Genomic DNA, 57671 nt, shown 5'->3' on the forward strand with positions numbered 1-57671 from the left:
TGGAACGCGGCGACCACCAGGCGGGCGCCTTCCCGACCCCGGGGGGGGGGAAGGGGGGGGGGGGGGGGGGGGGCGGCCCCCCCCCCCCCCCCCCCGCCTCGACCGTCCGGCTGCCGGGAGGGCTGTCTCGTCGCACGTGGAACTGAAGCGTGTTCGAAAGTGGGCCTGTCGTCGCGTCAGCGCGGGTTGCGTCCGGTATCGGTGCCAACAGAGGGACCCGACCAGAGGCCGGTGCTCGACCAACCTCCGAGGCTTCGCAAACGCCCCTAGTGGTGGAAGGCGGTGCCGCGTACCGCGTCGACGAAGGTTGTCCAGTTATCGGGGGTGAACACCAGCACCGGGCCGGCGGGGTCCTTGGAGTCCCGCAGGCCGACGGCGCCGGACCGGACCGCCACCTCGACGCACTGGCCCCCGTTCGAGTCGCTGCGGCGGCTCTTGCGCCAGGTCGCGCCGGAGAAGTCCGGGGTGTTCATGACTCTGCTCTCCCTCTAGCCCTGCCGGTCCGGATCCTCGCCACCGTGATGCTCGGCCAGGCGCAGGATCAGTTGCCGTGATTCGACCGGTCCCAGCGCGGCGGCGGACAGCCGGTCCCACAGCGTCGAGTATGACCGCACCGCGTCGAGCCGGTCCAGGTAGCTCGCGTCGGTGTAGTCCTCCAGATAGACCACATCGGACGCGGCGTCGTGGTCGAACCGCAGGAGGGTGAAGCCGAACGAGGTGGTTGCGTAGGTTGGCGCGTCCAGCGGGAGCACCTGTAGCTCGATGTTCCGTCGCTCGGCGACCTCGGCGAGGTAACGGAGCTGTGCTCGCATCACCTCCGGGCCGCCGACGTTGCGGCGCAGGGCCGACTCGCTCAGGATGACGTTGAGCTGCGCGGGTCCGGTTGGTCGAGGATGTTCGCCCGAGCCTTCCGCAGGGCGATCTGCTGGTTCAGCTCGTCCTCGTCGATCTTCGTCTGCCCGGCGGTGAGCACCGTACGGATGTAGCCGCCGGTCTGGAACAGGCCGGGCACGATCTCCGCCTGGTACCAACGGATCTGGGACGCACCCGCCTCCAGGTCGACGTACTGGCGGAACCAGTCGGGGATGGCGTTGAGGTAGGCGCCCCAGCGACCGCGTTGCCGGCCGGCGCGGGCCAGCTCACGCAAGGACTCGAATTGCTCGCGGTCGACGCCGTAGAAGTCGAGCAGGATCGACAGGTCGGTGAGTTTGATGCCGCTCTGACCCAGCTCCAGTCGACTGATCTTGCTGGAGGCGGCGTCGATCTGTTCGGCCGCCTCGTCCTGGGTCTTGCCGGCCTGTTCTCGGGCGATCTTCAGTGCGTTGCCGAGTCGTCGTCGCTGAATGGTCGGGGTGGTCATGTGAGGTCCTTCCCGTGTGAGCAGGTCCGGGCAACAATGGGTTCCTATTTCGATAGTCCAGTGCAGTCTGAAGCTCATCGAAAGTGGGAGCCTACTTGACCGGCCCGCCTCGGAAGTGCCTGTTGGGCGGGTGTCGTCACACGACCGAGCAGGGGATGTCGATGATCAAGCCATTGTCCGATGCCGATGCAGTTGACCGTCGGACGTACTACCGCGACCGCGTCCGTGACCTCAGGCGGGTGCTCGAAGAGGTCGAGGCCGAGCGAAGCCTCGCGATCTTCCGTGCACACCAGCACGGCTCGACCCCGGAGGAGATCGCGGGAGTCGCACTTCTCGATCCGATCGAGGTCAAGAAGACCATCGAGGCTCTCGGCAACGAACCCGACATCGACAACTGGCGCGACGGACCCGACTGGCTCCGTGTCTACCGCTGACCTGGCCGGTGTGGGCCAGTCCGCCGAGGATCGGGGCGTTGATCATGAAGTTAGCGCGGAATTCGGGCCGGAAACGTGCGCCAACTTCATGGTCAACGCGCTGGGTACGCGCTGGATCAGCGCGGTGGGAACGCGGTGGGTCAGCGCGCTGGGGTGCCGAGGATGGCTATGAGGGATTTGGGGAGGGTGGCCAGGCGTTCTACCCGGATGTGGGACTGGGGGAAGTAGTGGCGCATCTGGGAGCGGTCGACCAGTTCGGTCCAGAGGACCTGGCGGATGGCGGCGTCGTGGGTCTTGGCCGGGGAGTGCGCGAGGGGCCACCTGCGGGCCATCAGGGTACGGAGGCGAACCGGCAGGAACTGCATGCCCGGGGCGATCCAGTGTGGCTCGATCGGGAAGTACCGGTACGGGGTCTGCACCCAGTGTGCGTGGCTGAGCAGGTGCACCGACTCGGCGAACCGTACCCGGCGTTCGTGGCCGCCGACGTGTTCCAGCACCGAGTTGGAGAAGACGAGGTCGTACCGGCGGTTCAGGATGCGGGGCGGCAGCGCGCAGGCGTCGCCGTGGTCGACCTCGGCCCAGGACGGGATGTCGGGCGGAGGCGACTCCAGGTTGACCACGTGTACGTGCTTGGGTCGCACCGACGCGCGAGCCCACGTCTCCACCCGGCCGCCGAGGTCGATGACGGACATCTGGGCGAGATCAGGAAACGTCTCGACCAGCCAGTCCGCTCGCCGGCTACGGCGCCGGGCAGCGAACGAGTCTTCGTTCTCGACCAGGCGAGATCGCAATCCGTGTATCCCCACGTGACGGAATGTAGGGGTACGTCGGCTTGGGTCGGTATATCCAAAACGCCTATTCCTAACGCATGATCGGTTAGGTAAGGGTCACCGACCGTACATTAGTTTTACGGCTTTTGCGATTTTCGCTACTTGTGCCGGGGTGCGTTCGAAGGTTGTCGAGGGCAGCAGCGACGGTCCACGTCGTACGGTCATCGCCTTCGCCCGGCCGAACTCGCGCAACCCGTCGTCACCGTGGATCCGACCGAAGCCGGACTCGCCCACGCCGCCGAACGGCAGGGTGGACATGCCGACGAAGGTCAACGCCGAGTTCACCGCGACCATCCCGGAGCGCAGCCGACCGGCGATCTCGACCGCCCGGCGTTTGCCGAACACCGACCCGCCGAGCCCGTACGGAACCGCGTTTGCCCTGGTCACAGCGGCATCGGCGTCCTGCACCCGGCTGATGGTGAGGGTCGGTCCGAAGGTCTCCTCGCGGACCGCCAACGCATCCTCGGGCACGTCCACCAGGATGGTCGGCCGGACGTACGGCGGCTGCACCGCGTCCGCCCCGCCGAGCACCGCGCGACCGCCCCGGGCCAGGGCGTCGTCGATGTGGCGACGGATCACGTCGAGCTGTCCGGGCATGGTGATGGGGCCCAGATGGGCCTCCGGTTCGGACCCCACGGTGAGCTTCTGCGCCTTCGTCACCACCCTGGCCACGAAGTCGTTGTAGATGGCTTCCACCGCATAGACCCGTTCGATCCCGATACAGGTCTGCCCGGCGTTGGTCAGCGCACCCCAGACCGCGGCGTCGGCGGCGGCGTCCAGGTCGGCGTCCGCGTCCACGATCATCGCGTCCTTGCCGCCCGCCTCCAGCAGGACCGGCGTCAACGACTCGGCGCACGCGGCCATCACCTTGCGCGCGGTCGCGGAGGATCCGGTGAACGCCACCTTGTCCACCCCGGCCCGGCAGAGCGCGGCACCGACGTCGCCGAGCCCGTGCACCGCCTGGAGCACCGGCTGCTCCGGCACCACCTCGGCGAAGCTGTCGACCAGCCACTGCCCGACCGCCGGGGTGTACTCGCTCGGCTTGAGTAGCACGGCGTTTCCGGCCGCGAGGGCGTACGCCGTCGAGCCGACCGGGGTCAGCACCGGGTAGTTCCACGGGCCGATCACGCCGATCACCCCGTACGGCTGGTATTCGAGCCTGCCGGCGAACTCGGCGACGATCAGACGTGAGCGCACCCGGCGGCGGCCGAGCACCCGCTTGGCGTTGCGGGCCGCCCAGTCGATGTGCTCGATGGCCGAGGCGATCTCGACGATCGCGTCCGCGACCGGTTTGCCGCCCTCGGCGTGCATCAGACCGGCGAGTTCGTCGATCCGGTTGGCGAGCAGCGACCGCCAGCGCAGCAGTCGGACCCGGCGTCCGGCGAAGTCCAGCCCGGCCCACCAGGCGGCGGCCGCCCGTGCCCGCGACATGCGCTGGATCAGGTCGTCCGCGCTGGCCACCGGGAAGCGGCCGACCTCCGCGCCGCTGGCCGGGTGGGTGGAAACCAACTCGCCCTGGTCGATCGCCGGTACGCCGGGAGCCAACGGAGCCGTCATGTCCGAAGTCTAAACCTGAAAATTACTCATGGGTAAGTCCGTGTGCCCACCGAACCGGTGAGCCGAATTAACCCACCGGACGAGCAACTCCATCCTGCGGTTAATGGAGATGGGAGCCGCTCGATGTCAGGCTGATTCCGTGCGCCAAGGGGGGCGCGGTGGCCGGCGTCGTGGGGGCGACGCGGGGCCGCAGACGGACGGGTGCGGAGAGAGTCGATGTCGGACGATTTGAATCTGCTGCCACTGCTGACGGTGGTCAACGGCCCGCTGCGGGGGGCGAGCTTCAGGTTGCGGCCGGGTACCCGCCGGATCGGCCGCGACGAGGGCGTCGACATCGTGATCGACGACCGGAAGGTGAGCCGGCGGCACGCCACGGTGGAACTGTCCGACGGCCGGGCCGTGCTGACCGACTGCGGGTCGACCAACGGCACCTGGCTCAACGAGCAGCGGCTTTCCCAGGCGCGCGAGCTGCGCGACGGCGACCGGATCCGGATCGGCCACGTCGAGCTGCGGTTCTTCGACCCGTCGGCGGCGCTCACCGACCCGGTCGGCGCGATCCGGTACACGCCGATCCACCCGCCGCCCGCGCTGCGGGCCGTCGACCAGCCGGCCGCCGCCGCGCTCGGTGCTCCGACCCAGATGATGTCCACCGGTCGCCGTACCGGCCCGCTGCTCTGGATCTTCGGCGGGGGTGCGGTGCTGGCCGGGTGGGTGGCCTGGGCCTTCCTTGTCATGAACTGACGGAAATGCCCGGTTCGGCCGGATGTGGCATGGCGGGTGGGGCCGCCATGCCGCTCCGGTCGGCTTATGTGGGAACGCCACACTGCAGGGTTGCGCGAGCAGTGGCACCATCGCGGGGATGGAAACCGAACAGGTGAACATCACCGCCCGGGGCATCACCCAGAACGTGCTCGTCGCCGGGCCGGCGGACGGCAGCCCGGTGCTGCTGATCCACGGCAACTGCTCGTCCGCCGACTTCTGGCTACCGCTGCTGCGTCACCTGCCGCCCACCCTCCGGGTGGTCGCACCCGACCTGCGCGGCTACGGCGCGACCGAGGCCGCACCGCTGGACGCCACCCGCGGCCTGCGCGACTTCTCCGACGACGTGGCCGCCCTGCTCGACGCCCCCGGCCTGTTCGGCGCCCCCGGCGCCCGGCCGGTGGTGGCCGCCCACTCGATGGGCGGCGGCGTCGCCATGCAGCTCCTGGTCGACCACCCGGACCGGATCCGCGCGCTGCTGCTGGAGTCGCCGCTGTCGCCGTACGGGTTCGGCGGGACCAGGGACCTGGACGGGACCCCGACCAGCGAGGACTTCGCCGGCACCGGGGCCGGCACGGCCAACCCCGACTTCGTCGCGCGGATCGCCGCCAAGGACCGGGGCGAGGACGCGCCGACCAGTCCGCGCAACGTCATGCGGACCGCGTACGTGGCGGATCCCTCGGCGTTCGGCGACGACGAGGACCTGCTGCTGGACAGCATGCTCAGCACCGCCACCGGCGAGGCGAACTACCCCGGCGACTCGACCACCACCAGCACCTGGCCCGGCGTCGGTCCCGGCCGCCGGGGCGTGCTCAACACCATGGCGCCGAACCACTTCCGGGTCGCCGACGAGCTGGTCGCCGTGCGCGTCAAGCCGCCGATCACCTGGGTACGCGGAGACTCTGACGCCATCGTCTCCGACACCTCGCTGTTCGACCTGGCGTACCTCGGCTCGCTCGGCCTGGTCCCCGGCTGGCCCGGCGCCGACGCCTGCCCGCCCCAGCCGATGGTCGGCCAGACCCGGGCCGTGCTGGACCGCTACGCGGCGGCCGGCGGCAGTTACCGCGAGATCGTCTACGCCGAGTGCGGCCACTCGCCGCACGTCGAGCGCCCGGCCGAGTTCGCCGCCGCACTGCTGGACCTGATCGTATGAGCGGATCGGCTGCTGGGCCCGATCGGATGAGCGGATCGGCTGCTGGGCCCGATCGTGGACCGGACGAGCCGGGCCCGGTTCCCTACGTGCGGCGGAGCGTGCCGGTCGACGGCGGGGAGCTGATCGTCGGCGAGTGGGGGACCGGCGGTGACGGGCCGCTGGTGCTCGCCGTACACGGGGTCACCTCGTCCCACCTGGCCTGGTCGGTGGTGGGTGAGCGGCTCGGCGTCGACCACCGGTTGGTCGCCGTCGACCTGCGCGGACGCGGCGGCAGCCGGGACCTGCCCGGCCCGTACGGCATGGCCCGGCACGCGGCCGACCTGGTCCGGGTGATCGAGGCGTACGGCGGCGGCCCGGTCGTGCTGCTCGGCCACTCGATGGGCGGCTTCGTCGCGGTCGAACTGGCCCGGACCCGTCCGGAACTCCTCCGGCGGCTGGTGCTGGTCGACGGTGGCGCCCTGCTGCCCGCCCCGCCCGGAGTCGACGCGGGCGCCGACGAGCAGACCATCTCGGCGCTGATCTCGAACACCGTCGGACCCGCGTTCGACCGGCTGACGATGACGTTCCCCGACCGGGAGTCGTACCGGGCGATGTGGCGGCAGCACCCGTCCTTCGCCGACTGGACCCCGGCGGTCGACCGGTACGTCGACTACGACCTGGTCGGCACCGCCCCCCGGCTGCACCCGGCCTGCCGGTTGGAGGCGGCCCTGCGCGACGCCCGCGACCAGTACGCGTACCCCGGCATCGAACCCGCGCCGCTGCCGGTGCCGGCGGTCTTCCTGCGTGCCCCCCGGGGCATGCTCGACGAGCCGGACCGGCCGCTCTACCCGGCCGGGTACGCCGCGCACTGGCTGCCCGGAGTGGTCGAGGAGACGGTGCCGGGGGTGAACCACTACACCATCGCCCTCGGTGCCGGTGGCGCCGCCGCGATCGACGCGGCGGTCCGCACCGGCGGCTGACCCGCCGTTGTCTCCGGCGGTCCCGGTCGGGACCCGGAGCGGCCGGCCGTGGCAGACTCGCGCGCAGACCTTAGCGGCCGTTCACCCGACGGGCGGCCCGGAAGCGGTGGAGGCGGCTGTGGCACGCGAGATCACCAGCGTCGGCGTCATCGGACTGGGCACCATGGGTGCCGGGATCGTCGAGGTGTTCGCCCGCAACGGCGTCGACGTACTCGCGGTCGAGATCTCCGAGGAGGCGCTGGAGCGCGGCCGGCTCACCCTGACCGGCTCCACCGACCGCGCGGTCGCCCGGGGCAAGCTCGCCGCCGAGCAACGCGACGAGCTGCTGCGCCGGGTCACCTTCGCCGTCGGACTGGCCGCGCTGGACGACGTCGACCTGGTCATCGAGGCGGTGCCCGAGCGGCTCGACCTCAAACGACGGCTCTTCGCCGACCTCGACCGGATCTGCCGGCCGGACACCATCCTCGCCACCAACACCTCCTCGCTGAGCGTCACCGAGATCGCGGTCGCCACCGGCCGGCCGGAGCAGGTCGTCGGGATGCACTTCTTCAACCCGGCACCGGTGATGAAACTGGTCGAGGTGATCCGGACCGTGGTCACCGCCGAAGAGGTGGTGACCGACGTCGAGTCGCTCTGCGTCCGGCTGGGCAAGGTCGACGTGACCATCGACGACCGGGCCGGCTTCATCGCCAACTCACTGCTCTTCGGCTACCTCAACCAGGCCGTGTCCATGTTCGAGGCCCGGTACGCGACCCGCGAGGACCTCGACGCGGCGATGCGGTTCGGTGCCGGGCTGCCGATGGGACCGCTGGCCCTGCTGGACCTGATCGGCCTCGACACCGCGTACGAGATCCTGGACACCATGTACCGGCGCGGGGGACGGGACCGGCGGCACGCCCCCGTACCGCTGATCCGGCAGATGGTCACCGCGGGGCTGCTCGGGCGCAAGTCCGGCCGGGGCTTCTACACGTACGAGCGGCCGGGCTCGGCCGTTGTCGTACCGGACGGCCTGACGCCGGTGGCGGTCGAGCCGGTCGCCGGTCAACCGGCACCCGGCACCGTCGGCCTGGTCGGCTCGGGTCCGCTCGCCACCGCCCTGGCCGGGGTCTTCGCCGCCGCCGGTCACCGCGTGGTGGCGGTGTCCGGGAACGGGAACGGGGACGGGGACGGGGACGGGGACGGGGAGACGGAGCTGGCCCGGCTGGCCGAGGTCGACCTGGTGGTCGAGGCGGTCGACGGCGACGCGGCGGAGCGGCGGGCGCTCTTCGCCCGGCTCGACGCGGTCTGCCGGCCCGCGACGGTGTTCGCCACCGCCGGCACCGGACCGGTGATCGATCTGGCGATGGCGACCGGTCGACCGGCCGACGTGATCGGGCTGCACTTCCCGTACCCGGCGGCGGAGCGGCAACTGGTGGAGATCGTGCGTACCGTCCGTACCTCGGCGCAGACCCTCGCCGTCGGCCGGGCGGTCGCCGTGGCGCTCGGCCGTACCGGTGTGGTCTGCGACGACCGGGCCGGATTCGTGGTCGACGCGCTGCTGTTCCCGTACCTGAACGACGCGGTCGCGATGCTGGAGGCGTCGTACGCGACCGCCGAGGACGTCGACCACGCCATGCGGCTCGGCTGCGCCTACCCGGTCGGCCCGTTCGAACTGCTCGACCGGATCGGGCTCGACGTGGCTCTGGACATCCAGCGGAGCGTGTACCGGGCGGCGCGGGAGCCCGGTCTGGCCCCCGCGCCGCTGCTGGAACAGATGGTCACCGCCGGTCACGTCGGCCGGGGGACCGGCCGGGGTTTCCGGGAGGGGACCGTCAGCTCTTGACCCGGATCGTCACCCCGGCGATGTCGTCCTTGCCGTCGACGGCGATCCGGTAGACGAACTTGTCGGTCTGGGTGTGCTGGCCGTTCGGGGTGTAGAGCACCGTACGACGACTGGTGATCTGGAGCTTGCCGTACTTCGGCTGGGTCACGATGGTGATCTTGGTGTTGCTGGTGGCGAGGTCGTTCGCCAGCACCGCGATGTCCACCTTCTTGCTGCCCTTGGTCGAGGCCACGTCGTCGTCGGCCAGCGGAGCCGCGCCGAAGCCGCCCCGACCGTTGCCGATGAAGTGGGTGACCTCGCCGGTGGTGGTGTTGGTGGTCTTCACGTCCGGGATGCCGTCGCCGTTGGCGTCCAGCACGGCGATCGACCAGTAGCCGTCGCCCAGGACATCCGCCTCCAGGTGGACCACCGCGCCGTTGTCGAGCACCACGACCACTCCGGTCTCGTACCCGCCGCAGTTGCCGGCGTAGCTGATCACCACGTCGGTGGCGCCGTTGCGGTTGAAGTCGGCCAGCACGTACGCGGGGTCCCAGCCGCACGGCCACCTCACCGGGCCGGGCACCAGTTGGCCGGAGGCGGTGTTCAGGTAGGTCAGGAAGCCGTCACCCTGGTCGGTCCACTCGTAGACGTCCTGGCGGCCGTCACCGTTGAAGTCGGCCAGTCCGATGTAGCTGGGCTGGTAGATCGCGTCGAAACCGGCGACCGGCTGGTAGTCGCGCAGCACGAGCAGGTCGCTGTCCACGCCCGGCGGCCGGCCGTCGAACCAGGCGAGCACCAGTTCCACCGTGCCGTCCCCGCCGAGGTCCACGACCACTCCCATGTCGGGGCAGTGGTCGTACTCGGCGGAGGGGGTGTCATACAGGTATGTGGTGGGGCTGCCGTACCCGCCCGAACCGTTGCCGAGCGCGACCTCTACGCCGCAGTCGGTGGGGCCGCCACCGGTCAGGACCGCCCGGTCGACGATGCCGTCGTCGTTCAGGTCGCCGTAGAGCGGTTCACCCTGATATCCGGCCAGGGCGGCCGGTGCCGCTCCCGTAACGGCCATCGCCACCGCGACCGCCAGTACGGTGATCCGCTTCCTCCACATGACGTTGCCTCCGCGCTTCGTGCCGGCGCCCGTGCCGGCGGGTTGCCCGACGATGCCGGTGTGTCGACCGGCTGCTCACAGACTGTGCCGGGTCGAACGCCGATCCGGAACGCGGTGACGGTGATCTGTCTTTCGACCTGACCGGCCGGTCAGTCGGGTATCAACCGGCCGGGTCGGCGAGTTGGCACGTGCGCCGCTCAGTTGGCGATCCGGACCGAGACCGCGGCGTCGGAACTGCGGCCGTGGTCGGTCAGCCGGTAGACGAACCGATCGGTTTTTCCGGCTTTGCTGCTCGGTGTGAAGACCACGGTCCGGTTGCTGGTGACCTGCACGGTGCCGTACTTCGGCGCGGTGACGATCGTGATCCTCGCCTGCCTGGTGGCGGCGTCGTTGGTGAGCACCGGAATGCTGGTCCGCTTGACCCGGCTGACGTCGGCCCTGTCCCCCACCGCCTTGGGCGTCTTGATGAAGCTGCCGTCGCCGTTGCCGATGAAGTACGTGAGCTCGCCGCTGGACGACTCCCGGGTCACCACGTCGGGAATGCGGTCGCCGTTGGTGTGCTGCACCTTGACCGTCCAGGTGCGATCGCCGTACGGGTCGCCCTGCAGATGCCAGGCCACCCCGTCGTCGCGGATCGCGACCACGCCGGAGAAGTAGTCCGCGCAGCCCTCCACGTACGCGATGACCACGTCCATCGCCGCGTTGCCGTTGAGGTCGGTCAGGGTGTAGTGCGGTCGGCCGGAGCACCAGGCGACCGGGCCGGGGGTGAGACCGCCGCCGGGGGTGTTGAGGTAGGTGGCGAATCCGCTGCCCTGGTCGGTCCACTGGTAGACGTCCTGGCGGCCGTCACCGTCGAAGTCGGCCAGCCCCATGAAGCTGGGCTGGAAGATCGCGTCGAAGCCGTTCGTGGGCTTGAAGTTCTCCAGTACCAGCAGGTCGTGCTCGACCGGGTACGGGCGCCCGGCGAACCAGGCCAGGACGAGTTCGAGGTCGTTGTCCCCGCCGAGGTCGACGGCGACCCCGAGATCGGGGCAGTTCGCCTCGGGCCCGCTCAGTTCGAGGTAGGGGTACTCCGTCGGCGCCAGGTAACCGCCGCCGGACTTACCGAGGCGTACCGAGACTGTGCAGTCGAGCAGTGGGGCGCGGTTGAGCGACGGGGCGCTGTCGAGCACGGCCAGGTCGACCAGCCCGTCGCGGTTGAGGTCGCCGAACATCGGCTCACCCGGCCCCCCGGCCCAGGCAACGGGTGCCACCGCACCCAGAGCAGCCAGGGTCGCCACCACGGCCACCACCGTCACGCGCTTTCCCCACATGAAGATCTCCTCGCCGCACGGGGTCAACCCCCGCAGAGTCGACCTCTTTTCACGGACATTAGAGCGTTTATGAGGACAACCTGAACCTACTGACCGTGATCTGACATTCGGCTTGTGTCACGGATACAGGGCGTGTCGGTACATTCTGTCAACGTCGCCGGAGCCCCCGTATTGTTGCTGAACGTGAGCCCCCGTCGTAATCGACCCCGCGCCGAGGACGTCGCCCCACTGGACGGCGACCGGGCCCGGCGTGGCGTCGAGGCAGTCCAGAGCTGGCGGGACGGCGACTGGCAGGTGCGTTCGATCACCGCCGGTGCCGCCGTCAAAACCTACCGTTGCCCCGGCTGTCAGCAGGAGATTCCGCCCGGCACGGCGCACCTGGTGGCCTGGCCGGCCGACGGTCGCGGCGACCTCGCCGACCGCCGGCACTGGCACAACGGCTGCTGGCGGGCCCGCGAACGGCGTTCCCCCACCGTCGAACGCTCCCGCAGCGCACCCCGGTACGGCTGAACCGCCCGCGATCGACGTGCAGGGCTCGGGAGCGTCCGGCTACGGCGCAACCGCGGCCCCGGCCGGATCGGGGATCTTCGTCACCCTGCCCCCGTCCCGGCTGACGCCGGCGAGCCGTTCGGGCCACACTTGACCGGTGAGCACAGCGATCCGCGCGTCGACCATCCTGCCCGCCCGCCGGGAGGAGATCGAACTGCACACCGCCGACGGGCTGCGCCTGGTCGGCGAGCTGGCCCTGCCGGCCGACCGGCCACCGGTCGCCACCCTGGTCTGCCTGCACCCGCTGCCCACCCACGGCGGGATGATGGACAGCCACGTGCTGCGCAAGGCCGCCTGGCGGCTGCCCGCCCTGGCCGACCTGGCCGTGCTCCGGTTCAACACCCGGGGCACCGCGAGCGTGCAGGGCACCAGCGAGGGCGAGTTCGGCAACGGCGTCGCCGAACGGTTCGACGTGGCGGCGGCGATCGAGTACGCCGAGTTCGCCGAACTGCCCGACGTCTGGCTGCTCGGCTGGTCCTTCGGCACCGACCTGACCCTCAGGTACGGCTGCGACCCCGGCGTGACCGGGGCGATCCTGCTCTCCCCGCCGCTGCGCTCCGCCACACCCGAGGACCTGGCCGTCTGGGCCGAGTCCGGTAAGCCGGTCACCGCGTTGGTCCCCGAGTTCGACGACTACCTGCGCCCGGACGAGGCCCGCCACCGGTTCGCGGCCATCCCGCAGGCCGAGGTGGTCGGCGTACCCGGTGCCAAGCACCTCTGGGTCGGCGACGCCGAGACCGTGCTCGACGAGGTGGTCCACCGGGTCAACCCCGCCGTGCCGGTGCCGCTACCGTCCACCTGGGACGGCCCGGTGACGTACGGCGACGCCAGCGCGTACGCCGACCGTACGGTGGCGGCGTTCGGCGAGCGGCCGGCGGGGCTGCGCCCGACCGATCAGACCCCCTGAGCCGAATCCGGCTCGACGACCTCCACCGCCGGCAGTTCCGTCCCCGGTGGCCAACCGGCCAGCCAGGTACGCCGCTGCGCCCAGACCTCCCGCCAGTAACCGGCCCGGCCGGTGAGCCGGGCACCGGTGGCGCGAACCGCCACGCCGGTCGCGAGCAGCGCCAGTCCGGCGCCCGCCCGTCGCCGGGGCCAGCGCAGCCGCAGGTAGGTGGCCTTGCCCCGGAGCAGCATGATCCGCTTGCCGACACCGGTCGAGGACGCCCCGCCGACGTGCACCACCCGCGCCCCGGGCACCAGCACCGGGGACGCCCCGAGTTGGGTGGCCCGGTGGCACAGGTCGATGTCCTCGCTGTACATGAAGTAGTCCGGCAGGAACCCGCCCAACTCGGCGAAGAGCGACCGCTGCAAGAGCAGCAGGCAGCCGGACGCCGCCGGGACCGGCGCCGGCACCGAGCGGTCCAGGCCGGGCAGTTCCTCCGGGTTGAACAGCCGGGACCGGCGGAACACGGTGGACAGGCCGGTGGCGAAGCAGACGTACCCCCAGAGCGAGGGCAGGGCGAATGCCGACCGCCCGTCGTCGGTGTGGTCGGCGTGCAGCGTACGGCCGGTGTAGACCCGGTGCTCCGGGTGCGCGCGGGCGTACGCGACGAACTCGCCGATGACGTCGCCGACCGGTTCGGTGTCCGGGTTCATCAGCAGGATCCAGGTGCCCCGGGCACGGGACGCGCCGACGTTCACCGCCCGGCCGAAGCCGACGTTGCGAGCCAGCCGGACCACCCGGGCCTCGGGGAACTCCGCCTCGACCGCGTCCGCCGAGCCGTCGGTGGAGGCGTTGTCGACCACGATCACCTCGTACGACCCGGACGGGCTCGCCGTACGCAGGGTGGCCAGGGCCCGCCGGATCAGGTCACGGGTCTGGTAGGAGACGATGACGACGCTGACCGCCGGGCTCATCGGGAAGCCCCTTCCGCCGGGCTGCGGCTGGACTCGTCCCGACCCCAGCCCTGTTGTGTCGCGGTCCGCCGGGCGGCGATCCCGGCCAGCACGGTGAGCGCCGCGTAACAGACCCCGGCCGGCAGCAGCCACGGTCGGGGCAGCACCACGTCGACCAGCCAGGAGGCGCGGCGGGCCCGGCGTACCCCGGTGTCGGTGGCCCGCATCGCGGCGTTGCCGGCCCGGACCCGACCGAGCCGGCGGAGCAGGTCACCGGTGCGCCGGGGGGTGGCAACCACCGTGGTCACCGTTTCGATCTCCCGTTTCTCGCCCACCTCGAACAGCGAGTCCAGGAAGAGGTCGTCGGCGATCAGGCCGGGGAACCGGTCGAAGCGGGCCCGACCGGCGGCGGAGAGCACGATGGCGCCGCGACCGAAGAGCGCGTCCCGGAAGGCGGGCAGCCGGGAGTTGACCGCGTAGTAGGCGCGTACCGCCAGCGGGCGGCCGGCGACGTCCAGCCGCCGGCTCGGTGCGGCGGCGAGCAGCGGGCCCCCGGCGGTGACCGCCGAGGCGAGGGTCCGGGCACCGGCCGCGGAGAGTTCGATGTCCGCGTCGAGGTAGATCCGGGGAAACCGGGTGGCGGCCTCGTCGCCCGCGTTCAACGCCGCCGACTTGGACGCCTCGGGCAGTTCGAGCACCTGTACGCCGGGAACCGCGCGGGCCACCTCGGCGGTCGCGTCGGTGCAGCCGTTGGCGACCACGAGCACCTCGAACTCGCCCGGCTCGGCGCCGTCGAGCAGCCGGTGTAGGCACCGGGGAAGCACCGCCGCCTCGTTGTGGGCGGCGATAACGACGCTGGTCACCAGGGAGCCCGTCCGGTCAGGGCGAGCCGGATCCGGCGGGTGACCGTACGCCGGCGTTTGCGCCAGCCCTGGTATTCTCGCAGGTCCAGCGAGGCGGCCTGGACCACCCGGGCCGAGTGCCGCATCTGTTCGGTCCACTCGGCGACGGTGGTGACCCCGGTCCGCTTCGCCGACAGCGGGCGGCGGGCCATGAAGTCCTCGTCGGTCACATAGATGGTGTTCGGGCTGCGTGGGTCGTCCATGTGGTCCTCGGGCAGGAACGGGTGGTACCAGCCGTTGATCCAGCCGAGCCGGGCCGCGCGCAGACACCAGGTGGTGAAGGTGTCCTGCTCGTCCAGTGCGCCCACCTGGCGGACCACTTCGCGCTTGAGCAGGTAGCCGCTGCCCTGCACCCAGTGGTTGCGCAGCAGCCGGTGCCCGCCCGGATAGTCGGCCAGCTTCGCGGCGACCAGGTCGTCGTCCACGTCCTCGTCCGGGAACCGCCAGGTGCCGATCACCCCGAACCGGGGTACGTCGTCGTGCGCCTGGCGCAGCACCGAGAGCCAGCTCGGGTCCGGCAGGCAGTCGTCGTCCACCTTGCTCAGGTAGTCGCCGGTCGCCTCCCGCCAGAGCCAGTTGGTGGGTTCGCGCAGGCCGGCGTTGACCTCGCTGTGGTGGAACCGGTGCACCCGAGGGTGGTCGCGGAACTCCTCGACCGCGGCGAGGGTGGCCCGGTCGGTGCCGTTGTGCCAGAGCCAGACCCGCGCGTCCGGCGGGCAGGTGCCGAGCAGGTGCGGCAGCGAGAGTCGGACGTACTCCGGCCGGTCGTACGTGATCATGAGAATGTCGATACCTGTCACGCGTACACCTCGGTGGTTCGCTCGGTCATGACGCCCCGCTGGAGTTGATGCGTTCCGCCCGGGTCAGCCGCCACAACGCCCCGGCCAGGCCGAGCAGCAGATGCACCGTGATGAAGTAGGTGGTGAAGTAGAGCGCGTCGAAGGTGAACGCGGAGACCGCCGCCACCCCGATCGTCACCGCCAGCACTGCCGCCAGGTCCCGGTCCCGCTCGCTGGCGGCGAACCGGCGGACCCGGCCGGCGACCACGATGCCGACCAGGAAGAAGATCGCCAACCCGGCCACCCCGACCACACCGGTGCTGACCAGCGTGACCAGCCACTGGTTGTCGAGCAACTGGTAGAGCTCGGGCAACCAGGTGCCGACCCCCCGACCGAACCAGAGCCGTTCCTTGATGTACGGCGCGACGTAGGCGTAGTCCTCCAGCCGGCCCTGCACGCTCGGGTCGTTCTCCCCGGCGAACAGCAGCGCCCGCAGGGTGGCCAGCAGGCCTGGTTTGCCGACCTGGATCAGCGCGGCCAGGAAGAACCCGATCACCAGTACGTTGAAAGTGGTCCGCAGCGGCCAGACCAGGATGAACAGCAGGATCGCGGCGGCCAGCGCGAGCACCCCGGTACGGGAGAGCGAGATCGGGATGACCGCCGCCTGGATCATGGCCAGGGTGCCGTAGATCTGCCGCCCGCGTCGGGTGTCCGAGAAGCGGGCGTAGTGGATCGCGACCACGAGGCCGATCACCATCAGCACGCTGAACTCGATGTAGTGCCCGGCGGTGCCGGCGACCCGGACCAGCCCGCCGCCGCCCCGGGCGTCGAAGCCGATCAGGTCCTTCTGGAAGGTCAGCAGCGGCGGCAGTTTGAGGTAGGTGGTGAAGTCCACCCGGAGGATGAACTGGGCCAGCGCGAACAGCGCCATCACCGTCGAACCCCAGGCCAGCGCCCGGAGCACGTGGTCGACCCGTTCCCGGGTGAGCACCCCGTCGGCCGCCGCGAGCAGCACGCCGGCCCCGGCCAGCGCCATCAGGATGGTCCGGTCGGCGCTGTTCGCCTCCAGCACCGACATGCCCCGGGCCTCGCCCGCGATGTACGACACGCCCATGGTGGACAGGTAGACCGCCAGCGCCCAGCGCATCGGCTGCTGGCCACGGGTGACCAGGTTGGGGTGCAGTCGGGTCAGGCCCCACCAGACGATCAGGAAGAACCCGATGATCACGCCCGGTCGGCCGAGCGTCGTCAGCGGCGGGAAGATCAGCCGGGCGGGCAGCAGGTACGCGAGCAGGACCGAGGTGATCAGGACGGCGGTGGCGTCCGGGAAGTGGCGTACGCCGGGAGTGACCCCGTCGTACACCGTGGCGGATCGTCGCGAGGAAAGGTACGTGGGCACGTCATCCGCTCCGTCGGTACGTCATCGGGGCGTGGTTATTTGCCCGTGTCGTCGGCGGGACGGCGGACCGCTGTGAGCAGGATCGTGTCGTCGGACTGCGGTGCGCGGACGAAGTCCGCCGAGATCTGCGGCGCCGACCCGCCCGACCGGTCGCCGGTGCCCGAGCTGGGAGTGGGGATAGGTGCACCGAAGTTGCCCACCACCTGGGTGGCGTCGGAGTCGACGCTTCCCTTCGGCCCGGGGCTCGGGCGTCGGGCGGCACCGACGGTCGCCTGTCCCGCGTTCCAGGCCATCGAGGGCCGCGCGCCGTGCCGGTCGGCGAGCCGGGCCCGGTTGCGCCGGCGGACGATCGCGTCGTAGCCGACGGCCGCCGCGGCGGCGAGCAGCAGGCCGATCGCGATCACCACGATCTGGGCGCGGAGCACGTTGGACCGGGACTGGACGATGTTCAGGCCCGGGTCGAGCACCTGGGTGGTGATCTGCTCGCCGGCCTTCGGCTTGTACTCGGCCTGCTTGCCGGCGACCTCCTCGCCGATCAGCTTGGTCACCGAGGTGACGGTGGCCAGCGCCTCACCGTGGCTGGCGGCGGTCACGTCGATGGTCAGGATGGGACTGCGGTTGACCAGCCCGACCTCGTACTCGGTGTTGCCGCCGGCCGCCTCGACCTTGGTGCGCGCCTCGTGCGCGGAGACCGAGATCTGGACGGCCTGGGCCATCGCGTTCTCGCCGACGCGCAGCCACGGGTTGCCCGGTTGGGGGCTGGCGTTCGGCGCGGGAGCAGCCGGGCTGGTGGTCGGCGGGACCAGCAGCACCGCCGCCGAGGTCTTGTATTCGGGTTGGATCACGACGCTGAGCGTGAACGCAGCCGCGAGGGTCAGGACCACGACCGGGGTCGTGACATACCATCGCCGAAACATGAGTTTCAGCAGGTCGAGAAGGTCCATCGATCGACCCCTTTGGGTGCGCGAACGGATGCGTCAGGGAGAAGGCGAGGTTGTCCCGAACTCACGGGACCGCCTCTTTCGTACCATGTTGGGGCCCGGTCCGGCGTGTAGCATCCGTCCCGGTTTCGGGCGAAACCGAGTTGTAACCCGATGGATTACGCCGAAGCAGTTGATCCCAGAGTCGGATGTACGCCTTCGCCTGGTGGTCCCAGGCTAGCTGCTCGGTGAACCGGCGCCGGGCCACCACGCTCATCGCGGCGCGGGCGGCATCGTCGCCGAGCAACTGGTCAAGGGCTTTGGCGAGTTCGTCCGGCGAGCCGGTCGGTACGTAGCTGGCCGCGTCCTCGGCGGTGCGCCGGGTCTCCAGCAGGTCCACCGCGACCACCGGTAGGCCGCGGGCAACGTACTCCACGGTTTTCGCCATCGTCGACAATTCAGCCATTCGGGTCGGTGGGTCCGGCTGAATGGCGATCGAAGCCGACCGCAGGAGCGTGTCGACCTCGTCGGCCTCCAGCCAACCGGTGAACCGCACCACATCGGATATTCCGCGCTGATTGACCAAGTGGCGCAACTCGGGCAAACTGTCGCCGTCGCCGGCCACCACCAGCTGCCAGTCCTCGCCGCCCCGCAGTCCGACCAGCCGTTCGGCCGCCAGTACGGCCGCGTCGACATGGTCCTGCGGATTGATGACACCGAGGTAGACAATGGTGTGCCGGTTCGGCGTGGCGGTCGCCGGATCCGTGGCGCCGGTCGCACCCACCTCCGCGAGGGTGGGGCCATTGCGGACCACGACCACCCGTTCCGGATCGCAGCCGCCCCGCCCGATGGCCAGCTCCCGGTACGACTCGTTCGTGGAGACCACGGCCGAGGCGCAGCGCCAGGAGAGCTTCTCGAACAGGCGCAGGATGCGCAGTACGGCCGGCCGGTGCGGACCCGGCTTGCACTCGTACAACTCGGGGCTCAGGTCGTGGTGGTCGAAGACGAAAGGTCGGCCGAGTGCCCGCATCAGCAGGGCGACCGGCCAGAACACGTCCGGCGGGTTGCACGCCTGTACGGCGTCGACCCGGCCGCGCAGCATGATCCCGAGCAGTCGGGTGGTGACCGCGATCAGGGCCCAGGCGAACTCGGCGGCGAAGGAGAGCACCCCGGAGCCGGCCAGCGGCTGGGGGAACGAGCGGATCGCGGTGCCCGCCGATCCGGGCAGGTGGGTCAACCGCCCCGGGCCACGCGGGCAGATGACGGTGACCCGGTAGCCGGCGGCTTCCAGCGCCAGGCACTCCCGGATCACCCGGCGGTCCCGTTCGACGGGCAGGTTGACCACCACGATGACGACATGTGGACGTGGGCTGGCCATACCCGACTCCGATCCGCGCAGCTCGGACGAGGTTTCCGATGGACGGCCGTGGCGTGTGGACGCCACGACCGGAGGGCCCCCGGGTACCGGGACATTGTTCTACCGAAACATTTCCCTATCGGCGGGGGATGGGCAAGCAGCGGCGATTCGCGAGTGATGTCGACTTAATTACAAGGCGGAGGCCGATCGGCCGATTGCTCTTTCATGCGTTCATCCGGACTTCATCAGTACGTATGGGTTGGGTCGTGGACAGCCACCGCTGCCGATTCCGGGCCGGCCTGCTGAAACGCCCACCGGGGCGAAAGCGCCGGTCAGTCGGACTGAGTCGGGAGTCAGAGAGGGCATTTGTAAATGTTGATGAGATGGCTACCCTGTGCCTGCGGTCGCTCGGCTGGCACCGATCGATCGCACGCGGTACGCGGCCCGCGTACTCCGGTGGGGGTGTGGGGAGGGGTGCGATGACGCGTCTGCGTCGAGTCATGCGACTGGCCCTGGTGGGGGCCCTGCTGGGCAGTGTGCTGGCACCGTTGCGGGCAACCGCGGCGGAGGCGGTCACGCTGCCCAGCGGGTTCCAGGAACAGATCGTCTTCAGTGGGCTCAATCAGCCCACCAACATCGAGTTCGCCTCCGACGGGCGGATCTTCGTGGCGGAGAAGGGTGGGCGGATCAAGGTCTTCGACGACCTGGCCGACACGACCGCCACCATCTTCGCCGACCTCTCCACCAACGTGCACAACCAGTGGGACCGGGGACTGCTCGGCCTGGCGCTGCCGCCGGACTTCCCGACCACCCCGTGGGTGTACGTGCTCTACACCTACGACGCGCCGCCCGGCCAGACCGCTCCGGTCTGGAACGACACCTGCGGCGACGCCAACAACGGCCAGTGCATCGTCACCGGCCGGCTCTCCCGGCTCCAGGCCAACGGCAACGTGATGACCGGCGCCGAGCAGGTGCTGATCCACGACTGGTGCCAGCAGTACCCCAGCCACTCGGTCGGCGACCTGCGCTTCGGCGCCGACGGCATGCTGTACGCCAGCGCGGGTGACGGCGCCAGCTTCAGTGCCACCGACTACGGCCAGCTCGGCAACCCGGCCAACCCGTGCGGTGACCCGCCGGGCGGAACGATGACCCCGCCGAACGCCCAGGGCGGCGCGCTGCGCGCCCAGGACGTACGCACCGCCAGCGACCCGACCGGCCTAGACGGCACGGTGATCCGGCTCGACCCGGCCACCGGTGCCGCCGCCGCGGGCAACCCGCTGATCACCTCGCCCGACCTGAACGCCCGCCGGATCGTCGGCCAGGGGATCCGCAACCCGTTCCGGTTCACCATGCGTCCCGGCACCAACGAGGTGTGGCTCGGCGACGTCGGCTGGAACCAGTGGGAGGAGGTCGACCGGCTGAGCAACCCGACCAGCGGGGTGACCAACTTCGGCTGGCCCTGCTACGAGGGCGCCGCCCGGATGTCGAGCTACGACAACGCCAACCTGACCCTCTGCGAGACGCTCTACGCCGGCGCCGGCCAGACCGCGCCCTACTACACGTACAACCACAGCGCGGCCGTGGTGCCGGGGGAGAACTGCGCCGCCGGTGGCGACGCCATCTCCGGCCTCGCGTTCTACCCGACCAGCGGCGGCAACTACCCGGCGTCGTACGCCGGTGCGCTCTTCTTCGCCGACTACTCGCGCAACTGCATCTTCGCGATGCGGCCGAGCACCCCGGGCGGGCTGCCCAGCCCGACCAACATCGAGGCGTTCGGCCAGGCCGCGTCGAACCCGACCGACCTGGCGATCGGTCCGGGCGACGAGCTCTACTACGTCGACCTGGGCGGCGGTACGGTCCGCCGGATCCGCTACTTCCCCGGTAACCAGCCGCCGACCGCGGTGATCGACGCGACGCCCACCTCGGGCACCGCCCCGCTGGCGGTCACCTTCGACGGCACCGGCTCCACCGACCCGGACCCGGCGGACGAGGGCCGGCTGACCTACCGGTGGGACTTCACCGACGACGGCACGGTCGACGCGACCACCGCGACCGCCAGCTTCACCTACACCGGATCCGGCACCCACACCGCGCGGCTGACCGTCACCGACACGCTGGGCGTCTCGGCCAGCACGACCGTGACGATCCAGTCGGGCAACAGCGCACCGACCGCGGTGCTGGACTCGCCGACCGCCGGGACCACCTGGAAGGTGGGCGACACGCTCAGCTTCGCCGGCCACGCCACCGACCCGCAGCAGGGCTCGGTGCCGGCGGCGGGGCTCAGTTGGCGGCTGCGGATGGAGCACTGCGAGTCGGTGGGCAACTGCCACACCCACCAGATCCAGGAGTGGACCGGGGTGACGTCCGGCTCGTTCGTCGCGCCGGACCACGAGTACCCGTCGTACCTGGAGCTGGAGCTGACCGCCACGGACGCCAGCGGGCTGACCGACACCGTGGTCCGCCGGCTCGACCCGCAGACGGTGGACCTGACCTTCGCCAGCGCCCCGGCCGGGCTCCAGCTCAGCGTCGGGGCGACGGCCGGGACCACCCCGTTCACCCGTACGGTGATCGTCGGCTCGACGAACACGGTCAGCGCGCCCAGCCCGCAGAGCGCCAACTCGCAGACGCACACGTTCGCGAGCTGGTCCGACGGCGGGGCGGCGACGCACGTGATCACCGCGCCGGCCACCGCGAGCACCTACACGGCGTCGTACACGAGCGCCCAGGGTTGCACCGACAGCTTCGGCTACACCTGCACCACGACCACCAGCCGGCCGTTCGAGCCGGCCGACGACGCGGTGCTCCCGCTCACCGGTGACGAGGGCGTCGCCCAGGTCAACCTGCCGTTCGGCTTCCCGCTGTACGGGCAGACGCACGGCACCGCCTGGGTCTCGACCAACGGCTTCCTCTCCTTCACCGACCCGACGTCGGCGGCTCCGGTGAACGCACCGGTGCCGGGTGCCGAACTTCCGAACGCGGCGATCTACCCGTTCTGGGACGACCTGGTGCAGCGGGCGGACTCGACCGTGCGTACCGAGGTGCTCGGTACGGCGCCGAACCGGCGGTTCGTGGTCGAGTGGCGCAACAGCGGCCTGTACGGCTCCTCCTCGGCCCGGGTCACGTTCGAGGCGGTGCTCAGCGAGCAGGGTGAGATCACCTTCAGCTACGCCGACCTGGCCGCGAACGGGCGGGAGCAGGGTGACTCGGCGACCGTCGCGATCGAGGACGGCGCCGGTGCGGTGGCCCTGAGCCACTCCACCAACCAGCCGGTGCTGCGCAACGGCACCTCGGTGGTCTTCACCCCGCCGGGTGGTACCCCGCCCCCGACCACCGGCACCCTCGGTGGCGTGGTGACGGCGCTCGGCACCGGCCTGCCGGTGGCCGGTGCGACGGTCACCCTCACGCCCGGCGGGCGGACGGCGACCACCGGGCTGGACGGCTCCTACAGCCTGGCCGCGGTGACGCCGGGTAGCTACACCGTCTCCGGTACGGCCCTGGGTGGGGTGCTCGGCGGCTCGACCCAGGTCACCGTCACCGCCGGCGGTACGCACACCGCCAACCTCGCCCTCACCCTGCTGGGCGGCGAAGAGGTCGGTTACGCGAAGTCGACCGAGACCCGATCGTTCGTGCCGGCCGAGGGCGGGCTGGTGCCGTTGACCGGTGACGACGCGGTGGCCCAGGTGACGCTGCCGTTCCCGTTCACCTTCTACGGTCAGCCGTACAGCTCGGCCTGGGTGTCCAGCAACGGGTTCCTCTCCTTCGCCGATCCGAGCGGCCCGCAGCCGGTCAACACGGCCGTGCCGGACGCGGCGGTGCCGAACGCGGCGCTGTACCCGTTCTGGGACGACCTGGTGATCCGGGCCGACACCACGATCCGGACCGCGGACATCGGCACCGGCGCCGACCGGAAGTTCGTGCTGGAGTGGCGCAACGTCGGGATGTACGGGTCGGCCTCGGCCCGGATCACGGTGGAGGCCGTGCTCTCGGTGGATGGTGAGATCGCGTTCAACTACGCGGATCTCGCCGGCACGAAGCCGGCCGAGCTGGGTGGCGGTGCGACCGTGGGAATCGAGAATCCGGCCGGTACGGCGGCGGTCCAGCACTCGTTCGACCAGCCGACGCTGGCCAACGGTACGGCCGTCGTGTTCCGCCCGGTCGCCTGATCGGATCCTCGGCCGGCGATGGTTGATCGGCCGACCAGGGCAGCTGACCGTTCGTCGAGTCGAACCGGTTGGCTGCCCTTGGTGGTCGGCGAACTGACAGCCCTTCTTGATTCGCTCCGGTAATTCTGGGACAGCACCATTTCGGCGGTTAGCAGGTGGGCGAGGACGATTCGTCGGGATGGGTGGGCCGGAGAGATCCGAAGTTTCGGAAACCTCCGGGCTGGAGAACCCGGAAATCACGTATGTGCGCCAGCAACAACACGGTGAGTGATGCGCGACGATGTGGGGGGTCGGAACCTGACCGTCCGCTTAGGACAGTGCTGCCCGCCGTTGTCGATATAGTGGCCCGGTCCGGAGTGGAGCAGTCTTTCGTGCGGGTCGATCGGACGATGCGGTTCGGCTGACCGGGCGCCAATTCGAGGCCGCACAGGGGGACGAAAAACCGTCTCCGACTGACAGCCTGACGGCGACACCCCCACGCGCTGATTCGGTGTACGCCGGTTGTTTCCGCAGGCACTCCGGGTGCCGTGCGGTGAGATTAGGAGAACAGCGATGCCGAAGTTATTCCGGCGCGCACTGTCAATGGTGTTAGCGCTGGCCTTGAGTTTACCCTTGGTTACCGGACTGCTACTCAAAGCCGAAAAGCCGGCTGTGGCCATCCCGCCCGGCTTCACCGAGCAGGTGGTCTTCACCGGGCTGACCCGACCGACCAAAGTGGTCTTCTCACCGGACGGACGGGTGTTCATCGCCCAGAAGAACGGACAGATCAAGGTCTACGACAGCACCTCCGACACCACCGCCACGGTCTTCGCCGACCTGCGCACGAACGTCTACGACTACGAGGACTTCGGCCTGATCGGTCTGGCCCTGCCGCCGAACTTCCCGGCCGACCCGTACGTCTACGTCAGCTACAGCTACGACGGCGTGATCGGCGGCAGCGCCCCGACGTACCACGACACCTGCACGGTCACCGGCAACTGTGCCTCCAGCGCCCGGGTCTCCCGGCTCCAGGCCAACGGCAACGTGATGACCGGCACCGAGCAGGTGCTGCTGCACGACTGGTGCCAGCAGATCGAGTCGCACTCGATCGGCGACCTCAACTTCGGCCCGGACGGCGCGCTCTACGTCACCGGCGGCGAGGGGGCCTCGGCCACCTTCACCGACTACGGCCAGGCCGGCAACCCGACCAACCCGTGCGGTGACCCGCCCGCACCGGCCGGCGGAGCGCAGACCCCGCCTACCAGCGAGGGCGGCGCACTGCGCTCCCAGGACATCCGCACCTCCGGCGACCCGACCGGGCTCTCCGGCACCCTGATCCGGGTCAACCCGGCGACCGGGGCGGCGATGCCGGACAACCCGCTGGCCAACAGCCCCGATCCGAACAACCGGCGGATCCTGGCCCACGGGCTGCGCAACCCCACCCGGTGGACGTTCCGGCCCGGCACCAGCGACGTCTGGATCGGCGACGTCGGCTGGCGTACCTGGGAGGAGATCAACCGGATCCCCAACCCGGCCGCCGGACCGCTGCGCAACTACGGCTGGCCCTGCTACGAGGGGAACGGGACGCAGAGCGGCTACAACTCGGCCAACCTCAACCTCTGCGAAAGCCTCTACAGCGCACCCACCGGCACCGTCACCCCGCCGTACTACACGTACGCGCACAGCCAGGTGGTGGCGCCCGATGACGGCTGCCCGACCGGTGGCTCGTCCCCGTCCGGCGTCGCCTTCTACCCGGCCACCGGCGGCAACTACCCGGCGTCGTACGCCGGTGCGCTCTTCTTCGCCGACTACTCCCGCGAGTGCATCTGGGCCATGCGGGCCGGCGCCAACGGGGAGCCCGACCCGGCCAGCATCATCCCGTTCTCGAACACCGTCTCCGGCCCCGTCGACCTGGAGGTCGGGCCGGACCAGGACCTCTACTACGTCGACCTGACCGGCGGCACGGTCCGCCGGTTCCACTACAGCTCGGGCAACCAGGCGCCGGTCGCGGCGATCGCCGCCACCCCGGTCTCCGGCAACGCGCCGCTGCGGGTGAACTTCGACGCCACCGGCTCGACCGACTCCGACCCCGGTGACATCCTCGGCTACCAGTGGGACTTCACCAACGACGGCACCTTCGACGCGACCGGTGCCACGGCCAGCTTCACGTACACCAGCGTGGGTACGTACACGGCGCGGTTGCGGGTCTCCGACATCGGCGGCTCCAGCGACATCGAGACGGTGCAGATCCGGGTCGGCACCAACGCGCCGGTGCCGGTGATCGACACACCCGCCACCTCGCTCAACTGGCAGGTGGGGCAGACCGTCACCTTCTCCGGGCACGCCAGCGACCCGCAGGAGGGCAACCTCGGGCCGGCGGCGCTGCACTGGGAGCTGATCAACCGGCACTGCTACGCGGCCGACAACTGCCACACCCACCCGGTGCAGAACCTCACCGGCGTGGCGTCCGGCTCCTTCACCGCGCCGGATCACGAGTTCCCGTCGTACCTGGAACTGACCCTCACCGCGACCGACAGCGGCGGGCTGAGCGGGAGCACGACGATCCGCCTCGACCCGCGTACGGTCAATCTCAACCTGGCCAGCAGCCCCAGCGGGCTGACCCTGAACGTCAACGGCGCGGACGTCACCACCCCGGCGACCCGGCAGGTCATCGTCGGCTCGACGAACACGGTGAGCGCACCGTCGCCGCAGGCGGTCGGCGCCTCGACGTTCGAGTTCGACCGCTGGTCGGACAACGGGGCCCGGACGCACGTGGTGACCGCACCGGCGACCGACACCACCTACACCGCGACCTACACGGCCGACTACGGCGGCGGGGACTGCGGCGACACCTTCGGCTACACCTGCACCACCGCCACCGGCCGGACGTTCGTACCGGTCGACGGCGCGGTGCTGCCGCTGACCGGGGACGAGGCGGTCACCCAGGTCACGCTCCCGTTCCCGATCCCGTTCTACGGGCAGAGCTACACCAGCGCGTGGGTCGACGTGAACGGCAAGATCTCGTTCACCGACCCCGGACCGTCGCCCCGGGGCATCAACTCCCCGATCCCGGAACCGGGCGTACCCAACGCCTCGATCTACCCGTTCTGGGACGACCTGTTCGCGCGGTCCGACTCCAGCGTGCGTACCGGCGTCGTCGGCACCGCACCGAACCGCCAGTTCGTGGTCGAGTGGCGCAACAACGGCATGTACGGGTCGTCGTCGGCGCGGGTGACCTTCGAGGCGCTCATCTCCGAGACCGGCCAGATCACCTTCAACTACGCCGACCTGGCCACCACCAAGCCACTCGAACTGGGCGGTGGTGCCACCGTCGGCATCGAGAACGCCGCCGGCACGGTCGCCGTCCAGTACGGCATCAACCAGCCGCTGCTCGCCAACGGCAAGGCGGTCATCTTCACCCCGCCGAGCGGTGGCCCGCCGCCGGAGCCGGAGCCCCCGACCACGGGCACCGTCACCGGTACGGTGACCGCGGCGGCCGATGGTGCGGCCGTGGCGGGTGCGACGGTCACCCTGTCACCGGGCGGCCGGACGGCCACCACGGCGGCGAACGGCACGTACACGCTGACCGGGGTCACGCCCGGCACGTACACCGTTGCCGGCACCGCCAGCGGTGACCGGACCGGATCGGGTTCGGTGACCGTGGTCGCCGGCAGCACGCACACGGTCAACCTGAGCCTGACCGCGCCGCCGCCGCCGGAGGAGCCGCCGCCGGGCGGTGACGGCGGCTACACCAGGTCGACCGAGACCCGGGCGTTCGTCCCGGCGGAGGGCACCCTGTTGCCGTTGACCGGTGACGACGCGGTGGGCGAGATCAGCCTGCCGTTCGCCTTCCCGTTCTACGGGCAGACGTACAACTCGGCCTGGGTCTCCAGCAACGGGTTCCTCTCCTTCGTCAACCAGAGCAGTGCCCAACCGGAGAACACGGCGGTGCCCACCGTGGCGGTGCCGAACGCGGCGCTGTACCCGTTCTGGGACGATCTGGTGCTCCGCGCGGACAGCACGATCCGGACCGCCACCATCGGTACGGGCGCGGATCGCAGACTCGTCGTCGAGTGGCGCAACATCGGCATGTACGGGTCGTCGTCGGCCCGGGTCACGTTCGCGGCGGTGCTTTCGCCCAACGGTGAGATCGCGTTCCACTACGCCGACATGGCAACGACAAAACCGGCCGAACTGGGTGGTGGCGCGACCGTCGGGATCGAGAACCCGGCCGGTACGACCGCCGTGCAGCACTCGTACAACCAGCCGATCCTGGTCAACGGTCAGGCGATCGTCTTCCGCCCCGCGTAGTCACCCGCGAGATCGACAGTCGAGGGGCCCCTCCGACACGGCGGAGGGGCCCCTCGCGTCGCTTCCCTCACCCGCCCCGCAGGTGTCGGGCCAGCTCCTCGGCCAGCTCGTCCATCCGTTCGGCGCCGACCCGATCGCCCTCGGCGGCGGTCAGCAGTTGGAACACTCCGGGCCCGCGCTGCGGCACCGGCAGGTCGGCCATCCGGGGCACCACGTGGAAGTGCACGTGGGCGAACCCCTCGGCCTCGGCGAACTGGACCACATAGGTCTTCGCGCAACCGGTGACCGCGTGCAGGGCACGGGAGAGCCGGACCTGCCACGTACCGAGGCTCGCCGCCTCCGCGTCGGTGAGGCCGGCGATCGTGGTCACGTGCCGGCGGGGCACCAGCGCCAGCCAGCCCGGCAGCGCCGTCGCGTACGCGTGCGCCACCCGCCAGTGCTCGTCCACCCCAACCCGCTCCCGCACCGGCAGCGCCTCAACCCGCCGCCCCACCAAACATGCAGAGAACGTGCCTCTTGTAGAGAAAGAGTGCCTTGCCGCCCCCGGATTGCCACTCTTTCTCTACAAGAGGCGCCTCCCGAGAGGGAGGGAGGGCGAGGGGTCAGGGGCGGAGGCGGGTGCGGATGAGGCGGCGGGTGCGGGAGTCGGTGGCGAGCAGGAGGGCGGCGGCTACCAGGCCGGCGGCGGAGCCGAGGACGACCACACCGAGCAGCGGGTGCAGGTCGTTGACGCCGATCCGGTCGGTGACCAGCGGGGTCAGCGCGGCTCCGGCCGCCGCAAGCAGCGCCGGCAGGGTGGGTACGAGGAACCGGATCACCGAGGCGCCGATCGCCCGACGGACGGTGACCCAGATGGAGACGGCGTTGACCGCCAGTTGCATGCCGATCCCGGCGATCGCGACCGCACTCGCCTCGGTCACGTCGGACTCCCCGTTGAGCAGGGTGCCGACCGCGGCCAGGGTCGCCACCCCGAGGATGCCCCGGGCCCAGAGGATCGCGGCGAGCTTGGCCGGCTGCCCGATGGCCTGCAGTGCCGGGCCGAGCAGGACGCCGTACACGTTGATCGCGCCGAACAGGCAGAGCAGCCGCAGCGGGATCTCGGTGCCCTCCCACTGGGGGCCGAGGAAGCCGACCAGCGGGCTCGCGGTGGCGGTGAGCACACCCAGTATCGGCAGCCCGGCGATCGCGCCGAGGTGTTGCAGTTTGGTGAGGTGGACGGCGAAGGCGGCCTTCTCGTCCTGGAGGCGGGACAGCGACGGGAGCGCCACCTGTTGCAGCGACCGGACGGTGACGTCGACCAGCATGTCCGGCAGCCGGGCGGCGAACCGGTAGATGCCGGTGGCGGCCGGGCCGAAGAAGATGCCGGTGAAGATGATGTCGGCCCGGGAGCTGAGCATGAGGCCGAGCCCGGCGTTCGCCGAGTGCGCGGAGAAGGCCCAGAGGTCGCGGATGGCGCCGAGCCGGGGGCGCCGGCTCGGCCGCCACGGGCAGACCGTCCAGAGCACGATCAGGCTGACCACCGAGGTGGTCAGCTGCTGCGCCACCAAGGCCCAGATGCCGGCGCCGGCCAGGGCGAGCGAGATGCCGACGATGCCGCTGATCGCGGCGGCCAACAGGGTACGGATGGCAACCGCGCGGAACTGCAACTCGCGCCGGAGCACCGCCTCCGGCACGATGGACAGCCCCTGGAGCAGGACGAGCGGGGAGAGCGCGAGGCAGACCTCGGTGAGCCCGTCCGGGCTGTTGTTGATGAGCGACCAGACCGGGCTGAGCAGGGCGGTGAGCGCGCCGACGCCGAGGCCGGCGAGCAGGGTGACGCCGAAGGCGGCGTCGAGGTGCTCCGGGGTGAGCTTGTCCCGTTGCACGATCGCCGAGACCAGTCCCTGCTGGATGATCGTCTGGGCGATGGTGATGAAGACCGTGGCCATCGCCACCAGCCCGAACTCGCTCGGCCCGAGCAGCTTCGCGAGCAGGAACGTGACCACGATCGAGGAGCCGACCCGGCCGGCGGTGAGCAGGTACGACCAACCGATCGCCGACCGTACCCGGCCGCGGGTGGGTGCCGGGGGGGACTCGGTCGGCGCGTCGGGCGTTGTGCTGACCATCAGGCGTTTCCCTTGGCCGTGCTGGCCCTCGACCGGCGGCTCAGCCGGCGGCGCCAGCGGCCCAGGAACACCCGGACTCGTCGAGCCCACCAGGCGCCGAGAAAGGCGAAGGCCGAGCTGATTCGGGTGCCGAGCGGGTCGTCCCCGGTCAGCAGGGTACGGAGGGTCTCCAGCAGCATCCGTTGCCGGGGTGCCCGGACCTTGGCGTTGTCCTGGGCGTACCAGGAGAGGGCGGAGGCGGGGGTGGAGTCCTTGGCCTGTCGGCTGGAGGCCCCGTGCATCCGGCGCAGGAACAGCGGCTGGCCGACCTCGTGGATCTCACCGAGCCGGGCTACCTCGGCGACCAGGGTGTAGTCGGAGGAGAGGAACGGCCGGATCATCCCGGTCCGGCGCAGCGCGGAGAGCCGGAAGACGCCGAAGTGGGCGTGGCAGAGGTTGATGTTGCGGGCCACCCCGGCAACCCGTCGCCAGGGGCGGTGGTCGCGCAGGTCGAGCCGGTCGGCGTACGGGCCGATCTCCGAGCCGTCCTCGTCGATCAGCACGGTACGCGGGTAGGCGAGCACGGCCTGCGACCCCGCCTCGTCCAGTGCCGCCACGCAGGTGCTCAGGAAGGTCGGCAGGCAGACGTCGTCGTACGCGACCCACTTGAACAGCTCGCCCCGGGCGAGTTGGGCGACCCGGGCGTAGTTGACGTGGCCGCCGAAGTTTCGCGGGTTCTGGTAGAGCCGGAAGCGGGGGTCGGCGGCGGCGTAACGCTGGCAGATCTCCCAGGTCCGGTCGGTCGAGGCGTTGTCGCTGACGATGATCTCGAAGTCCTGGTAGTCCTGGGCGAGCAGCGCGTCCAGGCATCCTTCGAGGTACCGCTCGGCGTTGTAGAGGGGAACGCCGAGACTCACCCGGGGCGCTCCGTCCATCACTCTCCTCAGCGTCGGCTGATCGTCGATGAAAGTTGGTGTGATGATGAGGGTCGACGTGACCCGGTGGCCGTCGATCACGCCACCATCAGTTCGGCCTCGACGCCGAGCTCGCGGAGCGCGGTGCCGATCTCGTTCCGGTAGGCGGGGTTGGTGATGATCACCGCACGGGTGCCCAGCTCGGTCAGGCTCGCAGGGGAGCCTACCTCGTGCCCGGTCACCGGCAGGTATCTGCCCCATTTACGCGGGTTGACGTCGACCACCGCGGCGAGCCGGCCGTCCGGGTCGGCGAGGTGCAGGAACTGCACTCCGCGCGAACCGGCGCCCCAGAGCACCGGCCGGTCACCGGCGGCGAGCAGCCGGTCGATCGTGGACCGCCAGCGTTCCCGCTCGGCGGCGTGCCGGGCCGCGAAACCGGCGATCGACTCCAGTTGCCGGTCCCGGTCGGCCGCACCGGGCAGATCGCGCGGGCCACTGCCCGCCGACACGTTCACCGCGATCTCCACGAACCGGAACATGCCGGAGAAGAGCGGCCCGGTGTCGGCCACCTGCCAGCCGGCCCGCTCGACCACCCGGCGCAACGAGTACGCGTCGAAGTACGAGACGTGCGGGTAGATCACCTCCCAGCCGGCGGTGGCGAGGTCGTAACAGGCGTCCGGAACCTCCAGATAGCCGCGTACGGGCCGGTCGCCGGCGAGTTCACGGAGCCGGACGAGGAAGCCGTACGGGTCGTCGAGGTGCTCGAACCAGTGCCGGGAGGTGACGAAGTCGAACTCCGGTGTGCTGTCGTCCAGTGGTGCGTGCCCGGCGTGGAAGGTCGCGCCGGACGGGTCCGGGCCGACCGGGCCGGCGTACATCGCGTCGTAGCCGTGGCCCCGGGCACCCGCCACGTGGCACAGCTCGCGGAGGAACTCGCCCTGGCCGCAGCCGATGTCCAGCACCGTCGAACCGGCCAGCGGGTAGCGCTGGGTCAGGTGCTTGACCAGCTCGGCGGAGAAGCTCTGGAACGCCGGCGAGTGGTGCAGGTTGGTGTCCATGGTGGTGTCGTAGACCAGTGTGGCCGGGTCGAAGGCGAGGTTGCGCACGTACGCGCACTCGGGGCAGTAGGCCAGCTCCATCGCGCCCAGCGGGGAGGCGAGCGCCTCGGCGCGGCTGGCCCAGTGCACCCCGCAGAAGACCGGGATCTCACCCAGGTCGGCGAACGGGACGAGCGCGGTCGTGCCGCACGCGTCGCAGCTGCGGGTCACGCCGGAACGCCGGCGGTCCAGCGCAGTTGCGCGTCGAGCCGGCCGGCGCCCTGGAGCGCCTGGATCCGGCGCAGCCGCTGGTGCCGTTCGCCCCGGAACACCTCGATCGTCAGCCCGTGCCGCTGGTACGCCTCGACCAGTTCCTCGATGCCCTTGCGCACGGTCCAGCGGGGCCGGAAGCCGGGCACCTCGGCGGCGATCAGGTCGCAGCTCACCCGGTAGTTGCGGGAGTCGGCCGAGGCGCCACCGGCGAACGTGACGGTCGATCCGTCGACCACCTCGGCGACCAGTTCGGCGACGTCGCGGATCAGGTAGTTCTCGGTGCTGACCCCGACGTTGTACGCCTTGCCGTGCACCTGTTCGCGGGGCGCCTCCAGCAGGGCCAGGAACGCGGCACAGATGTCCTCGGCGTGCACCAGCGGACGCCAGGCGGTGCCGTCGGAGAGGAGCCGGACCTCACCGGTGAGCAGTGCGCTCGCGGTCAGGTCGTTGACCACCAGGTCGCCGCGCAGCCGGGGCGAGAAGCCGTACGCGGTGGCGTTGCGCAGGAAGACCGGGGAGAAGTCGTCGTCGGCGAGCGCGGCCAGGCCCTGCTCGGAGAGAATCTTCGACTCGCCGTACGGGGTGACCGGTGCGAAGCCCGCGTTCTCGTCCAGCGGGCGGTCGTCCAGCCCGGCGCCGTAGAGGCTGCACGAGGAGGAGAAGAGGAACCGGGTCACCCCGGCCGCCTTCGCCGCCTCGGCGAGTCGCACCGTGGCGCGGTGGTTGACGTCGTACGTCAACTCGGGGTTGAGGTTGCCGATCGGGTCGTTGCAGAGGGCCGCCAGGTGGCAGACCGCGTCGAAGCCGGCAAGGTGCTCCGGCCGTACGTCGCGCAGGTCCAGCCGGAGGGAGGAAACCTCGGCGGGCGCCGGGCCGAGCAGGCAGTCGGCGAAAAGATCGGTGTCGAGCCCGGTGACCTGGTGGCCCGCCGTCTGGAGCAGTGGAGTCAGCACACTGCCGAGGTAGCCGTGATGACCGGTGACGAGAACGCGCACGGCAAAGCTCCCGAGGATCCGCGGGGGTGAGAAGGCAGAGTTTATGAGGGCCTGGTGATCACGGCCGAGTAGTGTCGGACTTTTTACTGAACACCCCGGCTCTTAAGAGCCGGAACTAGCGTGTCCGAAGCGTGCCGGCGGGCGCCGCGCGGTGTGGGCGAATAATCGGGGTGGATGGCATGACCATTGCGGAATGTCGGCTCTGTGGCACGGCATTGACCGAGACGTTCGTGGACCTGGGCATGTCGCCGTTGTGCGAGAGCTACCTGCCCGAGGACCGGCTGGACAGCGCCGAGACGTTCTACCCGTTGCACGTACGGATCTGCTCCGGTTGCCTGCTCGTGCAACTGCCGGCATACGTGCCGGGAGAGGACATTTTCTCCGACTACGCCTATTTCTCCTCCTATTCCGATTCATGGGTCGCGCACGCCAAGCGGTACGCCGACACGATGGTCGACACCCTCGGACTCGGTCCGGACGCCCTGGTCACCGAAGTGGCCAGCAACGACGGTTACCTGCTCCAGCACTTCGTGGCCCGGGGCGTCCCGGTGCTCGGGGTGGAGCCGGCGGCGAACGTCGCCGAGGTGGCGCGGGCCAAGGGGATCCGCACCGAGGTGCACTTCCTGGGTGCCGAGACCGGTGCCGAGCTGGCCGCCCGGTACGGCCGCGCCGACCTGGTCGCCGCCAACAACGTCTACGCCCACGTGCCGGACCTGATCGGGTTCACCGCCGGGCTGGCCGCGCTGGTGAAGCCGACCGGGCTGGTCACGCTGGAGTTCCCGCACCTGCTGCGGCTGATCGAGCGGCGGCAGTACGACACCATCTACCACGAGCACTACCAGTACCTCTCGCTGCTCACCGCGCAGCGGGCGCTGGCCACCGCCGGTCTGGCCGTCGCCGACGTCGAGGAACTCTCGTCGCACGGCGGTTCGCTGCGGGTGCACGCCCGGCCGACGACGCCGTCGACGGCGGTGGTGGGCGAGCCGGGTCGATCGGCGACCGCGCAGAGCCCGGGCTGGGAGCCGTCGGGTCCGGGTTGGGAGCCGTCCAGCAACGTCAAGTCGGTGCTGGAGGCGGAGGCCGAGGCGGGGCTGCACACGCTCGACGGGCACCGGGGCTTCGCCGAGGCGGTCTTCACCATCAAGCGTGACCTGCTCGACTTCCTGCTCACGGCGCGGGCCGAGGGCAAGCGGGTGGTCGGGTACGGTGCCCCGGGCAAGGGCAACACGCTGCTCAACCACTGTGGTATCCGGTCGGACCTGCTCGCGTACACGGTCGACCGGAGTCCGTACAAGCAGGGCCGGTTCCTGCCCGGGACGCACATCCCGATCCACGCGCCGGAACGGCTGGCGGTGGACCGACCCGACTACGTGCTGGTCCTGCCGTGGAACCTGCGTACCGAGATCTCCACCCAGCTGGCGTACGTCCGCGAGTGGGGCGGCCGGCTGGTCTACCCCATTCCGGAGCTTGAGGTGGTCTGATGAAGGTCGTCCTGTTCTGTGGCGGACTGGGCATGCGGATGCGGGAGGGTGCCGCCTCGGCGCCCAAACCGATGGCGATGATCGGTGACCGGCCGCTGCTCTGGCACGTCATGCGCTATTACGCCCACTTCGGACATACCGAATTCATCCTCTGTCTGGGGTACGGCGCCGCGGCGGTCAAGGACTACTTCCTGCGCTACGACGAGACGCTCTCCAACGACTTCACCCTCACCATGGGCGGTCGGGACGTACGCCTGTTCGCCACCGACATCACCGACTGGAACATCACCTTCATCGACACCGGGCTCAACGCCACCATCGGCGAGCGGCTGATGCGCGTGCGCAAGTACGTCCGGGACGACGAGATGTTCCTGGCCAACTACGCGGACACGCTCACCGACGCGCCGCTGCCCGCGATGATCGACCGGTTCCGGGCCTCGACCGCCACGGCCAGCCTGCTCGCCGTACCGGTGCAGTCGACCCACCATGTGATCGACATCGACGAGTCCGACCAGGTGAGCCGGGTCCGGCCGATCCGCGAGCTGATGCAGTGGGAGAACGGCGGCTACTTCATCCTCCGCCCGGGGATCTTCGACGAATTGCGCGAGGGCGAGGACATGGTCCCGCACGCCTTCGACCGGCTGCTGCCGCAGCGACGGCTGATGGCGCAGCGCTACACCGGTTTCTGGCGGGCCGCCGACACCTTCAAGGACCGGGCCGAACTCGAACAGCTCTACCACTCCGCCAGCTGCCCGTGGATGCTCTGGGACGCCAACCGGCACAGCGGCGCCCCGATCCCGGCCCCGCTCGGCGTACGGGCCGACGCCCCGGCCGAGTCCCCGGCCCTGATCCACTGATGGGGTCGCTGCGGCTGGGCGAGGTCCGCTCCCTGGTTGTCGTCGGGGCGCACCCGGACGACATCGAGATCGGTGCCGGTGGGCTGCTGCTCGCGCTCGGCGACGCCAACCCCGGTCTGCGGGTGCGCTACCTCCTGCTGACCGGTACGCCGGACCGGCAGGACGAGGCACGGGAGGCGGCGGCAGCCTTCCTGCCCACCGCCCGGATCGATTTCGACCTGCACGAACTCCCCGACGGGCGGGTCCCCGCGTACTGGGAACGGGCCAAGGAGATCGTCAACGCGGCCGCCGCCGCGACCAGCCCCGACCTGGTGCTGGCACCGGGCCCCGACGATGCCCATCAGGACCATCGCACCCTGGCCGAACTGGTACCCACCTCGTTTCGCCGCGCGTCGGTGTTGCACTATGAAATCCCCAAGTGGGACGGTGACCTGGGCCGGCGCAACATTTACCTGCCGCTCACCGACGAGCAGGCCAGGCGCAAGGTGGAGTTGCTACACACCAGTTACCCGTCCCAGAAGGACCGGGACTGGTGGGACGACGAGGTCTTCCTCGGGCTGGCCCGGCTGCGGGGCATGGAATGCCGATCCCGGTACGCCGAGGCGTTCCGGTGTGAGAAAGCGGTAATCGAGTTATGACCCAGCACAGCGAGCCGGCCCGATGAGCGGCGAGGTGCTCTCCGCCTGCCTGTTCGGCGTACCCGGATCCCACCTCAACCTCGGCGTGGGCGCACTGCGCGCGGCCACCCTCGGCGGGCTGCTGGCGCGGGAGCCGCACGCCGACGTGACCGTCTTCGACGACGGTTGGGGCGAGCGGTCCGGCCACGCCTTCGTCGCCGGCCGACCGGTGTCGATCTCACTCGCCGGTGCCCGGCACTCGCGCCGCTACCACCGCCCCGAGTCGTACCTGAACATGCGGGTCAGCGCCGCGCTCGGTGGGTTCGGCAACTCCGGGGTGGCGAGGATCGACCGGGCCGACGTGGTGCTCGACGTCAGCGGCGGGGACAGCTTCAGCGACATCTACGGCGAACACCGGTTCCGGACCGTGGCCTGGCCGAAGCGGCTCACCCTGCTGCGCCGCCGGCCGCTGGTGCTGCTGCCGCAGACCTACGGCCCGTTCCGCTCCGACCGGATCCGGGCCGAGGCCGCCGCGCTCACCCGGGGCGCCACCATGGCCTGGGCCCGCGACCCGGAGAGCTACGTCGCGCTGAGCGAACTGCTCGGCGCCGACCTGGACCCGGCCCGGCACCGCGAGGGCGTCGACGTGGCCTTCGCCCTCGAACCCCGCCAACCGGACCAGCCGGCCCTGGACACCCTGAACCGGTGGTTCGACGCCGCCCCCGGCCCGGTGATCGGGATCAACATCAGCGGACTGATGGCCCGCGCCGAGGGCCGGACCCAGTTCGGCCTGGCCGCCGACAGCGCCGAGGTCGCCCGCCGGCTCTGCGAACGGCTGCTCGACGAACCGGACACCCGAGTGATCATCGTGCCGCACGTGCGCAGCCCGCACGGTGCCGACGACGACACCACCGCCAGCGAGCGGCTGCACGCCGCCCTCGTCGGCCGGTACGGCGACCGGATCACCGTCAGCCCGCCCGGCCTCGACCCGCACCAGAGCAAATGGGTGATCGCCCGGACCACCTGGTTCTGCGGCATGCGGATGCACGCCACCATCGCCGCGCTCTCCTCCGGCGTACCGGTGGCGAACATCGCGTACAGCCTGAAGGCACGCGGGGTCTTCGCCAGCGTCGGCCAGGAGCGGCACGTCGCCGACGCCCGCAAGCTCGCCGACGACGACCTGCTCGACGCGCTCTGGCGGTCCTGGACCTCCCGGGCCGAGACCGCCGTCGAACTCGCCGACCGGATACCGGTGGCGATCGGCCGGGCCGGCGAACAGATGGACGAGATCGTCGCGGTGGCCCGAGCCGAGCGGGCGCGGCGGAGCACGGGAGCGCGCCGGTGAGCCGGCCGCAGACCGTACACGACGTCGCCGCGCACAAGCTCTGCACCGGCTGCGGGGTCTGCGCGTACCTCGCGCCGGACGAGATCCGGATGGTCGACGTACTCGACCAGGGGCGCCGGCCGATCCCGATCACCCCGGTCGGCGGCCCGAGCACCGGTGCGGCGGCGGCCCTGGCCTGCTGCCCCGGCGTCAAGCTCGAACACGAGGCGAGCGCGCCCGCGCCGGGTGAGATCCCCGAGCTGCGGGCCGCCTGGGGACCGGTCCGCAAGATCTGGGAGGGGTACGCAGCCGACCCCGAGATCCGGTACGCCGGCTCCAGTGGCGGGGTGGCCACCGCACTGGCCGCGTACTGCCTGGAGTACGAGGCAATGGCCGGGACGCTGCACATCGGCGCCCGCGCCGACGTGCCGTACCTGAACGAGACCCGGCTGTCGCGCAGCCGCGACGAACTGCTCGCCCACGCCGGCTCCCGGTACGCCCCGGCCAGCCCGGCCGACCGGCTGGACCTGATCGAGTCGGGCGAGACACCGTCGGTGTTCATCGGCAAGCCCTGCGACGTGGCGGCGGTCCGGATGGCCCGGCAGGTCCGGCCCGCACTCGACGCCCGGGTCGGGCTCACCATCGCCGTCTTCTGCGCCGGCACCCCGAGCACCCGGGGCACCCTGGAGATGATGCGCCAGCTCGGGGTGACCGACCCGGACCGGGCCGAGTCCGTGCACTACCGGGGCAACGGCTGGCCGGGGCTGGCCCGTACCCGGACGGTGGACGACCCGCCGGGGGAGCTGCGGACGCTCACCTACGAGCAGTCCTGGGGCGAGATCCTGCAGAAGCACCGGCAGTGGCGCTGTTACCTCTGCGCCGACCACACCGGCGAGTTCGCCGACGTGGCCGTCGGTGACCCGTGGTACAGGCCGACCGGCGACGATCCGGGGCGCTCCCTGGTGCTGGCCCGCACCGAGCGGGGCGTACGCCTGGTCGAGGCGGCGATCGCGGCCGGTGCGCTGGTGCTGGAGCCGGTGGCGGCCGAGATCCTGCCGGCCTCGCAGCCGAACCTGCTGCGTGCCCGTGGCGCCGTCTGGGGCCGGATGAGTACGCTGCGCGCCGCCGGCCTGATGACGCCCCGGCTGCGCCGGCTGCCGATGGCGCGGATGTGGTTCCGGCACCTCTCCACCAAGGAGAAACTCCAGTCGACCGTCGGTACGGTGCGCCGGATCAAGCGCAAGCGGCTGCGTGAACCGGCCGACCTGACCCCGTACGGCGACCGGAACCGCTCGGTCGGCGGTTAGCCCGGTCGCCGATCAGCTTGGTCGGCGGTCGGCTCGCTCGTTGATCAGCTCGGTCGGTCGTCGGCTGCCGACCGCTGGCGGGCGCCGGTCACCGGAGGACCGGCTGCCCGGTGTCGAACCAGACGTTGCTGCCCCGGTCCCAGCTGACGCCGGCCTGCTCGGACCGGGCGATGACGCCGTAGCGGAAGTCGCGGCCGAACCGGTTGCCCCGGATCACGATGTTCGACCCGACCAGGTCGTCCCGGACCCCGATCGAGTAGTTGCCACCGTTGCAGTAGTTCTCCTCGACCAGCAGGTTGTCCACCGAGTCGCTGGTGGTCGAGCCGATCATGAGGCAGGCGTTCGACGGGTCGTCGGTGTCCGGGTCGTGCGGCTCCAGCCGGTTGTGCCGGACCACGATGTTGCTGCCGCCGGTGGTCTGCAACGTGTCGTTGTGCGAGTCCGGGATCCGGGACAGGTCGTGGATCCAGGAGTCGACGACGGTCGTGTTGGCGCTGAGTCGGGGGCCGTCGACGACGTGGTGGATGTTCACCCGGCGCAGGGTGTAGTTGGCGCAGCAGACCGCCGCCGAGTTCTTCCCCATGCCGTTGATCTCCACGTCCTCCACCAGCAGGTCGGTGGCGGTGTCGTAGGTCCGGATGGAGAAGGTGGCGCTGTCGCAGGTGATCCGCGAGTTGCGGATGGTGACGTTCTTCGCCCGTACGGTCACGCAGCCGGTGATGTCGAGGTTGCTGACCACCACGCCGGGCTCGCGCAGGTCCAGCGACCCGGACGGCCGCAGCGCGGTGCCGGCCGGCACACCGGTGTTCCCCGGACCGGGCCAGTAGCTCATCGGGGTGGGGGCGCCGGCCACGTTCTCGCCCGCCCCCGGCGGGCGGGTGCCGAAGTCCAGCGGGCTCGGGGTGGCGGTGCCGGTGGCCCGCTCCCGGTTGAAGGGGCGGCCGTTGACGGTCGATTCGAGGATCGTGGCGGGCGCGTCGGCGCGCTGCTGGAACGGGTGGCGGCACCCGTCCACCCGGACCCGCAGCGCGGAGTAGCCGCCGGGCACGATGCCGTCGGTCCGGTCCTCGGCGCAGTCGATCCGGGTGTCCTCGATGACGGTGTTGCGTACCCCGTCGCGGATCCGGACGGCGGCGGACCCGCCGGCCTGGATGGTGACCCGGCGGAGCGTGACGTGGTCGGCCGCGATCTCGATCGGCCGGTTGACGGTCTGCCCCCACAGCACGGTGTTCGGCTGGTCGAGCACGAGTGGCGCGTCGCGTCCCGGCCCGGTCAGGGTGACGATCAGGTAGCCGGTGCCGATGACCACGGCGAGGCAGATGCCGATGACCACCACGAGCAGTGGGCTGCGCCGGGCCGATCGCGGCGCCGGGTCGTCCGGCGCAGACGCGGGGACCGGTGGTAACGATTCGACACCGGTCATTGACGTCCCCCTCAAGTGATCAAGAATGATCCTACAAGTGGGTCCGGAAGCGAAGGAATTGTTGATTCTGACAAATTGCAGACAACAATTGGGGTTCCCTCACCCCGCCGGTCGGCCCGTCACCGGGTCTGCTGGCGCGGCAGTACCACCTCGCGCAGGATCAACTGAATCGCCGCCACCGCCGGAATCGCCACCAGCGCGCCGATCACCCCGAACAGAGCCACCCCCACCAGCGCGGCGACGATCGCCGCCACGTCGTTCACCTTGACCGAGCGCTCCATAACCTTGGGGTAGATCAGGTAATTCTCGAGTTGCTGGTAGATGACGAAGAAGACGAGACACGCGATTCCCGCCGTCAGATCGGTGGCGAATCCGACCAGGCTGACGATGACCGCGCCGAGGGTCGCACCGATCTGTGGCACCAGGTCGCAGACGGCCACCACGACGGCCAGTGCGAATGGGTACGCCAAACCGACGATCATCGCGAAGACGAAGGTGCAGACCCCGGCGAGTACGGCGATCGCCAGCGCGCCGACCATGTACGCGCCGACCTTGGCCAGGATCTCGTCGGTGATCAGCGTGACCCGGTGCCTGCGGCTGGCCGGCACCAGGCCGTACCCGAGCGTCTTCAACCGGTCGAAGGCCGACATGAAGTAGATGGTCAGGACCAGCACGGTCAGCACGTTGAAGATGGCACCGAAGATGAACTGGGCACCACCGAAGACACCACCGACCGCCTGCCCGATCGTCGCCGGGTTCGCCGCCGCCTGGATCCGGTCCATCAGGTCGTACCGCTCGACCAGTTCGTTGACCGTGGCGTTGCGCCGCAGCTCCTCGACGTACGTGGGGACCTGGTCGAGGAACTGGCCGGTCTGGGTCACCACCGGCGGCACCAGCGCGAAGATCCCACCGGCGAGCACCAGCAGGACCGTCAGCGCCACCACCGTCACGGCGAATCCGTGTGGCAGCCCCCAACGCCGCAACCGGGCCACCGCGGGGTTGAGCCCGATGGCGAGGAAGAGCGCGATGAAGATCAGGACCAGCATCGAGGCGGCCCCGCGTACGGCGAGGAACGTCGTGTACGCCAGCAGCAGCCCCAGCCCGCCGGTGAACCCGATCAGGAAGCTGTTTCGGCGCAGCGGCCGGCCCGGCTGCCCGAACCGGCCGTCGGCGGCGTACTCCGGTGCGACGGCACCGGTCCGGGTCGGCGCACCGGCCGGACCCGGCGTGTCGCCGTCGGTGTGACCCGGTGTGCCGTCGCCGGCCGGATCGGCGGACCCACCGACCCGACGCTGCTCCGGGGTCGTCGCCGTCCGCTCGTCCTCGGCGGCCACCGCCCCCGGCTCTTCCTGCGCCACCGGCGCCTCCCGCCCTCCGACTGCCTGTCCGGGCAGGTTATCCGCTCGGCCCGACCCGGTCCCGTCCGGGCCGTGCCCGTGCCCCTGGCGGACCATGCGGAAGGCGCTGATCGACCGGACCCGTCACATCGCCATCGGCCGAGCCGCCGCCCCGGTCCAATCGCGGTACGCCGCGAGGTGAGCGTCTACTCGGACTCGACCGAGACCTTCTGCTCGGCGTCCACCGAAACCTTCTTCGGCTTGGCGCTCCGCTCGTCCGTGGTCGGCTTGGCACTGCGCTCGTCCGTGGTCGGTTTCGCGCTGAGCTTGCCGCTGTCCCCGGTGCTCGTGATCTTGGTGGCGGTCGCCTCGCGGCCACCCTCACCGGGCACCGCCGCCACGGTCGGCTCGCCGTTCACGTCGGCGGTGATCGCGTCGGCGTTGACCGGTGCCTCCGCCGGAGCGGTGGGACTCGTCCGGGGCGCCGGCCGGTCCACCGCCGTGTCGGCCGCCCGTTGCACGTCGGCGCCGGCCTCCACCACGAGCTGCTCGGCCTCCTCGGCCGAGCGCTGGGTGCCGGTCAACCGCTGCTGCTCACCGGCCAGTTGCTGGTGTGCCTCGGCCAGCCGGCGCTGGATGCTGTCCGACTCCTGCCGGGACGCCACGGTCTCCTGCCGCAGGTCGGCGAGCTGCTGCTGGGCCTTCGCGATCTCCAGCATCACCTCGGCGAGCTGCTGCCGGCCGGCCGCCGCCTCCTGCTGGGTGCTGGCCAGGTGCTGCTGCGTGGTGGCCAGGTGCTGCTGGGCGGTGGCGGTGTACTCCTCGAACTGCCGCCGGGACGCCGCCGCGTGCTCCTCGGCCTCCTGTCGCGCGGCGGCGAGGTGCTCGTCGGCCTCCCGCTGCACCTGCGCGGCGTGCTCGTCGGCCAGCCGGCGGATCTCCTCGGCCTCCCGCTCCAGCTCCGCCCGCTGGGCGGCGTGCTGCTGCTCGATGTTCGTCCGCCACTGGGCGAACTCCTGCTCGGAGGCGGTACGCCGAGCGGTCAGCTCCTGCTCCGCGGCGCTCCACCGGGCGGCGATCTCGTCGTCGATGGTGGCCCGGCGTTGCTCGATCTCGTGGTCGACGCTGGCCCGCCAGCCGTCCAACTCGCGCTGGGTCTGGGCGCGGACCTGCTCCACGTACGCGTCGGCGTCCACCCGGGACCGCCGGACGATCTCCGCGGTCTGCTCGGTGACCCGCTGCGCCTCCTGCTGGGCCTTGGCGTGCGCGGCCTCGCCGGCCTCCCGCAGCCGGGCCCCCTCCTGCCGGCCCTTCGCCACGGCGGTCTCACCGGCCTCGCGGAGCTGGGCGGCCTGCCGCTGCGCCTCCGCGATCGCCGTCGCCCCGTCCTGCCGGGCGCGGGCGACCAGCGTCTCGCTCTCCTGCCGGGCCTTGCCCAACTGGGCTTCGGCGTCCTGCTTCGCCTTCGCCAGCGTCGCCTCGCTGTCCTGCTTGGCCTTGGCGAGGGTGGCCTGGGCGACGTCACGCAGCCGGGTCGCCTCCTGCCGGGCCTGGGTGAGGGTGGTCTCCCCGTCCTGCCGGGCCTTGGCCAGGTGCGCTTCGCTGTCCTGCTTGGCCTTGGCCAGGGTGGCCTGGGCGGTCTCGCGCAGCCGGGCCGCCTCCTGCCGGGCCTTGCCGAGCATCGACTCGCTCTCCTGCCGGGCCTTGGCCAGGGTCGCTTCGCTCTCCTGCCGGGCCTTCGCGAGCGCCGCCTCACCGTCCTGCTTGCCCTTGAGCCGGGTCGTCTCGCTCTCCTTGCGGGCCTTGGCCAGGGTTGCCTCGGCCTCCTGCCGGGCCTTCGCCAGCGCGGCCTCGCCCGCCTGGCGCAGCTGCGCGCCCTCCCGGTGTCCCGTCTCGTGCGCGACCTTCCCGGCCTCCTGGAGGCGGGTGGCCTGCTCGGTGGCGGCGGCCACCGCCGCGTCCACCTTCGCCTTGCGGGCGGCGGCAGTCTGCTCCTCCTCGCGGCGACGCGCGGAGAGGGCGAGTTCGAAGTCGCGCAGGGCGGTGGCGGCGTGGTCGCGCGCCTCGGTGAGGATCCGGTTCGCCTCGCCCCGGTGCGCCTCGGCCTCGCTCGTCGCCTGGGAGACGGTGAACTCGGCCTGCTCGTGGGCGAGCGCCAGGATCTGCCCGACCACCGGGCCGACGTGCAACAGCGAGGCCTGGTCCACCGTGCCGGCCTGGCGTCGTACCTCGGTGAGGTCGCGTTGCAACTGCTCCACCTGGCCGGCGAGCTTGTGGATCTGGGTGAACGCCTGCTCGCGTTCGGCGGCGAGCGTGGTTATCTCGTTCTCCGCCCGGATGACGTACCGGTCCACCTGTCGTCTGTCATAGCCTCGCAGGGCGGACTCGAAGCTGGGCTCCGTAGCCACTTCCCCGCCAAGAGCGAACAGTTCCTCGCCGTGCGACATGTCCCCATCCTCACATGCGGTGTGGCGTCCCGCGGCGATACCGTCCGGCCCGATGGGATGAAGGCAACTACTTCGTTATTGTACGGCCTGTCCGATTTATTGACGTCGGGCGGGGTTGATCCACGATGGTCGAGCGGAGTCCGGACAGGCCGCAGGGCCGTACCGGCATTATCCGGTACGGCCCCGCGCACTCTCCTGCCCCGCTCGGCGGGCCCCACCCGATCACGGGCCGGACCCGGGCCGACAAACCTGCCCAGTGAACCGCGTCTGCCGCAACCCCCGGTCAGCTCGCCGCGTCGGCGGTCTTCCGCTCGTCCGCCTCGTCCTTCTTGGCGGCGGCCGGCGCCGGCGCCGGTGCCGTCGGAACGATGCCGGCCAGACCGGAGAGCATCTGCCCGAGCTGCGAGGTGACCGCGTCCTTCTGTCGGGTCAGGTCCTCGACCTCGCGGCGAGCCGCCTGCGTGGTCAGGTCCGCCTCGGTACGCGCCTCGTTCAGCAGCCGGTTCGACTCGGCCCGAGCCTCGTTCAGGGTCTTGTCGGCGAGCGCCTTGGCCTTCTCCACCGTCTCGTGCGCGTTGCGCTCGGACTCGATCCGACGCGCCTCGGCCCGCTGCTCGATCTCCTTGGCCCGGTCCTGGGCGGCCCGAGCGCGCTGCTCGGCCTCGCCGACCAGCTTCTGGGTCTGTGCCACCTGGGCGGCGTGCCGCTCGGACTCCTCCCGCTCGGACTTCTCCCGGCGCTCGGCCAGTTGAAGCTCCAGCGCCTGGAGGTCCTTGTCCCGCTTGTCGCGGGCGTCGGTGAGCAGCTTGGTCGCCTCGGCGCGCTTCTCCTCGGCCTCGCGGGCCGCCTTCGCCCGCTGCTGGGTGATCTCCCGCTCGGCGGTGGCGCGCAGGGTGGCGACCTCCCGCTCGACCGTGGACTTCAGCTCGGCGACCTCGTGCGCGGTCACCGTACGGAGCTGCTTGGTCTCCCGGTCGGCGTCGGCGCGCAGCGTGTCGGCCTCGCGGCGGGCCTGCACCCGCACCTCGGCGGCCTCCCGCTCGGCGGTGGTACGGACGGTGCCCGCCTCCCGCTCGGCGGTGGCCTTCATCGCGGCGGCCTCGGCCCGCGCCTTGTCGGTGATCTCACGGGCTTCGAGCCGGGCGGCGGAGAGGATGCCCTCGGACTCGCGCTTGGCCTCGCTGCGGTGGTCGTTGGCCTGCTCCTCGGCGAGCCGCAGGATCTGCTCGACCCGGGTGCCGAGCCCGGAGAGGGTGGGCCGGCTGTTCTCTTCGAGCTGCTTGTTGGTGTCGGTGAGCTTCTGCTCCACCGAGGCCAGGCGCTGCTCGGCCTGGCGGAGCCGACGCTGGGCGTCGTTCATCCGCTGCTCGGCCTCGGCACGCGCCTGCTCGGACTGGGCCAGCGCCGCGGTCAGCCGCCCGAGGTGGCCGTTGACCTGCTCGCGGTCGTAGCCGCGGAGGGCCACCGTGAAGTCGGGTTGCGAGTTCGCGTTCTCGAAGAACGTAAGAGGGGAGGACTGCTGCTGGGGCATTGGCACATACTGGCAGACACACCGGGGTCCTTCGCAAGAGCTGACCGGCGTTATCACGCCCCGTTCACATGGTCAACGAGGAGCCGTCGGCCTGGCGTACCCTGGTGTGATCTTGCCAGCTCCGGGGGCCGGCGGCGGCCCGCGCACCGCCCGCGCACCGCCCGCGCGACGGCCGAACGCACCGGTCGTCGCTCCTTTCCCGAACGTCGCGGTAACGGCTCCACCGGTACGCCCGAACCACGTTATGGGCCCGGACCGAACCGGCGGATAAGCAATCCCGGACCGCCGGAATGGTCGTTGATACGTGGCACAGATAGCGGTGCGTAGTCGTCGCGGCGGGACCACCGACACCGGCGCCGGGCGGTGGTGGTCAGCGACCGGCGAGCCGGGCGACGATCGGCGCCGCCGCGTCCAGGTTGCCGCCCAGGTGCAGGTAGTTGATGCCGAACCGGTCGCGGAGCGCGTACAGCCGGTCCACGCACTCGTCCACCGACCCGTGCAGCACCGACGGGGAGGCGGCCAGCGCGGCCGGGTCCGCGAGCGCTGCGTGACTCGACGTCGACCGGTGCTCCACCCCCCGGTGGCTGACCCGTACGTCGAACATCCGCAACTGGAACTCCAGCGTCGCCGGATCCCGGCCGGCTGCCCGCGCCGCGTCCCGCGCCCAGGTCACCTTCCGGTCCATCCGCTCCGGACTCATCTCCGTCACCGCGGCGAGCGGGTCGACGTCCGGTGCCAGGCGCGGGTTGATCCCGACGATGTCGGCCGTCCGCCCGGCCAGTTCGAGCACCCGGCGGCTGCCACCGCCGACCAGCAACGGTGGCCGGGGCCGCTGCACCGGCTTGGGCAGCCCGTCCAACTCGGTGAGCCGGTAGTGCCGACCGGTGAAACTCACCGGCTTGTCACCGAACAGGCCGGTGATCACCTCGATCGCCTCGGCCAGCCGGTCGACGCGTACGCCCGGCGGGTCGAACGGCAGCCCGGCCGCGTCGTGGTCGTCGCGCAGCCAACCGGCGCCGAGCCCCACCTCGACCCGCCCGCCGGAGAAGACGTCGAGGTTGGCCATGGACTTGTGCAGCAGCACCGGGTGCCGGAAGTCGTTGCAGAAGACCATGCCGAGCACCCGCAGCCGGGTGCTGGCCTCGGCCGCCACCGTCATCGCCACCAGCGGGTCCATCGCCCAGCCACCGGTGAAGTGGTCGGAGACCGACACCGAGCTGAAGCCGAGCTGTTCGATCCGCCGGATCTCGTCGCGCCACTGCGGCACCGGGCGGTTCAGTGCCGGCATCGAGGCGGTGAACCGGAACGGCCGGGGCCCGGCTACGGCGCTATGGTCGGGAAGTGGGGGCACCGCCCGACTGTAGGCGGGCCACCGACCCGTACGCGTGGTCCGCGCCCCGACCGTGACCAGTCGGATTCTCGACAGCGGACCCCGGGCGACGGGTAAGTCCTTTCGGCTTCGGCCGGTGCGGCATACCGTGACCCCCGGCTGGGATCTCTTCGCAGGAGGCCGCGATGACGGTGGTGTACTTCGACTCGCCCATGTCCGACGACGAGCGGCGGCGCAAGCTCTTCGGCGGGGACCTTTTCGTCTACTCGCCGACCCCGCACTCGATGGCGCTGGTCGCCTTCGCGCGGGAGATGGCCGAGTCGGCGTTCGCGCCGCACTTTCCACCGGACGCCCAGCACCACCTGTCCGGACCCGAGTACGTGCGGGTGCTGGCCGACCTCAAGCCGACCTTCATCAACCACCCCCGGAGCAAGGAACTCGTCCGGGGCATGCTCGCCGACCTGGGCGCCGACGTGGAGCAGACGTACTTCGACGTGCCCCGGCTGCGGAGCATGACCAGCGAGTACCTCAACGCCGGGCTGACCCTCCAGTTCGAGTCACACCGGGACACCTGGTTCTCCGCGCCGATGTCACAGCTCAACTTCTGGATGCCGGTGTACGACGTCGAGGAGGCCAACGTGATGGCCTTCCACCCGCCGTACTTCTCGAACGGGGTGCGCAACAGCTCCCGCGACTACAACTACGCGCAGTGGGTGGCGCACGGGCGTACCGCCGCGGCGCAGCAGGTCGAGACGGAGACCCGCAAGCAGCCGGAGGCGCAGGAGCAGATCGCGCGCGAGCCGGACATCCGGGTGATCACTCCGCCCGGTGGGGTACTGCTCTTCTCCGGAGCGCAGCTGCACACGACGGTCCCGAACACCTCCGGCAGGACCCGCTTCTCGATCGACTTCCGGGCGGTCAACCGCCGCGACGTCGAGCAGCGGGTCGGCGCGGAGAACGTCGACTCCGCCTGCACCGGTACGACACTCGGTGACTTCCTGCGCGCGACCGATCTGGAGCCGCTGCCGGCCGAGCTGATCGAGTCGTACGACACCGTGCCGGCCTGACCTGCCGTGGGCAACCGCCCCGGGCCGTCGTTCGGCTCCCCCCGAAGCGGCCCGGGGCGGAACACATCCGCCCCGGTCAGGTGCGAGCGGGTTCGACCAGTTCGACCAGGACGCCGCCGGCGTCCTTCGGGTGGACGAAGTTGATCCGGGAGCCGCCGGTGCCCCGCCTCGGAGTGTCGAAGAGCAGCCGCATGCCGCGCTCGCGCAGCGCCGCGCCGGCCGCGTCCACGTCGGTGACGGTGTACGCCAGCTGCTGCATCCCCGGACCGGACCGGTCGAGGAACTTCGCGATGGTCGACTCCGGGGTCAGCGGCGCGAGCAGTTGCAGGTGCCCGCCGTCGGGGGTCGGGCCGACCTGGAGCATCGCCTCGCGTACGCCCTGTTCGGTGTTGACCTCGGTGTGTACGCACCGCATACCGAAGACCCGCTGGTAGAACTCGATCGCGGTGTCAAGGTCGGCGACCGCTATGCCGACGTGGTCGATACGTTGGAGACCGATGCCTGTGACGTAGTCCGCAGCGGTCTCGCCGAGGTGCTCTTCTGCCATAGCGCTAGTCTGGCCGAACAATCGTTAAGGTGCACGTTCGGCCCACCCCTCGGAGGCGGAGAGTCATGGCTTCGGTGATCGTCAGCGGTGCGCGTACCCCGATGGGGCGGCTGCTGGGCAACCTCAAGGACCTGTCCGCGAGCAAGCTCGGCGGGATCGCCATCCGGGGGGCGCTGGAGCGGTCCGGGGTCGCCGCCGACCAGGTCCAGTACGTGATCATGGGGCAGGTGCTCCAGGCCGGGGCCGGTCAGATCCCGGCCCGGCAGGCCGCGGTCGAGGCGGGCATCCCGATGTCCGTACCGGCGCTGACGATCAACAAGGTCTGCCTCTCCGGCCTCGACGCGATCGCCCTCGCCGACCAGCTCATCCGGGCCGGCGAGTTCGACATCGTGGTCGCCGGTGGCATGGAGTCGATGACCCAGGCCCCGCACCTGCTGCTCAACCAGCGCACCGGCTACAAGTACGGCGACGTGACGATCAAGGACCACATGGCGCTGGACGGGCTCACCGACCCGTGGGACTGCTGCGCGATGGGCGAGTCGACCGAGCGGCACGGCGTGAAGCACGGCATCACCCGGCAGGAGCAGGACGCCTTCGCGGTCGCCAGCCACCAGCGGGCCGCCGCCGCCCAGAAGAACGGCGTCTTCGCCGACGAGATCGTCCCGGTGGAGCTGCCGCAGCGCAAGGGCGACCCGATCGTGATCAGCACCGACGAGGGCGTCCGGCCGGACACCACCGTCGAGACGCTGGCCCGCCTGCGCCCCGCCTTCACCCCGGACGGGACGATCACCGCGGGTAGTTCCTCGCCGATCTCCGACGGTGCGGCGGCGGTGGTCGTGATGAGCAAGACCAAGGCGATCGAGCTGGGACTGACCTGGCTGGCCGAGGTCGGCGCGCACGGCAACGTCGCCGGACCGGACAACTCGCTGCACTCGCAGCCGTCGAACGCGATCAACCAGGCGCTGCGCAAGGCCGGGCTCGGCGTGGACGACCTGGACCTGGTCGAGATCAACGAGGCGTTCGCGGCCGTCGGCATCAAGTCCACCCGTGACCTCGGCATCAGCGCCGACATCGTCAACGTCAACGGTGGCGCGATCGCGCTCGGGCACCCGCTCGGCATGTCCGGGGCGCGGCTGGTCCTGACCCTCGCCCTGGAGCTGCGCCGACGCGGCGGGGGCACCGGGGCGGCGGCACTGTGCGGTGGCGGTGGGCAGGGCGACGCGCTGATCATCCACGTACCGAGCGGTGCCGGCGAGCGGGAGTGACGGTGCGACGCGGTCGGGACGTACCGCTGCTGGTCGAGCGGGCCCGCGCCGGTGACGCCCGCGCGGTGGCCCGGCTGATCACCCTGGTCGAGTCCGGCGACGAGCTGTTGCCGCAGGTGGCGGCGGCGCTCGCGCCGTACGCCGGTCGGGCCCGGGTGATCGGGCTGACCGGTGCCCCCGGCGTGGGCAAGTCGACCACGACCAACGAGCTGGTCCGGGCGCTGCGGGCCCGCGACCACCGGGTCGGGGTGCTCGCCGTCGACCCGTCGAGCCCGTTCACCGGCGGGGCGATCCTCGGTGACCGGGTCCGGATGCAGCAGCACGCCACCGACCCCGGCGTGTACATCCGTTCGATGTCCAGTCGGGGCCACCTCGGCGGCCTGGCGGCGGCGACGCCGCAGGCGGTCCGGGTGCTGGAGGGGGCCGGCTGTGACGTGGTGCTGGTCGAGACGGTGGGGGTCGGCCAGGCCGAGGTGGAGGTCGCCTCGCTGGCCGACACCACGCTGGTGCTGCTCGCGCCGGGGATGGGCGACGCGATCCAGGCGGTCAAGGCCGGCATCCTGGAGATCGCCGACATCTTCGTGGTCAACAAGGCGGACCGGGACGGTGCCGACGCCACCGTCCGCGACATCCAGGGCATGATCGCGTTGGGCGAGCGCGGGCCGGGCCAGTGGCGCCCGCAGGTGCTGCGCGCGGTCGCCTCGCGGGCCGAGGGCATCGACGACATCGTCGCCGGGATCGAGCGGCACCGGGCCTGGCTGGTCGAGCACGACGAGCTGCGTCGGCGCCGGGAGGCGCGGGCCGCCGCCGAGGTCGAGGCGATCGCCCTGGGCGCGCTGCGGGCCCGGCTGGGCTCACTGCGCGACGGTACGGGCCTGCCGACGCTCGCCGCCAAGGTCGCCGCAGGCTCGCTGGATCCGTACGCCGCCGCCGGTGACCTGCTCGCGGAGCTGGACCAGCGTTCCACCGGATGAGCCGGCCCGGCCCACGGGTCGCGGTGTCGTCCTCGGTGGACAGTATCCGTCAGGTCCTGCCGCGACCGGGGTGCGGCGAGTAGGCTCCCTGATCGCGCAGGGCGCCGGGGTCGGCGCCGAGACCAGGGGAGAAGCCAGCATGAGCGAGGTTGTGCAGAACACCGCGGGCGACGCCGCGGGCAGTGCCGAAGCCGGGGTGGCGGCCGCCGCTCCCGCGCCGAGCGCGCCGGCCGCCGCACCGCGTGGAACCACCGCGGTTTCCGAGGAGGTCGTGGAGAAGATCGCCGGCCTGGCCGCGCGGGAGGTGCCCGGCGTCGCCGACCTCGGCGGTGACGTGGCCCGGTTCTTCAACAACGTGCTGGACCGGATCGGGCTGGACGAGGTGGGCGACGCCGGTCGCGGTGTCTCGGTGGACGTGAAGGGCACGGCCGCCACCATCAACGTCGTCATCGTGCTGGAGGCCGGTCACGTGGTGGGCGAGGTGACCGAGGCGGTACGGGTCAAGGTGATCGAGGCGGTCGAGAAGTACGGCCTCCAGGTGACCCAGGTGAACGTCAAGGTCGACGACATCGAGCTGCCCGCCGCGCCGGCTGCCGGCGCCTGAGCCACGAGCCATCGGCCCAATTGCTGCGATTCTGGGACCTTTCGCTCCGGATCACTTCCGATCCGGTGGCGGAAGGTCCTTGATCGGCAGGCTGGCTTAGCGATCGTTCAGGAATGCCCTCTATGCTCGACTGGCAGTCGAGGACTCGAGGAGGAGCTCTCCGGATGAACGCCGACGAGATCGATGCCGGCCGGGCCCGCTGGCAGGCCCGGTATGACGCGGCCCGCAAGCGGGACGCCGACTTCACCACCCTGTCCGGCACGCCCGTCGAACCGGTCTACGGACCACCGGCAGGTACCGACCACCCCGGCTTCGAACGGATCGGCTGGCCGGGGGAGTACCCGTACACCCGTGGTCTCTACCCGACCGGCTACCGGGGGCGGACCTGGACCATCCGGCAGTTCGCCGGCTTCGGCAACGCCCAGCAGACCAACGAGCGCTACAAGATGATCCTCGGCGCCGGTGGCGGTGGGCTCTCCGTCGCCTTCGACATGCCGACCCTGATGGGCCGCGACTCCGACGATCCGCAGTCACTCGGCGAGGTCGGGCACTGCGGCGTCGCCATCGACTCGGCCGCCGACATGGAGACCCTCTTCGACGGCATCGGGCTGGCCGGCACCACCACCTCGATGACCATCTCCGGGCCGGCCGTACCGGTCTTCTGCATGTACCTGGTCGCCGCCGAGCGGCAGGGCGCCGATCTGTCCAAACTGGACGGCACGTTGCAGACCGACATCTTCAAGGAGTACATCGCGCAGAAGGAGTGGCTCTTCGAACCCGAGCCGCACCTGCGCCTGATCGGCGACCTGATGGAGTACTGCGCCCGCGAGATCCCGCGCTACAAGCCGCTGTCCGTCTCCGGCTACCACATCCGGGAAGCCGGCTCGACCGCCGCGCAGGAACTCGCGTACACGCTCGCCGACGGCTTCGGCTACGTCGAACTCGGCCTCTCCCGGGGCCTGGACGTCAACACCTTCGCCCCCGGCCTCAGCTTCTTCTTCGACGCCCACCTCGACTTCTTCGAGGAGATCGCCAAGTTCCGGGCCGCCCGCCGGATCTGGGCCCGGTGGCTGCGCGAGGTCTACGGCGCCACCGACGAGCGGGCGCTCTGGCTGCGCTTCCACACCCAGACCGCCGGCGTCTCGCTGACCGCGCAACAGCCGGTCAACAACGTCGTACGGACCGCGGTGGAGGCGCTCGCCGCCGTACTCGGCGGGACCAACTCGCTGCACACCAACGCCCTCGACGAGACCCTGGCGTTGCCGACCGACGAATCGGCCGAGATCGCGCTGCGGACCCAACAGGTGCTGATGGAGGAGATCGGCGTCACCAACGTCGCCGACCCGCTCGGCGGCTCCTGGTACGTCGAGGCGCTGACCGACCGGATCGAGGCCGAGGCGGAGGAGATCTTCGCCCGGATCCGCCAGCTCGGCGGCGACGGGCCACACCGGATCGGCCCGATGACCTCCGGCATCCTGCGCGGCATCGAGGACGGCTGGTTCACCGGCCACATCGCCGAGGCGGCGTTCAGCTACCAGCAGGCCCTGGAGAAGGGCGACAAGAAGATCGTCGGGGTGAACGTACACACCTCGACGACGGCCAAGGAGCTGGAGATCCTGCGCATCTCGCACGAGGTGGAGGTGGAACAGCGCCGGGTGCTCGCCGAGCGCAAGAGCGGCCGGGACACCACGGCCGTCAACGCCGCCCTGGAGCACATGGTCGCCGTCTCCCGGACCACCGGGAACATGATCCCCGCCATGCTCGACGCCGTACGCGCCGAAGCCACCCTCGGTGAGATCTGCGACGCGCTGCGCGCCGAATGGGGCACCTACCAGGAACCCGCCCGCTTCTGACCCGCTCCGGCGCTCCCCGCCGGATTTATTCCCGGTTTTCCGGTGGGGAGCGCTGGCCGGGGTGATGTTCACGGCCGTGGCGGTGGGTCTGGGTTGGGCGTCGCGCGTGCGAGACTAGACAACCATGAGCGACCCACGGATCACCTCGTCGATCTTCACCCGCGGCGCGGTAGACCTCGGCGCGCTGCGCAGCGCCGCCCAGCCGACCGCCCGACCCGCCGGCCAGCCGCCGGCCACCCCGTCCGCACCCGCTGCCGCACCGGCCGGCGGCGCAGGTGGAGGCGGGGTCACCGTCATCGACGTCACCGAGGCGACGTTCCAGGCGGAGGTGCTGGAGCGGTCCCTGACCACGCCAGTGGTGATCGACTTCTGGGCCGAGTGGTGCGAGCCGTGCAAGCAGCTGTCGCCGGTGCTGGAACGGCTGGCGATCGAGGGCGGCGGCGCCTGGGTGCTCGCCAAGATCGACGTGGACACGAATCCGCGCATCGCGCAGATGTTCCGGGTCCAGGGCATCCCGATGGTGTACGCCGTGATCGGCGGCCAGCCCGTGGACGCCTTCTCCGGCGTGGTGCCCGAGTCGCAGTTGCGACAGTGGATCGACGCCGTGCTCAAGGCCGGCGGGGTGGCCGTCGACACGCCCGAGGATCCCCGGCTCGGTGAGGCCGACGAGGCCCTGATCACCGGTGACCTCGACGCGGCCGAACGGGCGTACAAGAAAATCCTTTCGGACGCACCGGCGGACGCGGCGGCGGAAGCCGGTCTGGCCCACGTCGCGCTCGCCCGCCGGGTGACCGGCGTCGACCCGAACGTCGCCATCGCCGACGCCGACGCCAACCCCGACGACGTGCCGGCCCACCTGCTGGCCGCCGACATCGAGGTGCTCAGCGGCCAGGCCGAGCAGGCGTACGCGCGGCTGGTCAACCTCATCCGGCGCAGCTCGGGCGAGGACCGCGAGGGAATCCGGCGCCACCTGCTCTCCCTGTTCACCATCGCCGGCCCGGACGACCCCGCCGTCGCCGGAGCCCGCCGGGCGCTCGCCAGCGCGCTGTTCTGACCCGTCCCGGTCGCCCGGCCGGGGTGTTTCGGGTAACGGTTGACCATGGAGCGTGAAAAGTCTGACGAGGCAAGTGCGAAATGCCTGACCCTGGGTGCGGGAAAAGTGTGATCACATGGGTTCGGAAGGCCTGACCAGGTGAGTACGAGCCGCGTACCGGTCGGGAACGAGGACGGGAGCCCATGATGCGCCGGATCGCCGTCCTCGACGCACCCTCGAACCTGGGCCTGCGCCCGCCCACCGCCACGTCGGTGCCGGGCTGTGCGAAGGCACCGGGGGCGTTGCGGGACCAGGACCTGATCGCCCGGCTCCGGGCCCGTGACGCCGGCTGCCTCACCCCGTCGCGGTACGACCCCGGCGACTGGCGCCCCGGCGACGGGGTCAGCCACGCCGGGGCGATCGGCGCGTACTCGCGGGCGCTCGCCGACCGGATCGGGGCGATCATCGACCGGGGCGAGTTCCCGGTCGTACTCGGCGGCGACTGCTCGATCGTGCTCGGCTCCGCCCTGGCCATGCACCGGCTCGGCGAGGCGGTCGGTGGCCGGATCGGGCTGGTCTACGTCGACGGCCACTCCGACTTCCGGCATCCGGGCAACGCCTCGTACGTCGGTGCCGCCGCCGGTGAGGGCCTGGCCCTGGTCACCGGGCGGGGGCAGCCCGACCTCGCCTCGATCGAGGGCCGCCGACCGTACTTCCGGGACATCGACGTGGTGGTGCTCGGCATCCGGGCCCAGGACGAGTACCGGCTCGACCTACAGGCTGCCGGCATCGTCACCCGGCCGGTCCCGACGCTGCGCGCCGAGGGGGCGGCCCGGACCGCGCAGTGGGCGCACGACCAGCTCGCCGACTGCGCCGGCTACTGGGTGCACATCGACGTGGACGTGCTCGACCCGGCGGTGATGCCGGCGGTCGACGCGCCCGACCCCGGCGGGATCGCCTTCCCCGAGTTGGAACTGCTGCTCGCCGGACTCGTCGACACCCCGCACTGCCTCGGGGTGGAGATCACCGTCTTCGACCCCGACTACGACCAGGACGGCGCGTACGCGGCCGAGATCGTCGCCACCCTGGCCGCCGGTCTGGCACCGGTCGCCGCCCCGGAGACGCCGCCCGCCCGGCTGCTGCCGGCCCAGTCGTCGGCTTCCACCCGTGGCGGCCTGCGTCCGGTCCGCGCAACCGCCCCGGGTACGCCCTCGGGCTCCCGTACCCCGGCCGGTACGTCAGCCGGCCCGCGTACCTCGGCCAGCGCCTTCGGACCGGTCACCGCACTCGGTACGGACATCGTCAACACCGGTACGGAACGCCACTCGGCCCGCCCCGCCAAGTCCCCGAACACCCTGCGCCGTGGCCTGTCGTCGGTCGCCGGGATGGGCGTCGACGACTCACCGGCCCAGGCCGGCCAACTCGACCCCTCGACCCACCCCGAGCAGCAGCCGGCCGAACCCACCCTGCTCGCCGGCCCCACCCTGCTCGCCGATTCCGGCCCGTTCGCCGATTCCGGCCCGGCCCTGCTCGCCGATTCCGGCCTGCTCGCCGATTCCGGCCCGGCCCTGCTCGCCGATTCCGGCCTGCTCGCCGATTCCGGCCTGCTCGCCGATTCCGGCCTGCTCGCCGATTCCGGCCTGCTCGCCGATTCCGGCCCGTTCGCCGATCCCGGCCCGACCGAGCCGGCCTCCGACACCGGCGCCGGGGCGGCCGTGACGGTCGAACCCGATCCAACGGTCGGGGCCCGTTCGAGCCGGCCTGCCGCTGTCGCCGGGCCTGCCGCTGTCTCCGGGCGTGCCGTGACCGTCGAGGCCGGTCCCGTGATCGAAACCGGTCCGGTCGCCGGCTCGGGTTCGGCCGTCGAGCCGCCCCCGGTGAGCGAGCCGTCCCCGGCTGTCGAGCCGGCCCCCGTCATCGAGGCGCCGGTCGCCCCCGAACCGGTTGCCCGGCCGTCCGGGACGCCTCGCCCCACCGGCCTGCCCAGCGACCCGCCCGGCGATCGGGAGCCACGGCGCGATGGTGCCGGTCGAGCCAGGTCGCGGCTCAACCGGGACGCGGCGCGGACAGTCGCCCCCACGCCGCCGGAACCCCGGGCACCGGAGCCGGTCGGCCCCCCACCCTCCGCCGGACCGGGCCGCCTACGCCCCAGCCCCCCACCCGAACCCCCACCCCCCAGCACCCCCAAACCCGCCTGACCGCTTTCCCCTCCCCGCGCTTTCCCCCGCCGCCGCGCCCTCTCCGCCCTCCGAACGCCACTGATACAGAGAATGAGTGGTTATCCCGGCTCGGATAACCACTCATTCTCTGTATCAGTGCTCTGCTGTGGCCCGCGTAAGCGGGGCACGGGGGAGAGGAGGAGGGGTTAGCGGGGGGTTAGGGTGCGGAGGAAGCGTTCGGCGATGGGGACGGCGGTTTCGGCGCTGCCGCCGCCCTTTTCGACGAAGACCGCGAACGCGACGTCACCCTGCCACCCGACGAACCAGGCGTGCGTGTTGGCCGGGTTGTCGTCGTACTCCGCGGTTCCGGTCTTGCCGTGGACCGGTCCGCCGGGGACATCCTTCAGTGCGGTCGCGCTGCCGGCGGTGACCACCTCGCGCATCATCGTCCGCAGCGGCTCGACCGAGCTCGCCTTGAGCTGCGGGCCGGCGGGCGCCGGTGCGCCGGGGGCGGGGTCGAGGACCAGCTTCGGCTGCTGCCACTGGCCCTTGGCGACGGCGGCGGTGGCGGCGGCCATCGCGATCGGGCTGACCAGGTTGGTGCCCTGACCGAAGGTGGCGGCGGCCCGTTCGGCGGCCGAACCGCCGGTGGAGATCTTGCCGGTGAACGCCTCGACGCCCAGCTCCCACTTGGCTTCGAGACCGAGGCTGCGGCCCGCCTCGGCCAGCCCGGTGTCGCCGAGCTTCGGCGCCAGGGCGGCGAACGCAGTGTTGCAGGACTTGGCGAAGTCGGTCCGGAACGGCACCCTGCCCAGCTCGAAGTTGTCCGAGTTCTTGAACGGGCGCCCGTCCACGGTGAAGTTCTTCGGGCAGTCGACCGGGCCGTCGAGGGTGACCGCGTTCAGGTCGAGCAGGCCCAGCGTGCTGATCATCTTGAAGGTCGAGCCGGGCGGCACCTGGGCGGTCAGGGCCAGGTTCTCGGTGCCGCCACCGGGGCCGTTGGCGGCGGCGAGGACCGAGCCGTCGCTGATCCTGATCGCGACCAGGGCGGTACGGTGCGGATCGGCGCCGAGCGCGGCGTCGGCGGCGTTCTGGGTCTTGACGTCGAGCGTGGTCTTCAGCGGCGTACCGGGCTTCGGGTCGATCCGGAACAGTTCCTGGTCGGTCGGCGCGATCTCACCGGCCGCGTTGCGCCGGCTGATCACCACGGTGCCGCCGGGAGTCCCACGCAGCGGCTTCTCGTACCGGCCCTGGAGGCCGCCGTGGCCGACCAGGTCGCCTTCGGCGTACACGCCGGGGTTGGCGTCGAGGTCGTCCTTGAGGGCCGGGTCGACCGAGCCGAGCAGGGCGCGGGCGAATTCGCGGGTGGGGGCCAAATCGCGCTGCTCCTCCCGGAACTTCGTCCCCGGCAGGTCGTAGATGCGCGATTTGATCTGCTGGTACGCCTCTTTCCGCAGGCTGACCACGTCGACGAAGGCGTCCGGTTTCGCGGCCGTCATCCGGGCCGGCAGGTCGGCCAGGTCGATCGGCGGGCTGATCGCCGGCCGGATCGCCTTGAACGCCGCGTCCAGGTCCCTGACCAGGGCCGGTACGTCGGGCACCTCGCTCGGCTGCACGCCCACGACCACGACCGACCGGGCCGCGACGATCGGCTGGCCGGCACCGTCGAGGATCTGTCCGCGCGGTGCGGCGACCCGGCGTACGGTCAGCGAGTCCCCGGCGGTCAGCTTCTCCTGCGCC

44 protein-coding genes and 1 pseudogene (1 of these 45 running past the window's edge) are annotated in these 57671 nt (G+C 71.1%); 21 read left to right on the plus strand and 24 right to left on the minus strand.

What is annotated here, in order from left to right; all coding sequences use genetic code 11:
- Positions 1-266 precede the first annotated feature (266 nt).
- Together ACZ6QQ_RS18485 and ACZ6QQ_RS18490 are read right to left on the minus strand one after the other, a co-directional pair.
- Complete coding sequence (locus ACZ6QQ_RS18485; RefSeq protein ID WP_465877613.1) at positions 267-473, minus strand: DUF397 domain-containing protein; 207 nt, start codon at positions 471-473, stop codon at positions 267-269.
- A 15-nt stretch (positions 474-488) separates the two neighbouring features.
- Positions 489-1438, minus strand: a pseudogene (locus ACZ6QQ_RS18490) (helix-turn-helix domain-containing protein).
- Between the two features lie 77 nt (positions 1439-1515).
- On the opposite strand from ACZ6QQ_RS18490, the gene ACZ6QQ_RS18495 reads away from it, so the two are divergent.
- Positions 1516-1794: a hypothetical protein gene (locus ACZ6QQ_RS18495; RefSeq protein ID WP_465877614.1), complete on the plus strand. Its 279-nt coding sequence runs from the start codon at positions 1516-1518 to the stop codon at positions 1792-1794.
- 140 nt (positions 1795-1934) lie between these two features.
- Here the strand turns inward: ACZ6QQ_RS18495 and ACZ6QQ_RS18500 are convergent, their stop codons facing one another.
- Both ACZ6QQ_RS18500 and ACZ6QQ_RS18505 read right to left on the minus strand, forming a co-directional pair.
- Positions 1935-2600, minus strand: a complete 666-nt coding sequence (locus ACZ6QQ_RS18500) for a class I SAM-dependent methyltransferase (RefSeq protein WP_465877615.1) — start codon at positions 2598-2600, stop codon at positions 1935-1937.
- 81 nt (positions 2601-2681) lie between these two features.
- The gene (locus tag ACZ6QQ_RS18505) at positions 2682-4181 is read right to left on the minus strand and encodes an aldehyde dehydrogenase family protein (RefSeq protein ID WP_465877616.1); all 1500 of its coding nucleotides are present in this window, start codon (positions 4179-4181) and stop codon (positions 2682-2684) included.
- Positions 4182-4397: 216 nt separating this feature from the next.
- On the opposite strand from ACZ6QQ_RS18505, the gene ACZ6QQ_RS18510 reads away from it, so the two are divergent.
- From ACZ6QQ_RS18510 to ACZ6QQ_RS18525, 4 genes are all read left to right on the plus strand, one after another.
- Complete coding sequence (locus ACZ6QQ_RS18510; RefSeq protein WP_465877617.1) at positions 4398-4922, plus strand: FHA domain-containing protein; 525 nt, start codon at positions 4398-4400, stop codon at positions 4920-4922.
- 118 nt (positions 4923-5040) lie between these two features.
- Complete coding sequence (locus tag ACZ6QQ_RS18515) at positions 5041-6093, plus strand: alpha/beta hydrolase (RefSeq protein WP_465877618.1); 1053 nt, start codon at positions 5041-5043, stop codon at positions 6091-6093.
- An 86-nt stretch (positions 6094-6179) separates the two neighbouring features.
- Positions 6180-7052: an alpha/beta fold hydrolase gene (locus ACZ6QQ_RS18520; RefSeq protein WP_465877619.1), complete on the plus strand. Its 873-nt coding sequence runs from the start codon at positions 6180-6182 to the stop codon at positions 7050-7052.
- 118 nt (positions 7053-7170) lie between these two features.
- Positions 7171-8874 carry a 3-hydroxyacyl-CoA dehydrogenase family protein gene (locus ACZ6QQ_RS18525; protein WP_465877620.1) on the plus strand — a complete coding sequence of 568 codons (1704 nt, stop codon included), beginning with the start codon at positions 7171-7173 and terminating at the stop codon, positions 8872-8874.
- Here the strand turns inward: ACZ6QQ_RS18525 and ACZ6QQ_RS18530 are convergent.
- Positions 8864-9961 carry an FG-GAP-like repeat-containing protein gene (locus ACZ6QQ_RS18530; protein ID WP_465877621.1) on the minus strand — a complete coding sequence of 366 codons (1098 nt, stop codon included), beginning with the start codon at positions 9959-9961 and terminating at the stop codon, positions 8864-8866. The genes ACZ6QQ_RS18525 and ACZ6QQ_RS18530 overlap by 11 nt on opposite strands.
- Before the next feature lie 197 nt (positions 9962-10158).
- Complete coding sequence (locus ACZ6QQ_RS18535; RefSeq protein WP_465877622.1) at positions 10159-11274, minus strand: Ig-like domain-containing protein; 1116 nt, start codon at positions 11272-11274, stop codon at positions 10159-10161.
- Between the two features lie 183 nt (positions 11275-11457).
- On the opposite strand from ACZ6QQ_RS18535, the gene ACZ6QQ_RS18540 reads away from it, so the two are divergent.
- Both ACZ6QQ_RS18540 and ACZ6QQ_RS18545 read left to right on the plus strand, forming a co-directional pair.
- Complete coding sequence (locus ACZ6QQ_RS18540; protein WP_465877623.1) at positions 11458-11784, plus strand: hypothetical protein; 327 nt, start codon at positions 11458-11460, stop codon at positions 11782-11784.
- Between the two features lie 136 nt (positions 11785-11920).
- Complete coding sequence (locus ACZ6QQ_RS18545) at positions 11921-12730, plus strand: alpha/beta hydrolase (protein WP_465877624.1); 810 nt, start codon at positions 11921-11923, stop codon at positions 12728-12730.
- On the opposite strand, the gene ACZ6QQ_RS18550 is transcribed toward ACZ6QQ_RS18545, so the two are convergent.
- From ACZ6QQ_RS18550 to ACZ6QQ_RS18575, 6 genes are all read right to left on the minus strand, one after another.
- Positions 12718-13683 carry a glycosyltransferase family 2 protein gene (locus tag ACZ6QQ_RS18550; RefSeq protein WP_465877625.1) on the minus strand — a complete coding sequence of 322 codons (966 nt, stop codon included), beginning with the start codon at positions 13681-13683 and terminating at the stop codon, positions 12718-12720. The genes ACZ6QQ_RS18545 and ACZ6QQ_RS18550 overlap by 13 nt on opposite strands.
- A complete protein-coding gene (locus tag ACZ6QQ_RS18555; protein WP_465877626.1) occupies positions 13680-14525 on the minus strand; it encodes a glycosyltransferase family 2 protein in 846 nt (281 codons plus the stop codon). The genes ACZ6QQ_RS18550 and ACZ6QQ_RS18555 overlap by 4 nt, the downstream gene beginning before the upstream one ends.
- A complete protein-coding gene (locus ACZ6QQ_RS18560) occupies positions 14522-15364 on the minus strand; it encodes a glycosyltransferase family 2 protein (RefSeq protein ID WP_465877627.1) in 843 nt (280 codons plus the stop codon). The genes ACZ6QQ_RS18555 and ACZ6QQ_RS18560 overlap by 4 nt, the downstream gene beginning before the upstream one ends.
- Before the next feature lie 25 nt (positions 15365-15389).
- Positions 15390-16742: an O-antigen ligase family protein gene (locus ACZ6QQ_RS18565; RefSeq protein WP_465877628.1), complete on the minus strand. Its 1353-nt coding sequence runs from the start codon at positions 16740-16742 to the stop codon at positions 15390-15392.
- A gap of 35 nt (positions 16743-16777) precedes the next feature.
- Positions 16778-17686: a Wzz/FepE/Etk N-terminal domain-containing protein gene (locus ACZ6QQ_RS18570; RefSeq protein ID WP_465877629.1), complete on the minus strand. Its 909-nt coding sequence runs from the start codon at positions 17684-17686 to the stop codon at positions 16778-16780.
- A 61-nt stretch (positions 17687-17747) separates the two neighbouring features.
- Positions 17748-19040, minus strand: coding sequence for a glycosyltransferase family 4 protein (locus tag ACZ6QQ_RS18575; protein ID WP_465877630.1), 1293 nt, complete (start codon positions 19038-19040; stop codon positions 17748-17750).
- Positions 19041-19498: 458 nt separating this feature from the next.
- Here ACZ6QQ_RS18575 and ACZ6QQ_RS18580 point away from each other — a divergent pair, with 458 nt between their 5' ends.
- Positions 19499-23182: a PQQ-dependent sugar dehydrogenase gene (locus ACZ6QQ_RS18580; RefSeq protein ID WP_465877631.1), complete on the plus strand. Its 3684-nt coding sequence runs from the start codon at positions 19499-19501 to the stop codon at positions 23180-23182.
- Between the two features lie 651 nt (positions 23183-23833).
- Positions 23834-27472, plus strand: coding sequence for a PQQ-dependent sugar dehydrogenase (locus tag ACZ6QQ_RS18585; protein WP_465877632.1), 3639 nt, complete (start codon positions 23834-23836; stop codon positions 27470-27472).
- A gap of 67 nt (positions 27473-27539) precedes the next feature.
- Here the strand turns inward: ACZ6QQ_RS18585 and ACZ6QQ_RS18590 are convergent, their stop codons facing one another.
- From ACZ6QQ_RS18590 to ACZ6QQ_RS18610, 5 genes are all read right to left on the minus strand, one after another.
- Positions 27540-27938 (minus strand): HIT family protein, encoded by a 399-nt coding sequence (locus ACZ6QQ_RS18590; RefSeq protein WP_465877633.1) that lies wholly within the window; start codon positions 27936-27938, stop codon positions 27540-27542.
- A 136-nt stretch (positions 27939-28074) separates the two neighbouring features.
- The gene (locus ACZ6QQ_RS18595; RefSeq protein ID WP_465877634.1) at positions 28075-29577 is read right to left on the minus strand and encodes a lipopolysaccharide biosynthesis protein; all 1503 of its coding nucleotides are present in this window, start codon (positions 29575-29577) and stop codon (positions 28075-28077) included.
- On the minus strand, positions 29577-30491 hold the full coding sequence (locus ACZ6QQ_RS18600) for a glycosyltransferase family 2 protein (protein ID WP_465877635.1): 915 nt from the start codon (positions 30489-30491) through the stop codon (positions 29577-29579). The genes ACZ6QQ_RS18595 and ACZ6QQ_RS18600 overlap by 1 nt, the downstream gene beginning before the upstream one ends.
- Positions 30492-30568: 77 nt before the next feature.
- Positions 30569-31738, minus strand: coding sequence for a class I SAM-dependent methyltransferase (locus tag ACZ6QQ_RS18605; RefSeq protein ID WP_465877636.1), 1170 nt, complete (start codon positions 31736-31738; stop codon positions 30569-30571).
- Positions 31735-32775, minus strand: coding sequence for an NAD-dependent epimerase/dehydratase family protein (locus tag ACZ6QQ_RS18610; protein WP_465877637.1), 1041 nt, complete (start codon positions 32773-32775; stop codon positions 31735-31737). Before ACZ6QQ_RS18610 ends, ACZ6QQ_RS18605 begins: the two co-directional genes overlap by 4 nt.
- A 179-nt stretch (positions 32776-32954) precedes the next feature.
- Between ACZ6QQ_RS18610 and ACZ6QQ_RS18615 the strand changes: the two genes are divergently transcribed.
- From ACZ6QQ_RS18615 to ACZ6QQ_RS18635, 5 genes are read left to right on the plus strand one after another with little or no spacing between them, the layout of a single operon-like run.
- A complete protein-coding gene (locus tag ACZ6QQ_RS18615; protein WP_465877638.1) occupies positions 32955-34256 on the plus strand; it encodes a methyltransferase domain-containing protein in 1302 nt (433 codons plus the stop codon).
- Complete coding sequence (locus ACZ6QQ_RS18620; RefSeq protein WP_465877639.1) at positions 34256-35113, plus strand: sugar phosphate nucleotidyltransferase; 858 nt, start codon at positions 34256-34258, stop codon at positions 35111-35113. Before ACZ6QQ_RS18615 ends, ACZ6QQ_RS18620 begins: the two co-directional genes overlap by 1 nt.
- The gene (locus ACZ6QQ_RS18625; RefSeq protein ID WP_465877640.1) at positions 35113-35751 is read left to right on the plus strand and encodes a PIG-L deacetylase family protein; all 639 of its coding nucleotides are present in this window, start codon (positions 35113-35115) and stop codon (positions 35749-35751) included. The genes ACZ6QQ_RS18620 and ACZ6QQ_RS18625 overlap by 1 nt, the downstream gene beginning before the upstream one ends.
- A 22-nt stretch (positions 35752-35773) precedes the next feature.
- A complete protein-coding gene (locus ACZ6QQ_RS18630; protein WP_465877641.1) occupies positions 35774-37075 on the plus strand; it encodes a polysaccharide pyruvyl transferase family protein in 1302 nt (433 codons plus the stop codon).
- Positions 37072-38361 (plus strand): Coenzyme F420 hydrogenase/dehydrogenase, beta subunit C-terminal domain, encoded by a 1290-nt coding sequence (locus ACZ6QQ_RS18635; protein ID WP_465877642.1) that lies wholly within the window; start codon positions 37072-37074, stop codon positions 38359-38361. The genes ACZ6QQ_RS18630 and ACZ6QQ_RS18635 overlap by 4 nt, the downstream gene beginning before the upstream one ends.
- An 88-nt stretch (positions 38362-38449) precedes the next feature.
- Here the strand turns inward: ACZ6QQ_RS18635 and ACZ6QQ_RS18640 are convergent, their stop codons facing one another.
- From ACZ6QQ_RS18640 to ACZ6QQ_RS18660, 5 genes are all read right to left on the minus strand, one after another.
- Positions 38450-39784 (minus strand): hypothetical protein, encoded by a 1335-nt coding sequence (locus tag ACZ6QQ_RS18640; RefSeq protein WP_465877643.1) that lies wholly within the window; start codon positions 39782-39784, stop codon positions 38450-38452.
- Positions 39785-39903: 119 nt separating this feature from the next.
- A complete protein-coding gene (locus ACZ6QQ_RS18645; protein WP_465877644.1) occupies positions 39904-41142 on the minus strand; it encodes an AI-2E family transporter in 1239 nt (412 codons plus the stop codon).
- Positions 41143-41327: 185 nt separating this feature from the next.
- Positions 41328-43568: a coiled-coil domain-containing protein gene (locus ACZ6QQ_RS18650; protein WP_465877646.1), complete on the minus strand. Its 2241-nt coding sequence runs from the start codon at positions 43566-43568 to the stop codon at positions 41328-41330.
- A 283-nt stretch (positions 43569-43851) separates the two neighbouring features.
- Entirely contained in the window at positions 43852-45099 is a 1248-nt protein-coding gene (locus ACZ6QQ_RS18655) for a cell division protein DivIVA (RefSeq protein WP_465877647.1), read from the minus strand.
- Positions 45100-45469: 370 nt separating this feature from the next.
- A complete protein-coding gene (locus tag ACZ6QQ_RS18660) occupies positions 45470-46450 on the minus strand; it encodes a TIGR03621 family F420-dependent LLM class oxidoreductase (RefSeq protein WP_465877648.1) in 981 nt (326 codons plus the stop codon).
- Positions 46451-46614: 164 nt separating this feature from the next.
- Here ACZ6QQ_RS18660 and ACZ6QQ_RS18665 point away from each other — a divergent pair, with 164 nt between their 5' ends.
- A complete protein-coding gene (locus ACZ6QQ_RS18665; RefSeq protein ID WP_465877649.1) occupies positions 46615-47496 on the plus strand; it encodes a phytanoyl-CoA dioxygenase family protein in 882 nt (293 codons plus the stop codon).
- Positions 47497-47572: 76 nt separating this feature from the next.
- Here ACZ6QQ_RS18665 and mce read toward each other — a convergent pair whose 3' ends face one another.
- On the minus strand, positions 47573-48043 hold the full coding sequence (mce, locus tag ACZ6QQ_RS18670; protein ID WP_465877650.1) for a methylmalonyl-CoA epimerase: 471 nt from the start codon (positions 48041-48043) through the stop codon (positions 47573-47575).
- A gap of 65 nt (positions 48044-48108) precedes the next feature.
- Between mce and ACZ6QQ_RS18675 the strand changes: the two genes are divergently transcribed.
- The 6 genes from ACZ6QQ_RS18675 to ACZ6QQ_RS18700 all read left to right on the plus strand — a co-directional run bounded on the left by ACZ6QQ_RS18675 (position 48109) and on the right by ACZ6QQ_RS18700 (position 55970).
- Entirely contained in the window at positions 48109-49308 is a 1200-nt protein-coding gene (locus ACZ6QQ_RS18675) for an acetyl-CoA C-acetyltransferase (protein ID WP_465877651.1), read from the plus strand.
- The gene (gene meaB / locus ACZ6QQ_RS18680; protein WP_465877652.1) at positions 49305-50282 is read left to right on the plus strand and encodes a methylmalonyl Co-A mutase-associated GTPase MeaB; all 978 of its coding nucleotides are present in this window, start codon (positions 49305-49307) and stop codon (positions 50280-50282) included. The genes ACZ6QQ_RS18675 and meaB overlap by 4 nt, the downstream gene beginning before the upstream one ends.
- Before the next feature lie 139 nt (positions 50283-50421).
- Complete coding sequence (locus ACZ6QQ_RS18685; RefSeq protein ID WP_465877653.1) at positions 50422-50886, plus strand: Asp23/Gls24 family envelope stress response protein; 465 nt, start codon at positions 50422-50424, stop codon at positions 50884-50886.
- Between the two features lie 164 nt (positions 50887-51050).
- Positions 51051-52739, plus strand: a complete 1689-nt coding sequence (locus tag ACZ6QQ_RS18690; RefSeq protein ID WP_465877654.1) for an acyl-CoA mutase large subunit family protein — start codon at positions 51051-51053, stop codon at positions 52737-52739.
- 124 nt (positions 52740-52863) lie between these two features.
- Positions 52864-53793 (plus strand): tetratricopeptide repeat protein, encoded by a 930-nt coding sequence (locus tag ACZ6QQ_RS18695; protein ID WP_465877655.1) that lies wholly within the window; start codon positions 52864-52866, stop codon positions 53791-53793.
- A gap of 182 nt (positions 53794-53975) precedes the next feature.
- Positions 53976-55970 carry an arginase family protein gene (locus ACZ6QQ_RS18700; protein WP_465877656.1) on the plus strand — a complete coding sequence of 665 codons (1995 nt, stop codon included), beginning with the start codon at positions 53976-53978 and terminating at the stop codon, positions 55968-55970.
- A gap of 167 nt (positions 55971-56137) precedes the next feature.
- Here ACZ6QQ_RS18700 and ACZ6QQ_RS18705 read toward each other — a convergent pair whose 3' ends face one another.
- A protein-coding gene (locus ACZ6QQ_RS18705; protein ID WP_465877657.1) for a penicillin-binding transpeptidase domain-containing protein crosses the window boundary here: on the minus strand, positions 56138-57671 show its 3' portion. It continues 431 nt past the right edge of the window; 1534 of the gene's 1965 nt are visible here — the last part of the coding sequence; the start codon falls outside the window, past its right edge; its stop codon occupies positions 56138-56140.

This window comes from Micromonospora sp. NPDC049529, assembly GCF_055586685.1.

Bases quoted from the DNA above. Each gene is read 5' to 3' on its own strand.
- ACZ6QQ_RS18485 (WP_465877613.1), bottom strand. From the start codon at position 473: ATGAACACCCCGGACTTCTCCGGCGCGACCTGGCGCAAGAGCCGCCGC.
- ACZ6QQ_RS18495 (WP_465877614.1), top strand. From the start codon at position 1,516: ATGTCGATGATCAAGCCATTGTCCGATGCCGATGCAGTTGACCGTCGG.
- ACZ6QQ_RS18505 (WP_465877616.1), bottom strand. From the start codon at position 4,181: ATGACGGCTCCGTTGGCTCCCGGCGTACCGGCGATCGACCAGGGCGAG.
- ACZ6QQ_RS18510 (WP_465877617.1), top strand. From the start codon at position 4,398: ATGTCGGACGATTTGAATCTGCTGCCACTGCTGACGGTGGTCAACGGC.
- ACZ6QQ_RS18515 (WP_465877618.1), top strand. From the start codon at position 5,041: ATGGAAACCGAACAGGTGAACATCACCGCCCGGGGCATCACCCAGAAC.
- ACZ6QQ_RS18530 (WP_465877621.1), bottom strand. From the start codon at position 9,961: ATGTGGAGGAAGCGGATCACCGTACTGGCGGTCGCGGTGGCGATGGCC.
- ACZ6QQ_RS18535 (WP_465877622.1), bottom strand. From the start codon at position 11,274: ATGTGGGGAAAGCGCGTGACGGTGGTGGCCGTGGTGGCGACCCTGGCT.
- ACZ6QQ_RS18550 (WP_465877625.1), bottom strand. From the start codon at position 13,683: ATGAGCCCGGCGGTCAGCGTCGTCATCGTCTCCTACCAGACCCGTGAC.
- ACZ6QQ_RS18570 (WP_465877629.1), bottom strand. From the start codon at position 17,686: ATGGACCTTCTCGACCTGCTGAAACTCATGTTTCGGCGATGGTATGTC.
- ACZ6QQ_RS18575 (WP_465877630.1), bottom strand. From the start codon at position 19,040: ATGGCCAGCCCACGTCCACATGTCGTCATCGTGGTGGTCAACCTGCCC.
- ACZ6QQ_RS18580 (WP_465877631.1), top strand. From the start codon at position 19,499: ATGACGCGTCTGCGTCGAGTCATGCGACTGGCCCTGGTGGGGGCCCTG.
- ACZ6QQ_RS18595 (WP_465877634.1), bottom strand. From the start codon at position 29,577: ATGGTCAGCACAACGCCCGACGCGCCGACCGAGTCCCCCCCGGCACCC.
- ACZ6QQ_RS18600 (WP_465877635.1), bottom strand. From the start codon at position 30,491: ATGGACGGAGCGCCCCGGGTGAGTCTCGGCGTTCCCCTCTACAACGCC.
- ACZ6QQ_RS18615 (WP_465877638.1), top strand. From the start codon at position 32,955: ATGACCATTGCGGAATGTCGGCTCTGTGGCACGGCATTGACCGAGACG.
- ACZ6QQ_RS18620 (WP_465877639.1), top strand. From the start codon at position 34,256: ATGAAGGTCGTCCTGTTCTGTGGCGGACTGGGCATGCGGATGCGGGAG.
- ACZ6QQ_RS18625 (WP_465877640.1), top strand. From the start codon at position 35,113: ATGGGGTCGCTGCGGCTGGGCGAGGTCCGCTCCCTGGTTGTCGTCGGG.
- ACZ6QQ_RS18630 (WP_465877641.1), top strand. From the start codon at position 35,774: ATGAGCGGCGAGGTGCTCTCCGCCTGCCTGTTCGGCGTACCCGGATCC.
- ACZ6QQ_RS18640 (WP_465877643.1), bottom strand. From the start codon at position 39,784: ATGACCGGTGTCGAATCGTTACCACCGGTCCCCGCGTCTGCGCCGGAC.
- ACZ6QQ_RS18650 (WP_465877646.1), bottom strand. From the start codon at position 43,568: ATGTCGCACGGCGAGGAACTGTTCGCTCTTGGCGGGGAAGTGGCTACG.
- ACZ6QQ_RS18655 (WP_465877647.1), bottom strand. From the start codon at position 45,099: ATGCCCCAGCAGCAGTCCTCCCCTCTTACGTTCTTCGAGAACGCGAAC.
- ACZ6QQ_RS18665 (WP_465877649.1), top strand. From the start codon at position 46,615: ATGACGGTGGTGTACTTCGACTCGCCCATGTCCGACGACGAGCGGCGG.
- mce (WP_465877650.1), bottom strand. From the start codon at position 48,043: ATGGCAGAAGAGCACCTCGGCGAGACCGCTGCGGACTACGTCACAGGC.
- ACZ6QQ_RS18675 (WP_465877651.1), top strand. From the start codon at position 48,109: ATGGCTTCGGTGATCGTCAGCGGTGCGCGTACCCCGATGGGGCGGCTG.
- ACZ6QQ_RS18685 (WP_465877653.1), top strand. From the start codon at position 50,422: ATGAGCGAGGTTGTGCAGAACACCGCGGGCGACGCCGCGGGCAGTGCC.
- ACZ6QQ_RS18690 (WP_465877654.1), top strand. From the start codon at position 51,051: ATGAACGCCGACGAGATCGATGCCGGCCGGGCCCGCTGGCAGGCCCGG.
- ACZ6QQ_RS18695 (WP_465877655.1), top strand. From the start codon at position 52,864: ATGAGCGACCCACGGATCACCTCGTCGATCTTCACCCGCGGCGCGGTA.
- ACZ6QQ_RS18700 (WP_465877656.1), top strand. From the start codon at position 53,976: ATGATGCGCCGGATCGCCGTCCTCGACGCACCCTCGAACCTGGGCCTG.